Source organism: Hungatella sp. SL.1.14 (assembly GCF_024460495.1).
Lineage (GTDB): Bacteria > Bacillota > Clostridia > Lachnospirales > Lachnospiraceae > Hungatella > Hungatella hathewayi.
The window spans coordinates 287,631-345,301 of sequence record NZ_JANFYJ010000003.1; the positions used below are offsets into that span (position 1 = coordinate 287,631).

At 49.1% G+C, this 57,671-nt stretch carries 45 protein-coding genes and 1 CRISPR repeat array (2 of these 46 cut by a window edge); of the genes, 39 read left to right on the top strand and 6 right to left on the bottom strand.

What is annotated here, in order from left to right; genetic code table 11:
- Together NE473_RS05240 and NE473_RS05245 are read left to right on the top strand one after the other, a co-directional pair.
- Positions 1-401: the 3' end of a PucR family transcriptional regulator gene (locus tag NE473_RS05240; RefSeq protein WP_022033534.1), read on the top strand. Its footprint begins 748 nt before the window's first position; 401 of the gene's 1,149 nt are visible here — the last part of the coding sequence; the start codon falls outside the window, past its left edge; the stop codon is at positions 399-401.
- A 149-nt stretch (positions 402-550) separates the two neighbouring features.
- A complete protein-coding gene (locus tag NE473_RS05245; protein WP_278320663.1) occupies positions 551-913 on the top strand; it encodes a hypothetical protein in 363 nt (120 codons plus the stop codon).
- 90 nt (positions 914-1,003) lie between these two features.
- Here the strand turns inward: NE473_RS05245 and NE473_RS05250 are convergent, their stop codons facing one another.
- Genes NE473_RS05250 through NE473_RS05260 form a run of 3 tightly spaced genes read right to left on the bottom strand, consistent with a single transcriptional unit; the run spans position 1,004 to position 3,919 of the window.
- Positions 1,004-1,867, bottom strand: a complete 864-nt coding sequence (locus NE473_RS05250) for a LysM peptidoglycan-binding domain-containing protein (RefSeq protein ID WP_243145788.1) — start codon at positions 1,865-1,867, stop codon at positions 1,004-1,006.
- Between the two features lie 29 nt (positions 1,868-1,896).
- Entirely contained in the window at positions 1,897-3,237 is a 1,341-nt protein-coding gene (locus NE473_RS05255; RefSeq protein ID WP_055651635.1) for a sensor histidine kinase, read from the bottom strand.
- The gene (locus NE473_RS05260; RefSeq protein ID WP_055651636.1) at positions 3,230-3,919 is read right to left on the bottom strand and encodes a response regulator transcription factor; all 690 of its coding nucleotides are present in this window, start codon (positions 3,917-3,919) and stop codon (positions 3,230-3,232) included. Before NE473_RS05260 ends, NE473_RS05255 begins: the two co-directional genes overlap by 8 nt.
- Before the next feature lie 165 nt (positions 3,920-4,084).
- Here NE473_RS05260 and NE473_RS05265 point away from each other — a divergent pair, with 165 nt between their 5' ends.
- The 5 genes from NE473_RS05265 to NE473_RS05285 are packed head-to-tail and all read left to right on the top strand — an operon-like array spanning position 4,085 to position 10,951.
- Positions 4,085-6,382 carry an ABC transporter substrate-binding protein gene (locus NE473_RS05265; protein ID WP_055651637.1) on the top strand — a complete coding sequence of 766 codons (2,298 nt, stop codon included), beginning with the start codon at positions 4,085-4,087 and terminating at the stop codon, positions 6,380-6,382.
- Positions 6,372-7,232 carry a carbohydrate ABC transporter permease gene (locus NE473_RS05270; protein ID WP_055651638.1) on the top strand — a complete coding sequence of 287 codons (861 nt, stop codon included), beginning with the start codon at positions 6,372-6,374 and terminating at the stop codon, positions 7,230-7,232. Before NE473_RS05265 ends, NE473_RS05270 begins: the two co-directional genes overlap by 11 nt.
- Before the next feature lie 42 nt (positions 7,233-7,274).
- On the top strand, positions 7,275-8,150 hold the full coding sequence (locus NE473_RS05275; protein ID WP_055651639.1) for a carbohydrate ABC transporter permease: 876 nt from the start codon (positions 7,275-7,277) through the stop codon (positions 8,148-8,150).
- A 4-nt stretch (positions 8,151-8,154) separates the two neighbouring features.
- Complete coding sequence (locus NE473_RS05280; protein ID WP_055651640.1) at positions 8,155-9,852, top strand: HlyD family efflux transporter periplasmic adaptor subunit; 1,698 nt, start codon at positions 8,155-8,157, stop codon at positions 9,850-9,852.
- A 7-nt stretch (positions 9,853-9,859) separates the two neighbouring features.
- Positions 9,860-10,951 (top strand): ABC transporter permease, encoded by a 1,092-nt coding sequence (locus NE473_RS05285; RefSeq protein WP_055651641.1) that lies wholly within the window; start codon positions 9,860-9,862, stop codon positions 10,949-10,951.
- On the opposite strand, the gene NE473_RS05290 is transcribed toward NE473_RS05285, so the two are convergent.
- Positions 10,896-12,224, bottom strand: a complete 1,329-nt coding sequence (locus NE473_RS05290; RefSeq protein WP_055651642.1) for an MATE family efflux transporter — start codon at positions 12,222-12,224, stop codon at positions 10,896-10,898. The two genes, NE473_RS05285 and NE473_RS05290, sit on opposite strands and share 56 nt — an antisense overlap.
- A 102-nt stretch (positions 12,225-12,326) precedes the next feature.
- Here NE473_RS05290 and NE473_RS05295 point away from each other — a divergent pair, with 102 nt between their 5' ends.
- From NE473_RS05295 to recN, 14 genes are all read left to right on the top strand, one after another.
- Positions 12,327-13,160 carry a MerR family transcriptional regulator gene (locus NE473_RS05295; protein ID WP_055651643.1) on the top strand — a complete coding sequence of 278 codons (834 nt, stop codon included), beginning with the start codon at positions 12,327-12,329 and terminating at the stop codon, positions 13,158-13,160.
- Between the two features lie 26 nt (positions 13,161-13,186).
- Positions 13,187-13,717: a carbohydrate-binding protein gene (locus NE473_RS05300; protein WP_196411658.1), complete on the top strand. Its 531-nt coding sequence runs from the start codon at positions 13,187-13,189 to the stop codon at positions 13,715-13,717.
- A 260-nt stretch (positions 13,718-13,977) separates the two neighbouring features.
- The gene (locus NE473_RS05305; RefSeq protein WP_341474574.1) at positions 13,978-15,573 is read left to right on the top strand and encodes an ATP-binding cassette domain-containing protein; all 1,596 of its coding nucleotides are present in this window, start codon (positions 13,978-13,980) and stop codon (positions 15,571-15,573) included.
- 167 nt (positions 15,574-15,740) lie between these two features.
- A complete protein-coding gene (locus NE473_RS05310; protein ID WP_039890968.1) occupies positions 15,741-16,526 on the top strand; it encodes an aspartate dehydrogenase domain-containing protein in 786 nt (261 codons plus the stop codon).
- 13 nt (positions 16,527-16,539) lie between these two features.
- The gene (locus NE473_RS05315) at positions 16,540-17,445 is read left to right on the top strand and encodes a D-isomer specific 2-hydroxyacid dehydrogenase family protein (protein ID WP_055651645.1); all 906 of its coding nucleotides are present in this window, start codon (positions 16,540-16,542) and stop codon (positions 17,443-17,445) included.
- Between the two features lie 592 nt (positions 17,446-18,037).
- The gene (gene nusB / locus NE473_RS05320; protein ID WP_006771981.1) at positions 18,038-18,481 is read left to right on the top strand and encodes a transcription antitermination factor NusB; all 444 of its coding nucleotides are present in this window, start codon (positions 18,038-18,040) and stop codon (positions 18,479-18,481) included.
- A 6-nt stretch (positions 18,482-18,487) separates the two neighbouring features.
- The gene (xseA, locus tag NE473_RS05325; protein WP_006771982.1) at positions 18,488-19,765 is read left to right on the top strand and encodes an exodeoxyribonuclease VII large subunit; all 1,278 of its coding nucleotides are present in this window, start codon (positions 18,488-18,490) and stop codon (positions 19,763-19,765) included.
- Positions 19,766-19,781: 16 nt separating this feature from the next.
- A complete protein-coding gene (gene xseB / locus NE473_RS05330; protein WP_006771983.1) occupies positions 19,782-19,994 on the top strand; it encodes an exodeoxyribonuclease VII small subunit in 213 nt (70 codons plus the stop codon).
- Complete coding sequence (locus tag NE473_RS05335) at positions 19,972-20,871, top strand: polyprenyl synthetase family protein (RefSeq protein ID WP_242866225.1); 900 nt, start codon at positions 19,972-19,974, stop codon at positions 20,869-20,871. The genes xseB and NE473_RS05335 overlap by 23 nt, the downstream gene beginning before the upstream one ends.
- Positions 20,872-20,887: 16 nt before the next feature.
- Positions 20,888-22,804 carry a 1-deoxy-D-xylulose-5-phosphate synthase gene (dxs, locus tag NE473_RS05340; RefSeq protein ID WP_055651648.1) on the top strand — a complete coding sequence of 639 codons (1,917 nt, stop codon included), beginning with the start codon at positions 20,888-20,890 and terminating at the stop codon, positions 22,802-22,804.
- Positions 22,801-23,616, top strand: coding sequence for a TlyA family RNA methyltransferase (locus NE473_RS05345; RefSeq protein WP_022033494.1), 816 nt, complete (start codon positions 22,801-22,803; stop codon positions 23,614-23,616). Before dxs ends, NE473_RS05345 begins: the two co-directional genes overlap by 4 nt.
- A gap of 9 nt (positions 23,617-23,625) precedes the next feature.
- Positions 23,626-24,480 carry an NAD(+)/NADH kinase gene (locus tag NE473_RS05350; RefSeq protein WP_006771988.1) on the top strand — a complete coding sequence of 285 codons (855 nt, stop codon included), beginning with the start codon at positions 23,626-23,628 and terminating at the stop codon, positions 24,478-24,480.
- Positions 24,481-24,491: 11 nt separating this feature from the next.
- Positions 24,492-24,941, top strand: coding sequence for an arginine repressor (gene argR / locus NE473_RS05355; RefSeq protein ID WP_022033496.1), 450 nt, complete (start codon positions 24,492-24,494; stop codon positions 24,939-24,941).
- 12 nt (positions 24,942-24,953) lie between these two features.
- The gene (gene recN / locus NE473_RS05360) at positions 24,954-26,618 is read left to right on the top strand and encodes a DNA repair protein RecN (protein ID WP_055651649.1); all 1,665 of its coding nucleotides are present in this window, start codon (positions 24,954-24,956) and stop codon (positions 26,616-26,618) included.
- A 124-nt stretch (positions 26,619-26,742) separates the two neighbouring features.
- Here recN and NE473_RS05365 read toward each other — a convergent pair whose 3' ends face one another.
- Positions 26,743-27,534 (bottom strand): IclR family transcriptional regulator, encoded by a 792-nt coding sequence (locus NE473_RS05365; RefSeq protein WP_006771992.1) that lies wholly within the window; start codon positions 27,532-27,534, stop codon positions 26,743-26,745.
- A 280-nt stretch (positions 27,535-27,814) separates the two neighbouring features.
- On the opposite strand from NE473_RS05365, the gene NE473_RS05370 reads away from it, so the two are divergent.
- Positions 27,815-28,771 carry a 2-hydroxyacid dehydrogenase gene (locus NE473_RS05370; RefSeq protein ID WP_055651650.1) on the top strand — a complete coding sequence of 319 codons (957 nt, stop codon included), beginning with the start codon at positions 27,815-27,817 and terminating at the stop codon, positions 28,769-28,771.
- 82 nt (positions 28,772-28,853) lie between these two features.
- On the opposite strand, the gene NE473_RS05375 is transcribed toward NE473_RS05370, so the two are convergent.
- Entirely contained in the window at positions 28,854-29,735 is an 882-nt protein-coding gene (locus NE473_RS05375; RefSeq protein ID WP_055651651.1) for a helix-turn-helix transcriptional regulator, read from the bottom strand.
- A 262-nt stretch (positions 29,736-29,997) separates the two neighbouring features.
- On the opposite strand from NE473_RS05375, the gene NE473_RS05380 reads away from it, so the two are divergent.
- The 17 genes from NE473_RS05380 to NE473_RS05460 all read left to right on the top strand — a co-directional run.
- Positions 29,998-32,172 (top strand): glycoside hydrolase family 3 protein, encoded by a 2,175-nt coding sequence (locus NE473_RS05380; protein WP_256265174.1) that lies wholly within the window; start codon positions 29,998-30,000, stop codon positions 32,170-32,172.
- Positions 32,173-32,190: 18 nt separating this feature from the next.
- Positions 32,191-33,105, top strand: a complete 915-nt coding sequence (locus NE473_RS05385; protein ID WP_006771998.1) for an ABC transporter permease — start codon at positions 32,191-32,193, stop codon at positions 33,103-33,105.
- An 11-nt stretch (positions 33,106-33,116) separates the two neighbouring features.
- The gene (locus NE473_RS05390; RefSeq protein ID WP_055651653.1) at positions 33,117-33,983 is read left to right on the top strand and encodes a carbohydrate ABC transporter permease; all 867 of its coding nucleotides are present in this window, start codon (positions 33,117-33,119) and stop codon (positions 33,981-33,983) included.
- Positions 33,984-34,012: 29 nt separating this feature from the next.
- Positions 34,013-35,671: an extracellular solute-binding protein gene (locus tag NE473_RS05395; RefSeq protein WP_055651654.1), complete on the top strand. Its 1,659-nt coding sequence runs from the start codon at positions 34,013-34,015 to the stop codon at positions 35,669-35,671.
- A gap of 24 nt (positions 35,672-35,695) precedes the next feature.
- Complete coding sequence (locus NE473_RS05400; RefSeq protein ID WP_055651655.1) at positions 35,696-36,850, top strand: Gfo/Idh/MocA family protein; 1,155 nt, start codon at positions 35,696-35,698, stop codon at positions 36,848-36,850.
- Positions 36,851-36,878: 28 nt separating this feature from the next.
- Positions 36,879-37,958 carry a Gfo/Idh/MocA family protein gene (locus tag NE473_RS05405; protein WP_006772529.1) on the top strand — a complete coding sequence of 360 codons (1,080 nt, stop codon included), beginning with the start codon at positions 36,879-36,881 and terminating at the stop codon, positions 37,956-37,958.
- A gap of 84 nt (positions 37,959-38,042) precedes the next feature.
- Positions 38,043-39,806, top strand: coding sequence for a dihydroxy-acid dehydratase (gene ilvD, locus NE473_RS05410; RefSeq protein ID WP_055651656.1), 1,764 nt, complete (start codon positions 38,043-38,045; stop codon positions 39,804-39,806).
- A gap of 87 nt (positions 39,807-39,893) precedes the next feature.
- The gene (locus NE473_RS05415) at positions 39,894-40,781 is read left to right on the top strand and encodes a dihydrodipicolinate synthase family protein (protein WP_055651657.1); all 888 of its coding nucleotides are present in this window, start codon (positions 39,894-39,896) and stop codon (positions 40,779-40,781) included.
- 14 nt (positions 40,782-40,795) lie between these two features.
- On the top strand, positions 40,796-41,836 hold the full coding sequence (locus NE473_RS05420; RefSeq protein ID WP_055651658.1) for a Gfo/Idh/MocA family protein: 1,041 nt from the start codon (positions 40,796-40,798) through the stop codon (positions 41,834-41,836).
- A 235-nt stretch (positions 41,837-42,071) separates the two neighbouring features.
- Entirely contained in the window at positions 42,072-43,346 is a 1,275-nt protein-coding gene (spoIVB, locus tag NE473_RS05425; RefSeq protein ID WP_055651659.1) for a SpoIVB peptidase, read from the top strand.
- Between the two features lie 517 nt (positions 43,347-43,863).
- Positions 43,864-44,058 (top strand): hypothetical protein, encoded by a 195-nt coding sequence (locus NE473_RS05430; RefSeq protein WP_055651660.1) that lies wholly within the window; start codon positions 43,864-43,866, stop codon positions 44,056-44,058.
- A 561-nt stretch (positions 44,059-44,619) separates the two neighbouring features.
- Entirely contained in the window at positions 44,620-47,046 is a 2,427-nt protein-coding gene (locus tag NE473_RS05435; RefSeq protein ID WP_055651661.1) for a CRISPR-associated helicase/endonuclease Cas3, read from the top strand.
- A gap of 207 nt (positions 47,047-47,253) precedes the next feature.
- A CRISPR array of direct repeats spans positions 47,254-52,940; the repeat unit is 33 nt; unit sequence GTCGCCTTCCGCAAGGAAGGTGTGGATTGAAAT.
- Between the two features lie 749 nt (positions 52,941-53,689).
- On the top strand, positions 53,690-54,493 hold the full coding sequence (gene spo0A / locus NE473_RS05440) for a sporulation transcription factor Spo0A (protein WP_006772508.1): 804 nt from the start codon (positions 53,690-53,692) through the stop codon (positions 54,491-54,493).
- 103 nt (positions 54,494-54,596) lie between these two features.
- Complete coding sequence (glgA, locus tag NE473_RS05445) at positions 54,597-56,042, top strand: glycogen synthase GlgA (RefSeq protein ID WP_022033757.1); 1,446 nt, start codon at positions 54,597-54,599, stop codon at positions 56,040-56,042.
- A gap of 29 nt (positions 56,043-56,071) precedes the next feature.
- Positions 56,072-56,641, top strand: coding sequence for an HD domain-containing protein (locus NE473_RS05450; RefSeq protein WP_006772506.1), 570 nt, complete (start codon positions 56,072-56,074; stop codon positions 56,639-56,641).
- Between the two features lie 49 nt (positions 56,642-56,690).
- Positions 56,691-57,149: a divergent PAP2 family protein gene (locus NE473_RS05455; RefSeq protein WP_006772505.1), complete on the top strand. Its 459-nt coding sequence runs from the start codon at positions 56,691-56,693 to the stop codon at positions 57,147-57,149.
- A gap of 149 nt (positions 57,150-57,298) precedes the next feature.
- On the top strand, positions 57,299-57,671 hold the 5' portion of the coding sequence (locus tag NE473_RS05460; RefSeq protein ID WP_022033755.1) for a putative ABC transporter permease. Its footprint extends 191 nt past the window's final position; 373 of the gene's 564 nt are visible here — the first part of the coding sequence; it begins with the start codon at positions 57,299-57,301; its stop codon lies beyond the right edge, outside the window.

Consider the following 57,671-nt stretch of genomic DNA (forward strand, 5'->3'; position numbering starts at 1 on the left):
CTCTGGGAGAGGCACGCCATTCCGTGGAAGTGGGAAATTTAACGGATATGGATCGTACGGTATTTTTTCACTGTGAACTGGGGATATTCCGGATTCTGGATTATCCGAAGCCGGGAAGTCCCGTGAACCGTCTTTTGGATCAGATGACGGAAAAGCTGATGGAATACCCGAAAGAAAAACGGGATGCGTTGTCCGATACCATGTGCTGCTTTGTCAAGAATCATTATAACTACCAGAAGACGGCGGACGCCATGTATGCTCACGTCAACACCATCCGTTACCGTATCAGTCTGCTGGAGAATTTATGGAGCTGCGACCTGCAGAGAGAAGAAGACCGTCTTCTGTTTGAGGTGGTCAGCCGCCTGCTTCCGCTTTGGGTTAAGGAAACCGGATATGAATAACCGGAAGCAGTGTGACGATGGAACGTAACTGTTGACGATTGATACCGCTGCATCATTGGAATTTGATGATTTTGCAGCGGTATTTTTGTTGATGGAAAAAATGAAGGCAACTGCGTTGTAAGAACGATATAAAAATCCAGTACCAGATACTGACCCGACGCCAGACCCCGAATCCGGACCATAATTCCGGTCATAAATCTTCTGGTGGAGGTTCCTCCTGGGCGGTAACCAGTGGAGTACAGGGCTCCTGGAAACAGGATTCCCGCGGCTGGCAGCTCCTGAATGGAGTCTGGTATTACTTAAAGCCGGACGGAGCAATGCTTACAGGCTGGTTATCATCCGGAGATAAGTGGTATTACTTAAATGCAGACGGCTCCATGGCGACAGGCTGGGTTAAGCTGTCCGGGAAATGGTACTACTTAAATCAGAATGGAGATATGGAAACGGCTTCTAAGGAGATCGAAGGAAAGGTATACTCTTTTGATGAAAATGGAGCGTGTGTGAATCCATAAAACAGGTAAAAAGAGAGAAACACCGGTTAACCATACAGATTAACCGGTGTTTCTTTCTTTTTTGTATTCCGTGTTTAAAAGGAATGGTTTTTACTGCCACGCAGCCGCATCGGGAATGATGAGCAGCTGTCCCGGATAAATCCTGTCTGGATTCTTTATTTTGTCACTATTTCGATGCAGGATAAACTGCCAGTTCTCAGAGGAGCCGTAATACTGTATGGCAATCTTCCATAAACTGTCGCCTGCCTTTACTGTGTACGCTTCCCGGTCGGTAGGAATAAGATAGTAGCAGTCAGGCTCCTTTTTATCCAGGTTTGTCACGAATGTGATCTGTGATTCCCAGCTTTCCGTTCTGCCACTCGTCAGGGAACGAACGGTGAGAACCGACGATACCATCAGCGTCTTCTCATCATGGCCGCGCCAGTTATAATCCTGGGGGAGGTCGGGCACCACCGGTATATCTTTCACCTCATTTTTTATGTATCCATACTGTTCCCCCGGGCTTTTTACTTCGGCTGCAGCCTCTGCTCTGTAAAATGTCTCTATGGTTCCGCCGGGAACGGTTGTTTCTGGCCCGGTTTCGTCACTCTCCCCTTTGATCTTATATTCATAAGACAATTCATATCCTTCCGGCATATCCATGTAGAGTTTACCGCTTTTCAAGCTCTGGTATCCAGGACCGTACGGACTTTCCCGGTATTTTGCTCCATGTTCCGATAATATCACATTCTTATAGTGAGTCTCGTATTGTTTCTGGTCTCCTCCGGTCTTTTCGCTTCCGGTCTCTTCTCCCGGGAGCGTGATTACACGGGAATAGTTAAATTGCTCCTGCTGACAGATTTCCATAAATTCCGGCAGCGTTAACGGACTGTCTTTTGCATACGCGGCGAAGGGGGATTCTGCCATCAATCCTGCTGCCAGTAAGAATGTTAGCAGATACGTTTTTCTCATCATGTTTACCTCCGTACTCCATTTTTATTTCATTATAACCCATTTTCGATTATAACAGGCAGTTTTATCCAAAATGTTGCGCCGCCGCCTTCCGTTTCGCCCACCGAGATCCGGCCGCCGTGAAGCACGGCCAGTTCTTTGGCGATGGAGAGTCCCAGGCCGAAATGGCGTTTATCCGTTCTGGAGGAGTCGCCCCGATAGAAACGGTCAAAAATATGCGCCCTGGCTTCAGGAGGAATTCCGCAGCCCTGGTCTGCTACGGAAATGGTCAGCTCCTTCCCGTTTGCGGCAGCGCTTATGGTAATCCCTCTATCTTCAGGGGTATAGGACACAGCGTTGTCTAAAAGGATTGTGAGCAGCTGTTTTAAACGGAAGGAGTCGCCGGTTACATGGGGCAGCGTCTCTTCCGGCAGATCCAGGAACAGCCGGATCCCGCTGCTCCTGCATACCGGTTCATAGAGCTCGTAGGTTTCAATGAGAAGCGTATCCATATCCACGGTTTCCCGTTTGACAGACCAGCTGCCGGCATCCGTGGAAGCGAGAAGCAGCATATCCCCTACAAGTGCGGCCATGCGGCTGCATTCCGCACGTATGTTTTTTAAGTACTGCGTCTGCTTTTCCATACATTCTGCCGATCGCGGGGCAGCAGAACTTTCTTCTGCCGCGGCAATGGCGGTGACACTGGATTCGATGACTGCCAGCGGGGAGCGAAGCTCGTGGGAGGCGGCAGCAATGAATTCGTTCTGGCGCTTCCTGCTCACTTCCACTGGTTCCAGGGATTTCCCTACGAAATACCAGCTGACGAGAAAGAGGGCTGCGATTCCCAGAAGATCGAACAGCAGGAAGCGGGGGCCCTGATCCTTCAACAGGACGATGCCAGGCGTGCGGTATCCCAGGAGAGTCAGGCTCTGGTAACTCCTGGCGGTGGGAAAGACAAGGATTGTGCCATAGTAGGAGTCTTTCTGCTCCCCGGTCACCGTGAAGACCGAACTCTGGATTACCGAGGAGGAGACGGGGCGAACTGCCGGATTGACTTTTTCCTTCAGAGCTTCTTCCCGTGCCAAATCGATGAGCGTCTGCCTGTCTGTGGCCGGGACCCAGGAGCCGGAATAAAGGAAGGGTTCCCGGTTCTCCTCAATATGTATAATCAGCTTTTCAGATGCCTCAGTCTGAGCCAGCCAGCTTCCGGAAATGGTGGAGCCGTACTGCATCCGTGATGCGACGGCCACGATCTGATTCTGGAAGGTCTGCAGGGCGTCTTTTTCTGATACGCGAAGGTTATAGAAAAGAAGTCCGGCGACAACCAGGGTCAGGATGGTCCCTGTGGTTACTGTGTACAAAAGGGTCAGCTTTTTGCGGAGCTCTTTAATCATGGAATTCCTCCAGCCGGTAGCCGACTCCATGGACTGTCTGGATCTTTGCATTTCCATGAAGCGATTTTAAGCGCCGGCGTAAAAAATAGATGTAGTTGTCCAGATTGCCGGCCTCCACCTCGGAATCCGGCCCCCACACATAGGAGAGGATGGCGTTTCGCGGAAGTGTCCGGCCCGCATTTCTCATCAGATATTCCAGGAGCGACGATTCCCGGCCGGATAGCGTGACCGTCTCGGATTCGGCGCCGTTTCTGGTGAGCTCATGCTTGACCGCGTCCAGGCTTAAGTTTCCGACGGCCAGACTGGCCGTGTCTGCGGTCCGTCCGGGCCTGCGGGTGACTGCCCGGATCCTTGCCAGGAGTTCCTCCACCGCAAATGGCTTGACCAGGTAGTCATCCGCGCCTGCGTCCAGCCCGTCGATTCGGTCGCCCAGTCCGTCGAGAGCAGTGGTGATGATGACCGGGGTCATAATGGATTTCTGACGGATCGCCTGCAGCAGGCTTAAACCGTCCAGGCTCGGGAGCATCCGGTCCAAAATCATCACATCGTAGGGATATTCCGTCGCATAGTAGAGGGCGTCGTCCCCCCGGCAGCACTGATCCACCTGATACCCCGCCTGTTCTAACTGCATTGCCACTGTGCTGCACAGCACCTTATCATCTTCTACCAGTAAGATTCTCATCTCAGTAATTCCTGCTTTCTTTCTTATTTTAAATCCGTTGTTTCTTCCATTATACCAGAGAAATCTCTAAAAAATCTAAAAACCAGCTGTTTCCAGTTTTTTTAGAGATTTCTCTGGTATGATTACTTTAAAGGGAAATCCGGAACAGGAGAAAGGAATAAAAATATGAAAAACAGTTGTTTAATTACCTCACTGACTCATACGCAAAGCGTGCGTGTGATTGTACAGAAAACAGCGGCGGTGGCTCTGGCAGCGGTCATGGCGGTCATGACTGCCGGATGCGGGGTGAAGGGCCAGCCGGCCAGCGATGCAACCGGCACGAAGGATGGCACAAAGCAGACCACCGGTGCCAATCCGGGGACGGCGGATACGGCTAAAGGGCGTTATGTGGAACAGGCGGTCGCATTTCCGTTCGAAGATGGAACGGAAGGGGTTCTGGATATTATTCAGGATCAGAACGGGGAGATGGTCCTGTTTACCTTAGTTGGCCAGGAGATGGAAGGAAAAAAGAAAGCCTACCGTTATGACGGATCCACCTGGAAGGAAGATACGGCTTCCCCGGTAAAGGAGCTTCCTGACTCCTACTATCTGGCTTATTCCGCCTACGGCCCGGATGGAACGCTGTATGCGGTGTGTTCGGATTCGGATTATAAGGCACACCTCATAAAACTTGCAGACGGACAGCCCATGCAGGAAATGTCCGTCGGGATTGAAGACGCCATGGTACTGCTGAACGGAATCTATGTCAGCGATGACAGCACCATCCTGATTCCCTCCAATGATCAGGTTATCGTCGTGAGTCCGGATGGCACTGTGGAGAAAAAGCTTCCACAAAAGTCTTCTTTCAGTAATTTCTGTGACAGCCATACTTTGACGGCCCATACCTTTTTGACGACAGGCGACAGGGGATTTCTCCGGTACGATTTAAAATCACTGGCGGAGAAGGAAGTAATCCCGTTCCAGACCGATGAAACCGATCTGTATGGAAGCCTGGCCGGCGGAGACGGGGATGACTTCTACCTTGCCAATGCCAAAGGAATCCATCACATGGCAGATCAGGGAACCATGTGGGAGACCGTCGTGGATGGCTCCCTGAATTCCATGGGCATGCCCAGTGTGTACATAAAACGTCTCCTCATTGGAAGTGATCATGATTTTTACTTATGGTATACAGAGAGTGAAGAACAGAAGCTGGCCCGCTATACGTATGATGCAGAGATGCCTGCCGTTCCGTCTAAAACCCTGACGGTATACGGTCTGAACCTTTCGGAAAATCAGACCGTGAAGCAGGCGGCCTCCCTTTTCCAGATGGAGCATCCCGATGTCCGGGTTGAGCTGATTGACGGAAACAGTGAATCGGGAAGTACCTTAAAATCCGATACGATCCGTTCCTTAAACGCGGAGCTGCTTAACGGCAGCGGCGCCGATGTGCTGGTGCTGGATGGGCTTCCGGTAGAATCCTATATAGAAAAAGGTGTTCTGGAGGATCTGGGCGATATGATTACCCCCATGGCAGAATCAGGAGAGCTCTATCCTAACATAGCGGAGAATTTTACCGGTTCTGACGGCAGTGTCTATCAGTTTCCGGTCCGTGTTGGCATTCCGGTTATCTATGGAAACGAAGCGGTCATAAAGGAAATGGGAACCATCGGCTCCCTCCGGGCGTGGCAGGAAGCAAATCCGGATCAGGCAGTATTTTTTAAGACTGTCTATGAAAATATCCTGCGGCAGATGATCTATCTCTATTATCCGGAGCTGGCAGGAACAGATGCCGGGCAGCTGGATACGGATAAAGTCAGAAACCTTCTGGAGACTGCCAAAATAACGGGAGATGCCGGCGGGAGCAAGGTAGTCTTTGATGAATCGGAGGACGGAGGCCGCGGCCAGGTTTATAACAGCACCGATACGAGAGGTTTTACCGGTCTGGGTGATTACGGGCTGCTGACAAAGACCACAGAAGTCTCTCTGATGGAGCTTGCCAGTATGATGGACGTTATGTCACCGTCCGCCATGATTGATAAGTACGGATATCATCTGGAACAGTTCAATGATATTTACTATCCGAAGGGGCTTTTGGGAGTCACGTCCTTTGGAAAAGAAAAGGAGACGGCGAGAGAGTTTGTCAAATTTGCCCTGTCCCCGAAGGTGCAGGAAGGGGATTTGAGGGATGGATTTACCGTGAGCAGGACGGCCTCCGACGCCTGGAAAAAACGGACTTCCAACATGAGCATCAGTTTCAGCTTTAACGATACCGGAGAGATGCTCAGTGCAGAATACCCGAATGATAAGAAGAAGGAAGAGATCATGGGAATGCTGGATAAGCTCCATACCCCCATTTCTGTGGACGATATACTGCTGGAGATGATAGTCAGTGAAACAAAAGGATATTTTGAAGGAAAACAGACCGCGGCCGAAGCGGCGGGGTTATTTGAAAATAAGGCGAAGCTGTACTATGCGGAATAGCACACAGTCTGGCCGCCTGGCGCGGAAGGCGTACCTGTTTCTGCTGCCGAGTCTGGCGGGGACGGCCGTGTTTGTCCTGCTTCCGTATGTGGATGTAATCCGCAGGTCATTTTTTGAGGCTGCAGGAGGCCGGTTTGTCGCAATGCAGAACTATTTGACCGTCATGGGCAACCGTGCGTTCCGTCTGGCATCGTTTAATACACTCCGTTTTCTGGTGATCTGCGTACCGCTTCTGGTGGTGGTGTCACTGTTTTGCTCCATGATGATTGCGGGATTAAAGGAGGGGGGGACCGTCTTTAAGACGAGTCTCCTCATTCCGCTTGCGATTCCGGTGGCCTCCATCGTCCTTCTGTGGAAGCTGTTTTTCCATCCGCAGGGGCTGGTTAATCAGATTACCGCGCTGTTTGGCATGCCGGGAATGAACTGGATTGACGGAGATACCGCCTTTGGTGTGCTTGTCTTTACTTATGTGTGGAAGAACCTTGGATACGACGTGGTCCTGTGGGTAGCAGGTCTGGCGGCCATACCGGATGAACTCTATGAGGCCGCCAGGGTAGACGGCGCCGGTATTCTGGCCCGCTTTTTATACGTAACGCTGCCGGGCCTGTCGAAGACGGCGGTTCTGGTGGTATCACTTTCTGTATTCAACTCCTTTAAGGTATTCCGGGAAGCGTATTTAATCGCGGGGGAGTATCCGGATGAGAGTATTTACATGCTGCAGCATCTGTTTAACCACTGGTTTGTAACGCTGGATATTCAGAAAATGAGTGCTGCTTCCGTGCTCCTTTTGCTGGCGGTGCTTCTGCCGGTCATTCTGAAAGGACTGATTCCAGGGAGGAAGGAAGCGTGACGGGGATAACGGCAATGATATGGCAGGAAGGAGGAATAAAGCATGAGATGGTTGAGAGAACGGCTGCCGGAGAAGAAGATTCTTCCGCTCGTCAGAAGGCTGATCCTGTCGGCAATCTGCCTGTTTATCTGGCTGCCCCTCCTGATGATGGCAGGGAATTCCTTCCTTTCCAGGGGGGAGATGCTCTCCCGGTTTGGGCCGGTGTTAAACGGAGGGACTAAAACTGTGAAGGTCACTCTGTTTCCGGACTTTCCCACCTTAAGTCCCTTTGTGGAACTGCTTCTGGATTCGCCGGGGTTTTTCGTGATGTTCTGGAACTCCTGTCTGCAGACGGGAGCCGTGCTGTTCGGTCAGATGGTGGTGGCCGTTCCTGCGGCATGGGCGTTTGCCATGTATTCATTTCCGGGAAAAAAGCTTATGTTTATGGGATATATCATACTGATGATACTTCCGTTTCAGGTGCTGATGACGCCGGATTACTTTGTATTAAACCGGCTGCATCTGTTAGATACCCATCTGGCGGTCATTCTGCCGGGGATTTTTTCTACGTTTCCGGTATTTATCATGACACAGTTCTTTTCATCGATTCCTCTGTCGCTGCTGGAAGCGGCGCGTCTGGATGGGGCGGGAGAAGGGGCTGTGTTCATTCGGATCGGTATACCGATGGGATTTCCGGGAATCATGTCTGCCGGAATCCTGGGATTTTTAGAGAGCTGGAATGCGATCGAGGCGCCGATGGCATTTTTGAAGGACCGGACACTCTGGCCGCTCTCCCTGTATCTGCCGGATATTACGGCGGATAAGGTCAGCGTTGCATGGGTAGCGTCCGTGGCGGCTATGGCGCCCCCGCTCTTTCTGTTTCTGGCCGGACAGAGTTTTTTGGAGCAGGGAATTATGGTATCGGGGATAAAGGAGTAGGGAGATGGAGAGAAGAAAAATACGTAAATGGTGCAGAGACGGTTTCCTGGTGTTTCTGGGGGCCATGGCGGTCTTTACCGTTCTTTCCAGAAGCCTGGATTCCCTGACGGTGCCGCAGGTTGGAACCTCCTATGGTAAGATGGGAAACGTAACTTATGAGATGAATGGGGAAGGGAAATTTACAGCATCAGGAATCACGTATCTGAATCCGGAGGAAGGGCTGAAGGTTCAGTCTGTTGAGAAAACAGCCGGGCAGAAGGTGGAGGCGGGAGAGGTGCTTTTTACCTATCAGATGGAGGGGATTCAGAAGAAGAGGGAAGAACTGGCTCTTTCTGTCGAAAAGATGAAGCTGGAGCTCGATCAGTCTGCGGTGCGTTCCAAACAGATTCCGGGCATATCCGAGGAGACGCTTGCCGTGCAGTCACTGGAAGCGGCAAAGCGGGCTCTCGACTTCGGGTATCAGGATCTGGAGGAAATAAAGCGGGACAGTGAGGAAAAGCTTGCGGATCTTAAACGGGATTACAATCAGAGCATGACCCGGTCTGAGGAGGAGATGGAGGAGGAGACCAGGAGACAGTACCGCACTGCCGAAAGGGCCTATGATGCTGCCGTAGCCAGGAAGGAAAGCGCCGTCAGGAAAGCAGAGCGGGAGGTGGCCGACTGCGAGGAGAAGCTGGCCCGCCTGGAAGAGGAGGGCGCCTCAGACGAAGAGACAGAGAAAGCCCGAAAGGCTCTGGACCGTGCAAATGAGGATCTGGAAGAAGTGCGGGAAGAGCAGTCGTTAAACGTGGCTGAGGCAAAAGCGGCTTTAAACAGTGCGGAGGAAGACTACGGCGATGTCAGTGCCGGAAGGAGAACAGCCGCGGAAGCCTTAAAGAGCAGCTACGAAGCTTCCGTCCAGGCGGTAGAGGCACAGATCAAGGCCGGAGAAAAGGCTGTGAGGGACTTGGAGGAAGCACTCAGCCAGGCGGAACTGGCGGTAACCAATGCGCGGGCCAGGGACGCGGTGACAGCGGCGGAAAATGGGAAGGAGCAGACAGCAGCCAGCCTGGACCGTCAGGGAAAGCAGCTGGATATCACAAAGGCGGAAACGCAGCTAAAAGAACTGGAAGCACTGGAAGCAGCCGGCGGCGCAGTGACGGCTCCCGTGGCAGGTGTGGTGACAGAGCTATCCGTCGTTCCGGGAAAGACCGTGACGGGGGAGGCGCTTGTGGCAATCGGAGACGGGAAGCTGAAATTTGAGGGAACGGTGGATAAGAAACTGGGGGAACTGATTACTGCAGGTACAAAGATCAGCTTACAGTACGGGGAGTCCAGGAGAGCCTGTGAAGCGGTGGTGGAGAGCGTGGACTTTTTATCGGAGGAGGAACAGGCCCGTTTTACCGCATCAGCCCGGGAAGATGTGGGAGTTCTGGGTGCGACGGCCGCATTTTCAATCAATCTGGCATCCCGGCAGTATAATCAGGTCATTCCCATCGCAGGGCTCAGACAGGAATCGGATGGGTACTATGTTCTGGTGGTAAAACCGCAGAAGACGATTCTCGGCGAAGAGCTGACGGCGGAAAAGGTTCCTGTGGAATTACTGGAAAAAAGCAGCAGCCAGGCGGCTGTAGAGGGTGCATTTGGCAATACGGACCGGCTGATCGTATCCAGCAGCAGGATCATTGAGGCAGGCGACCGTGTCAGATTATCCGGAGAGTGAGAGAACAATGAACAGGCTTAAAAGATGGAGCAAAACGTGCAGAGCCGCCAGAGTCAAAACCGTATGTCTGGCAATGCTTCTGCCGGCTGCCCTGTGGGGGATTTCCCTGTGGCAGGGAGAGAAGACAGCACCCTACGCCGGAGATATCCAGATTCGCTACCATGGTCAGGGAATATCCAGGCAGACACTGGAGCAAATAACGGAAGCCGGGCTTAAGCAGGAGAACAAAACATTTCCGGAGACTGCGGCGTGGAGCGTGGAATACGATGTGGAGGCCAGAAATCCGGTGCTTAATTTTAAACAGGATGTAACCTGTATCATGGTCAGGGGAGAGATGGATCAGATTGTAAAGGACCGGCTGGCGGCCGGCACCTATGGCTTTGGAGATGATGATGAGGGCTGCGTCGTAAGCAGTAAGACAGCATGGGAACTGTTCGGTTCCACCAATGTGACGGGCAGTTGGATTACCGTAAAGGGCCAACGCTTTGTCATACGGGGAGTGACGGCTGCTTCCTATCCGATGGTGATTCTTCCGGCAAAGCGGCTGGAGACCGGATTCTTTTCCAACATCTCCTTTTCTTACTCTGGTCAGGAGGGGCTGGAAGGGCAGGCGGAGGAAATGATCATGCGGTTTGGGCTGCCGGGGCATGGAATCAGGATAAACGGGAGCATGTATTATGCGGTCGTCAGGTTTTTCTATACGCTGCCCGGCTGGGCCCTGCTCCTTAGCTTCGGACTTTTTGCCCGGCGGGTAAAGATGGGCAAAAAGCGGCTGTGGAACGTCTTTTCATTTGCAGTGACTGCCGGAATCGCGGCAGTTCTGCTCTGGTATGGCTGCCGGTTCCCGGGAGATTTTATTCCGTCCCGGTGGTCGGATTTTTCTTTTTATGCCGAAAAATTCAGGCAGGTGAGAGAGAACCTGTTTGACATAGCCACGCTGCCGAAGACCCGGTGGGATGTGGAGATGATACGCGCATTTAAGGCCTCCGTATTCTGTTCGGCCGGCGCGGCGCTGTCAATCATAACGGGAAATCTTTTGGTTTCTATCGATAACCATACGTTTTCGCATGTCTTTTTAAAAAGTAAAGACAAAGTATAAATCCGCCCGCCTCTGCAGCCGGAACGGCCAGCCAGACTCCGTCAAGCCCCATGATCAGGGGAAGGAACAGCAGGCATAAGACGATCAGGCAGAGCGTGCGCACAAAGGAAATAACAGCGGATACTTTTCCGTTCGATAAAGCGGTAAACAGAGCCGATGAAAAGATATTGACGCCGGAAAATAAGTAGCCGAACGCGAATACCATGAATCCGTGGCGTGCCAGATCGTATACAGCCGTGCCGGGGTGTGCAAAAATCGTTACGATGATTCCTCCGCCCAGCTGTGCAGTTAAAAATACAAGGATTGAAGTCACACCGGTGAAGAGGAAGGAAGTATTAAATACCTGTTTTAACTGTTTCGTGTTGCGGCTTCCGTAATTGTAGCTGATTACAGGTGAGACTCCCTGCGAAAATCCCATGTACAGCGCGTTTAAAAGGAACTGGGAGTACTGGATAATGGTAATGGCCGCCACGCCGTCTTCTCCCGCATAGTGCATCATCAGAAGGTTGAACAGGAACGTGATAATGCCGGAGGATAAATTGGTCACCATCTCCGAGGAACCGTTTATCAGTGTTTCTTTTAATTCTGCCGCTGTTAGACGGGGGCTTACCAGCCACAGTGCCCTGCGGGAAACGGCAAAGTAGATCAGGCCGAACACCGCGGGAATCATATAGCCGGTCACGGTAGCGATGGCTGCGCCCGCCACGCCCAGCTTAAGCGGTACGATGAGGACATAATCCAGGACCGCATTGCTGATGCCGGCCAGTACCGTGAGGAAGAGACCCAGTCCGGGCCGTCCCTCCGTGATGAAGTACATCTGGAACAGAATCTGCAGCATCAGCGCCGGAGCGAAGGCCATCTGCCATCTCATATACGTCATGCAGTCGCTCATCAGTAAGTCGCTGGCTCCCAGAAGACGTACCAGTGGTTCTGCAAAGAGATTGCCGAGGATCGCCGTTACGGCTCCGACAAGGATATTCAAATATACAATGGAGGTAAACGCAGCCCGTGCATTCCCGGGCTTTCCTTCGCCCATCTTTTTGGCAACGATGGCGCAGCTGCCGGTGGAAAACATGACTGCAATACCGAGCACAATGTTGATGGCCGGGTAAACGATATTAATGGATGAAAGCGCATTGGTTCCGACGAAACGCGATACAAAGACCCCGTCTATAATCGTATAGAGGGAGGTAAATATCATCATGACGGTCGTCGGCAGTGCAAACATCATGAGGGATCCGAATGTAAATTTTTTTGCCAGTGAATAATTCATATAATTTCTCCTGAGTTTCTTGTAAATTTCAGCCGCATGGACTATCATATGGTATAGGGCAGGCCGATAGTCAAGAGGAGAAAATGAGAAAGGAATCACAAGATGGAAAAACAGTCGGAGCTGTATTTTACGACAGGGGAGTTTGCAAAAATTTTGGGAGTCAAGAAGCACACGCTGTTTCATTATGATGAAATCGGATTGTTTTCACCGGCGGTGAAGGATGAGGAGAACCATTACCGGTATTATTTTGTATGGCAGATGGATACATTTGAGGTGATACGGGCGCTGCAGAAGCTGGGGATGCCTCTTGGCGAGATCAGGGAATATATGGAGACGCGGTCGCCGGAGCATTTTCTGGCGCTGGTGGATCAGAAGGAGGTTGAAATTGACCAGGAGATTGAACGGCTGAAGAATATGAAGCGTTTTATGGAGTGGGAGCGAGCGACCATCAGGGAGGCGCTGGAGGCCGAGGTGGATAAGCCGATGCTGGCGGAAAGAGGACAGGAATATCTGTTTTCTTCCGAGGTAAATCTCACGGGAGAGAGGAAGCTGGCGGAGGAGATTGCCCACCATGTCAGGGTCTGTGAGCAGTATCATATCAGTATGAACGCGGTGGGGGCAGTCTGTCTGGGGAAAGATTTAGAGGCGGGAAAATATGACCGCTATCGAAGCGTCTACACGCGGCTGGATAAACGCATTCCGGCGCTGAAGCCGTATGTGAAGCCGGCGGGAACCTATGTGGAGCTGTATTACCGCGGTTACGATGGTGATATGGGAAAGGCGTATCCGGTTATCAGAGCGTTTGCCGAGGAGCAGGGAATCAGCCTGGACGAGATGTGGTATGAAGATCTTCTTCTGGATGAATTGACGGTCAGAGATACCGCGGATTACGTTGTAAAGGTGGCCGTACGTGTAAAATCAACATTTGCCTTTTGAATCCGGTATGTTATAATGCTGATAATGTGAAATATGGGATCAGGAAGCCCTGCGGCCCAAACCAGGGCCCTCTCCCGGGAGCAGGAACGTATCCGGCATACATTGCCTGCAACTTATACTGCCGGGATGAGTCCCCCTTCACTGCTCTCCCCGGAGAATGGCTAGACTGCCGCTTCCCCAAAATCACCCAGGATGGATGCGACGGTTCTGAAACACAGGGCTTCATAGCCAACCTGCGGGATGGCGCGGCCGCCGGCTTTGAATATTTCTCCTGCTATGGCATAAAACAGGTGACCGTAACCACCCGGGGCTTGGGAAGCGGAGTGATCGAACTCCTGACAGCCTGGGATGGAAAGCCTGTCGGAGAAATTCCGGTTACAAGCTCCAACGAATGGAAAAACCACAAAGGCGATCTTACAATTCCGGATGGAGTACACGCCCTTTATTTCAGATACAGGGGCAAACGAAACATTAGCTTTCATTCATTTACGTTAAAGGGCAGCTCCCCCTTGACAAAACATGCTGCTTTATCGTATACTGCGGATAGCACCACATAAAATATAAAAACAGGAAAGAAGGTTCTGTCGGAAGATGATGACAAAATAATGACGAAGAAAAGGCTGAGAAACACTGAGTTAAAGGGCATGCTCCACTGGAAAGATGCGGAGACGGTGCCTGGTATTCTATGCCATTTCGTCCGGTCATCAGGGAAAATTCCGTACAGACATGAGTTTGTGCAGATTTTGTTCTGCGCGTGTTTCCTCATACGTATAGAATCTTGTATCCCTTCCGGACGATTGGCCGGGAGGGATATTTTATGTTACAGATGTTACAGATAAAACAACTGACGATAACACATAAAAAGGATTTGAGGGTAATTGTAAAGGATTTCAGCTTGGTCTTAAATCCCGGAGACAAAGCGGTTTTGATCGGGGAAGAGGGAAATGGAAAGAGTACGCTTCTAAAATGGATTTATAATCCTGAACTGATTGAGGGGTATACGGAGACGCAGGGCGAACGAATCTGTACAGGGGAACACCCGGGCTATCTGCCCCAGGAGCTGCCGGCAGAGGAAAAGGAAAAAACCGTATATGAATATTTTTGCGGGGAGGACGCCTTTGGCCTGCAGACGCCCAGGGAACTGACCCATTTAGCCGGGCAGCTGAAGCTTCCGCCTGATTTTTTCTACCGGGATCAGAAGATGGACACGCTTTCCGGCGGAGAAAAGGTGAAGGCGCAGATGGCGCGGCTTCTCATGGCCCGGCCCACCATCCTGCTGCTGGATGAGCCCTCTAATGACATTGACATCGAAACGCTGGAATGGCTGGAAAAGCTGATTATGGAAGCGCTCCAGCCGGTATTATTTATCTCTCACGATGAGATGTTGATCGAGCGGACCGCCAATATGGTAATCCATATCGAACAGCTGAAGCGAAAAACGGAAAGCCGCTGCAGTATAGCGAAAACCGGCTACCGCCAGTACGCAAAAAATCGTGCGGAGCAGCTTGCAAGTCAGGAACAGCGGGCGTTAGGTGAGCGCAGGGAAGAGAAAAAACGGCAGGAGAAATTCCGCAGGATTGAGCAGGCGGTGAACCATGATTTGAACAGCATGACCCGTCAGAATCCCCACGGCGGTTACTTGTTGAAAAAGAAGATGAAAGCGGTAAAATCTCTGGAAAAGAGATATGAACGGGAAGCTTTAGACAGGACGGAGATCCCGGAGACAGAGGATGCCATATTTTTTAAGCTGGGAGAAGCGGTAAAAATGCCCGCCGGAAAAACCGTTCTGGAATTTTCCCTGGACCGTCTCCTGACACCGGTCTCGGGGGAAGAGGAGCCGCGTCTTCTGGCGGAGCATCTGTTCCTGCGGATAAAGGGAGGAGAACGGGTCTGCATCACCGGAAAAAACGGTGCAGGCAAGACGACACTGCTGAAACAGATGGCAGAGCAGCTTTTAAGCCGGACCGATGTCCGGGCCTGCTATATGCCACAGAATTATGAGGATCTTCTGGAGCCTGACCGGACGCCGGTGGACTTTCTGTCCGAGACCGGAGACAAGGAAGAGACGACACGGATTCGGACGTATCTGGGTTCTATGAAATATACCGTTGATGAAATGAACGCTCCGATGTCGGAGCTGTCCGGCGGCCAGAAAGCAAAGGTGCTTCTGCTGAAAATGAGCCTGTCGGGGGCGGATGTCCTGATTCTGGATGAACCGACCCGCAACTTTTCCCCGCTGTCGGGGCCGGTGATCCGAGCGATCCTGCGCCAGTACCGGGGAGCCATTTTGAGCATTTCCCATGACCGGAAATATATCGAAGAGGTCTGTACTGCCGTTTACCAGCTGACGCCTGGGGGACTGGTCAGAATGGAGACAGAGAAACAGCAGTGTGACCGGAACGGGCAGGATTGATTCGGAACATTGGCACTGACAGCGGGGAAAAGAGAGGTTCCTTGAACTGGAATTTCGTGGTATACTAGGCAGGTATGGAGACCGGCCGCGATGGGAAACCGTGGCCGATTCTTCGATTGAATGAAAATCAGGTGACCGCAGCAGCAGGCGGCCGAAGGGAGTTAATCATGAGCAGGTTGAAACTTGGAATCCTGGGCAGTGGGTATCTGGGAGGAATTATAGCGGACGCGTGGAAAAACGGGTATTTGGATGAGTACGAGCTGGTGGGAATCGCGGGCCGCAGTGAGGAGAAGACAAAGGCTCTGGCGGAAAGAGCGGGATGCAGGCCGTGCGCGGATGTGGACGAGCTTCTGGCACTGAAACCAGATTACATAGCGGAGGCAGCCTCCGTTGCCGCGGTAAAAGGAATGGCCGTCAAGGCCCTTTCTGCGGGAACCAGCATCATTGTGCTGTCAATCGGTGCATTTGCGGATCAGGATTTTTATGAGGAAGTGAAGCGGACAGCCATGAAACATGGGACAAAGGTACATATTGCGTCCGGCGCGGTGGGCGGCTTTGATGTACTGCGTACGGTTTCGCTGATGGGAGACGCGGTTTCCGGGATCGAGACGAGGAAGGGGCCGAAATCACTGATGAATACGCCTCTGTTTGAAGAACATCTCATGACGGACACGGAGGAAACCCGGGTATTCACAGGCAATGCGAAGGAAGCGATTGCGCTTCTGCCGACCAAGGTTAATGTGGCAGTGGCGGCCTCTCTGGCTACAACGGGGCCGGAGCAGACAAAGGTAACGATTCACAGCATTCCCGGATTTGTGGGAGATGACCATAAGATTACGGCGGAGATTCCGGGGGTAAAGGCGGTCGTGGATATCTACTCCGCCGACAGTGCGATTGCGGGCTGGAGCGTCGTGGCGGTTCTTCGCAATCTGGTGTCGCCGATTGTATTTTAGGGAGGATGAGAACATGTTTAAAAAACTGGTGGCCATAGAGCCGGTGAGCCTGGTGGAAGAGGCGGAAAAGGAACTGCGTCAGTACGCAGAGGAAGTCGTCATGTACGGTGACGTGCCGGCAGATGATGATGAGATTATCCAGAGAATCGGGGATGCAGACGGCGTTCTGCTCAGTTATACCTCAAAAATTAACAGCTGTGTCTTTGAACACTGTCCTGGCATCCGATATGTGGGTATGTGCTGCAGCCTGTATTCCAAAGAGAGTGCGAACGTGGATATCGCCTGGGCGGAGGAACACGGCGTTACCGTGAAAGGCATCCGGGACTATGGCGACAGGGGGGTGGTGGAATACGTGATCTGTGAACTGGTGCGTTTCCTTCACGGGTATGACAGACCCATGTGGAAGGAGATGCCGGTGGAGATTACGGGGCTTAAGGTCGGCATGGCAGGAATGGGCGTTTCCGGCGGAATGATCGCTGAAGCCATGAAGTTTATGGGCGCAGAAGTCTCTTATTTCAGCAGGAGCCGAAAGCCGGACTATGAGGCAAAAGGCATGGTATACCGTCCGCTCACCGAACTGCTGGAGCAGTCGGAGGTCGTATTTGCCTGCTTAAACAAAAATGTAATTCTCATGCACGAGGAGGAATTTAAGGCGCTGGGCAATGGAAAGATCCTGTTTAACACCTCCATTGGGCCTGCCTTTGAAGCGGAAGATTTAAAGAACTGGCTGGATGGGGGAAATAATTACTTTGCCTGTGATACAGCCGGAGCCATCGGCGATCCGACGGGAGAGCTTTTAAACCACCCGAGAGTGTTCTGCACGAATTATTCGGCTGGAAGGACGAAGCAGGCGTTTGGACTTCTGAGTGAGAAGGTGCTTTATAATATCAGGGAGTATTTGGGGAATGCAAATGCATAGTCCCGGATAAAGCCGGACAAACAGACATATCCCAATCAGGCGGCGGACCGGGCAGGAAGTAAACGGCAATTGATTGGCAGGATTGTGATATAAAAGGGCAGAAACGGGATAGTGCTTTGCGGGGAAACAGATTATAATGATACTTACAGAGACGAAGCGGAGATGAACAGAAGTTCGTTTTTTCAGGACGAAGGACCGGTTTTTGTAAATAATTCATAATAAAAAGGGGCGAATACTTCTGTGTTTGCCCCTAAACCCCATTTGAGAATGTGTCAGAAAAATGCAGCAGGCTTAACGCCTGTTTTTTTTGTGTAAGCGGAGAAACCTGCCTGTAATAATCTTTATGCATTTTTTCTGTATAATTTTTCTGATAAAAACTGAGAATGGAAGTAATTGCCGGAAAAATGAACAGGATCAGGATTACTCCGGGGATAAAATCCCCGAAAAGTATTGTGGAAAAATGCGCATTAAGGTATAATGAACCCAATACGCAAAGGAATGAATTCCTGCTCTGAGCAGGTATTGTGAACTTTGAACGTGGAAGCAAAGTGAAAAATAATGATCGAATTATGATACAGGAGGACCATAACCCATGACCAGGAGTAAACTGCGTGAACACTGCTTTAAGATGCTTTTCTGTGCCGATTTCTATCCGGCAGAGGAAAAAGAGGAGCAGATAGAACGGTATTTTGATGAGCCGAAGGAAGATGAGACGACTCCGGAAGGGGTGGAAGAGATTCTTCATGATGTGGAGATGAGTCCGGAAGAGGAAAGCTATTTAAAGACCAAGACGGAAGCTGTTATGCGGAAGATTCCGGAGCTGGATGAGAAGATCGATGCGGTGGCCGAAGGATGGAAGACGAAGAGAATGGGAAAGGCGGAGCTTACGATTCTGCGCCTTGCGTTATATGAGATTTTATACGATGAGGAAGTGCCGGAAAAGGTAGCGATCAACGAGGCGGTGGAGCTGGCGAAGCGGTTCGGCGGGAATGAAGCTCCGGCGTTTATCAACGGAGTTCTGGCAAAGCTGGTGTAACGGCCTATGGCGAGTGTATATTCCGTATCACAGGTCAATGCTTATATTAAGAATATGTTTGCCCAGGATTTCGCATTGAACCGTATATCAATTAAGGGCGAGGTGTCGAACTGCAAGTATCATACCTCCGGCCATATCTATTTTACCTTAAAGGACAGAGGTGCCGCGATCGCGTGTGTCATGTTTGCCGGTCAGCGGAAGGGGCTTTCGTTTAAGCTGGAGGAAGGCCAGAAGGTGGTGGCCAAAGGCAGTGTCGAGGTCTATGAGCGGGATGGCCGTTATCAGCTGTATGCTCAGGAGATCACGAAAGAAGGCGTCGGTGATTTATTCGAACGGTTCCAGAAGCTGAGGGACGAGCTTGAGGAGATGGGGATGTTTTCCCCGGAGTACAAGCAGCCCATCCCGCGCTACGCCGGGAAGGTGGGGATTGTAACCGCCCAGACGGGGGCGGCGATCCGGGACATCATGAATATTTCCGCCCGCAGGAATCCGTATGTACAGCTCTATCTCTATCCGGCCCTTGTTCAGGGCGAGAACGCAAAATACAGCATTGTAAAAGGAATCGAGACGCTGGACCGCCTGGGACTGGATGTTCTGATCGTGGGAAGAGGCGGAGGTTCCATTGAGGACTTATGGGCATTTAATGAGGAAATCGTGGCCCGTGCCATCTTTGCCTGCAGGACGCCTGTGATCTCGGCAGTAGGACATGAAACCGATGTGACGATCGCGGATTATGTAGCGGATATGAGGGCGCCGACTCCGTCTGCGGCGGCGGAGCTGGCCGTGTTTGACTACAGCCAGTTTGAAGGTCAGGTGGAATTGTACCGGGATGCCCTGGGGAAATCCATGGCCAGAAAATTAGAACGTTACCGCTATCAGACGGAGCAGTTCAGGCTCCGTTTTCAGCTTTTTGACCCACGCCGTCAGGTGAGGGAACAGAGGCAGCGGGCGGTGGATCTGGAAGAGAAGCTGAAAAACATGATGGCTTCCCGGATTGTGACAGATAAGAACCGGGCTGCAGAAGCGGAAAGCCGTTTGAGGCAGCTTATCGAAAAGCAGGCGGTACGGGACAGGCATCGTCTGGAGCTGATAAGCAGCAGGCTGGATGGTTTGTCTCCGCTCAAGAAGATCGGAGGAGGCTACGGCTTTCTGACTGATGGGAAGAACCGGCGGATCGAGTCGGTGGATCAGGTGAAACAGGGAGATCCGATTAAGGTGAGAATTCGTGACGGGCGGATCGATGCCGTGGTTTCTGATACAGCGGCGGCGGATTTAAAACAGTAAGGAGGCAGACAACAAAATGGCTGCAAAAAAAGTGAAAAGTGTAGAAGAGACCTTTCAGGAGCTGGAGGAGATTATCCGTAAGCTGGAGAGCGGCGAAAGCTCCCTGGAGGAATCCTTTCAATATTATGAGGCGGGAATGAAGCTTGTAAAATCCTGCAATGAAAAAATAGACAAAGTAGAAAAACAGATCATTGTCCTGGAGGAAGATGGTGAAAGTCATGAACTTTAATGAGATGCTGGAAACCAGAACGAGGGAAGTGGAGGCGGTGGTGGAGCGTTATCTGCCGGCGGCAGACGGGTATCAGAAGACCGTTCTCGACGCCATGAATTACAGCGTGCGTGCCGGCGGAAAAAGGCTGCGTCCCATGCTGATGGAGGAGACATACCGGTTGTTTGGCGGCAGTGGGACGGTGGTAGAACCGTTTATGGCCGCGATTGAGATGATTCATACCTCTTCCTTAATTCACGACGACCTTCCCTGTATGGATAACGATGAGCTCCGCAGAGGGCTTCCAACCACGTGGGTAAAGTATGGGTATGACATGGCGGTTCTTGCCGGAGACAGCCTGCTCATCTACGCGGTGGAGACGGCGGCAAAGGCGTTTGCCCTGACGGAGGATGCTGCGGTCGTGGGCCGCTGTATCGGAATTTTGGCACAGAAAACCGGAATCTATGGCATGATAGGTGGGCAGACTGTGGATGTGGAGCTGACCAATAAGCCTGTTCCGCATGAAAAGCTGGATTTCATCTATCATTTGAAGACGGGAGCGCTTTTGGAGTCCTCCATGATGATCGGCGCGCTTCTCGCCGGTGCAGACGAGGAGGAGACCCGGCGGGTGGAACAGATGGCCGCAGCCATCGGCCTTGCATTTCAGATTCAGGACGATATCCTGGATGTGACCAGCAGCATGGAAGTGCTGGGAAAGCCGGTACTCAGCGATGAAAAGAACAATAAAACCACTTATGTGACCCTGGAGGGGCTTGAGAAGGCAAAACAGGACGTGGCCCGGATTTCCGACGACGCTGTCCGAATCCTTCATGAACTGCCGGGGGAAAATGAATTCCTGGAGGCATTGATCCACATGCTGGTGAGCCGGGAAAAGTAAAAGGATCTGGTAAAATATGATACTGGAATTAATCAATGGCCCGGAGGATATAAAAAAACTGACGGGGAAAGAACTGGATATACTGAGACAGGAGATACGGGACTTTCTGATCGGAAAGATCAGCAGGACCGGCGGGCACCTGGCTTCCAATCTGGGAGTTGTGGAGCTCACCATGGCTATTTATCTCGTGTTTGATCTGCCGAAGGATAAGATCATCTGGGATGTGGGACATCAGTCGTATACTCATAAGATCTTAAGCGGCAGAAAGGGTGAGTTTGACGATTTGCGGCAGTACGGCGGGATGAGCGGCTTCCCGAAACGGAAGGAAAGCCCCTGCGACGCTTTCGATACGGGTCACAGTTCCACCTCTATTTCGGCAGGACTTGGTCTTGCGCAGGCCAGGGATGTTTCCGGAGAAGACCATTTTGTCGTATCTGTGATCGGCGACGGTGCATTAACCGGCGGAATGGCTTATGAGGCGCTGAATAACGCCGCCCGCATTAAGAAGAACTTCATCATTATATTAAATGACAACAACATGTCCATTTCCGAAAATGTCGGAGGAATGTCGAGATATTTAAACGGCATCCGGACCGGAGACGGATATCTGGATTTAAAGAAATATGTGACTAATGTCCTTTCCAGGATACCGGTGATTGGTGATGAACTGATCGATAAGATCAGCCGTACGAAGAACGGCATTAAGCAGCTTCTGATTCCCGGAATGCTGTTTGAGAACATGGGAATCACGTATTTGGGACCGGTGGACGGCCATGACGTCAAGGCTTTATCGAGGGCGCTCAAAGAGGCGAAGAAGCTGGACCATGCGGTTTTAGTCCATGTTATCACGAAAAAAGGCAAAGGCTATGAGCCGGCGGAAAAGAATCCGGCCAGATTCCACGGTGTGGAACCGTTTGATGTGGTGACAGGAGAATCGAAAAAAGAAAAAAAATATCCCAGCTACACGGACGTATTTTCCAGAACGATCTGCCAGCTGGCGGAAAAAGATCCGAAGATCACGGCGGTGACGGCAGCGATGCCGGATGGGACGGGACTCAAGCGTTTCAGCCGCCTCTATCCGGACCGGTTCTTTGATGTCGGAATTGCGGAGGAGCATGCTGTGACTTCCGCGGCGGGGATGGCGGCCGGCGGTTTGAAGCCGGTGGTGGCGGTCTATTCGTCGTTTTTACAGAGGGGCTTTGATCAGATTCTGCATGATGTCTGTATCCAGAATCTGCCGGTGGTCTTTGCCGTGGACCGGGCAGGACTGGTCGGCAGCGACGGGGAGACCCATCAGGGGATCTTTGACTTATCTTTTTTATCGGCGATTCCGAACATGAGCATTTTTGCGCCCAAGAACATGTGGGAGCTGAAGGCGGGACTGGAGTTTGCCGTGTCCTTCGGAGGGCCGTTTGCCATTCGCTATCCAAGAGGTGAGGCCTACAGAGGCTTAAAGGAATTTCACGCGCCTGTCGAATACGGCAGAGGCGAGATGCTGTACGAGGAGAAGGATATTGCCCTTCTGGCCGTGGGAAGCATGGTCAGTACGGGAGAACACGTGCGGGAGAAACTGAAGGTGGAGGGCTGGAACTGTACGCTGGCCAACGGCCGGTTTGTGAAGCCGTTTGACGAGGAACTGGTGGACCGCCTTGCGAAAAACCACTGGCTCGTTGTCACCATGGAGGAGAACGTGCTTCAGGGCGGTTACGGCCTCATGGTCACCCGCTATATCCACGAACACTATCCTCATGTGAAGGTGATGAATATCGCCATACCGGACGGATATGTGGAGCACGGCAATGTGTCGCTGCTGAGAAAAGGACTGGGCATCGACAGTGACTCCGTGATCTGGAGGATGAAGAAGGAATATCTCGATACCGAGCGTCAGAATATGGAATGGAAGACTATCAATACAGAGGAAAAGAAGGCATGAAAGAACGATTAGATGTGCTTTTAGTGAAACGGAATTTAGCGGAATCCAGAGAGAAGGCGAAGGCGGTGATCATGTCCGGCATCGTCTATGTGGAGGGCCAGAAGGAAGACAAGGCCGGGACCACCTTCGACGAGTCCGTGAACATTGAAGTGAGGGGCCATACGTTAAAATATGTGAGCCGCGGCGGACTTAAGCTGGAGAAGGCCATGAGCCATTTCGGCGTTATGCTGGAGGGAAAGACGTGCATGGATGTGGGGTCATCCACCGGCGGCTTTACCGACTGCATGCTTCAAAACGGCGCCGTAAAGGTTTATGCCGTGGATGTGGGACACGGTCAGCTGGCCTGGAAGCTTCGGAACGACGAGCGGGTAGTCTGTATGGAAAAGACGAATATCCGATATGTGACGCCGGATGAGATTCCGGAAAAGATCGATTTCTCATCCATCGACGTGTCCTTCATCTCTCTGACTAAGGTGCTGGAGCCGGTGAAAAGGCTTTTAAAGGAGGAGGGCGAGATCGTCTGCCTCATCAAACCCCAGTTTGAGGCCGGCCGTGAGAAGGTCGGGAAAAAAGGGGTGGTACGGGAAAAAAGTGTGCATCTGGAAGTGATTGAAATGGTGATTGCCTATGCGGTCTCCATTGGCTTTGAGGTGCTGAATTTAGAGTATTCTCCGATCAAGGGGCCTGAGGGGAATATCGAATATCTCCTTTATTTGAAGAACCATCCGGAAGGGGAGCTGATTCCGGACGTGCCGGTGGCGCCGAAGGACATTGTGGAAGCCGCGCATCAGGAGCTGAGCGAGGGAAAATAAGGAGAGGTTATGAAAGAGTTCTTTATTATCATGAATCCCGAAAAACAGGGGGCAAAGGAGACTGCGCAGGTGATCCGCGATTACTTAACCAGTCATGGCGCCTCCTGCCTGATCGGAAAAGGGGACGGCAGACGGGGCGGAGATTACCACTATACGGACGCCTCCATGGTGCCGCCGGAGACGGAATGCATCATCACGCTCGGTGGAGACGGAACCCTGATTCAGGCGGCCAGGGACTTGGCGGGCAGAAATATTCCCATGCTGGGAATCAACCGCGGGACCCTGGGGTACTTAACACAGATTTCCAGGACAGAGGAGATCGACACGGCCCTGGACGCGCTTCTGGCGGATCAGTATCAGCTGGAAGAGCGGATGATGCTAAACGGCCGGGCATACAGCAGCACAGGCCGTCTGTATGAAGACATAGCACTGAATGAGATAGTAATCACGAGAAATGAACGGCTGAAAATGCTTCATTTCCGGGTTTATGTAAATCATGAGTTTTTAAATGAGTACCGGGCGGATGGGCTGATTGCAGCCACTCCCACGGGATCTACCGCATATAATCTGTCAGCGGGGGGACCGATCATTGTTCCGGATTCCACCCTGATGGTGTTAACACCCATCTGTTCCCATGCATTAAACGCCAGGAGCATTGTCATGTCCGGAGACGCACGGATACGGATTGAAATACTGGGTGACCCGGGCACGAGCCAGGCTGCCGTCTACGACGGGGACACGGCCGCGGAGCTGCATTCCGGGGATTACATCGAGATACACCGGTCGGAGACAAAGACCGTTCTGATAAAACTAAAAGATGTATCATTTCTTGACAACCTGCGCAATAAAATGGCTGGCATATAGGAGGGCACATTATGAAACTGGAAAGACACAGCAAAATTGTGGAACTCATCGGTAAGTACGAGATTGAGACCCAGGAGGAACTGGCGGATTACTTAAACCAGGCCGGATTTGCCGTGACTCAGGCGACGGTATCCAGAGATATCAGAGAGCTGAAGCTAACAAAGGTTCAGTCGGAGTCGGGAAAACAGCGGTACATGGTGCTTCAGAATCAGAGCTCCTTTTCTGACAAGTACATCAGAATTCTGCGTGACGGGTACATGTCTATGGACATGGCGCAGAATATTCTCGTCATCAAGACTGTTTCGGGCATGGCCATGGCCGTGGCGGCTGCCCTGGACGCTCTTCATTTTAATGAAATCGTAGGCTGCATTGCCGGGGATGATACGATCATGTGCGCAGTGCGCAGCGCGGACGATACCATTCTGGTGATGGACAAACTGAAGAAACTCATCGCAGGATAAAGGAGGCGTGCCATGCTTTCAGAATTACATGTGAAGAACCTGGCCCTGATCGAAAAAGTGGACATTGAATTCGGGGAGGGGCTTAACATTTTAACGGGTGAGACAGGAGCCGGAAAATCGATTATCATCGGCTCGGTCACCATGGCGCTGGGCGGCAAGGTGCAGAAGGATATGATCCGACGCGGCACGGAGTACGCCTATGTGGAACTTTTATTTACCGTTACGGAACCGGACAAGCTGCGTGCATTAAAGGAGATGGATGTCTGCCCGGACGAGGGCGGAATCGTTATCATTTCCCGGAAAATCATGCCCGCGCGCAGCCTCTGCAAGATCAACGATGAAACGGTAACCGTTGGAAAGCTTAAGACAATTACCGGACTTCTAATCGATATTCATGGTCAGCATGAACATCAGTCTCTGCTGTACAAGCACAAGCATCTGGAAATTCTGGATAAATACCACGAGCGAACATCACACGACGTAAAACAGAATATTGCCGGTCTGTACCGGACCTATACCGGGCTTAAGGAGAGGCTGGCCTCGTTTCAGCTGGACGAGGAATCGCGTCTGCGGGAGATGGATTTTCTGCGGTTTGAGATTGATGAGATCGAAGGGGCAAACGTAAAGGACGGGGAGGAAGAGGAGCTGACGGCCCGTTACCGCCTGTTTACCAATGCCAGGAGGATAACCGAAAGCCTGTCGGCCGCTTACTCGGCGGTGAATACCGACACACTGGATTACGCCTTAAAAGAGGTGGAGCACGTGGCTTCTTTCGACGAGAAGCTGGGAGCGATCCGGGATCAGCTGTTTGATGCAGATGCGATTTTGAGCGATATCAGCCACGAGATATCTTCGTACATGGAAGACATGTCCTTTGACGAGGAGGAATACCGGGAGCTGGAGGAGCGGCTGGATGTGATCCATAATCTGGAGGCCAAGTACGGAAAGACAGCGGAACAGATTCAGGAAAATCTGGAGAATAAAAGGAAGCGTCTGGAAGAGCTGGAAGATTACGATTCCTTAAAGCAGAAGACGGAGAGGGAACTGAGGGAGACGGAGAACAGGCTGGAAGCGCTCTGCGGCCAGCTGTCCGGGATGAGAAAGGCTGCGGCCAAAGAACTGACGGCGAAGATCAAAGCCGGGCTCACAGACTTAAATTTCATCGATGTGGAGTTTTCCATGGAATTTACCCGTCTGAACCATTTCACGGCAAATGGATATGATGAAGCGGAATTTATGATTTCCACGAATCCGGGGGAGAGCGTAAAGCCGTTGGGCACAGTGGCATCCGGCGGCGAGCTGTCCAGGATTATGCTGGCGATCAAGACGGTTCTGGCGGACAGCGATGATATTCCCACTTTGATTTTCGATGAGATCGACACGGGAATCAGCGGCAGAACGGCGCAGATGGTGTCGGAGAAGCTTTCCTATATTGCGAAGAGCCATCAGGTGATCTGCATCACCCATTTACCGCAGATTGCGGCCATGGCGGATTCCCATTACGAGATCGCGAAGACGGCCGCGGACGGACGAACCACCACGACGATCCGGCCGCTGGCGGAGGCTGAGATGGTGGAAGAACTGGCAAGGCTGCTGGGAGGCGCGAAGATTACCGATGCGGTGAGAGAGAATGCCAGGGAGATGAAGAGGCTGGCAGGGGAGAGGAAGCGGCCGTGAGTGCGGACGGCTTCCGTGAAAAGTAAAATACGAACAGAATCACAGGTTTCAGGGGCAGTCTTAGTGACTGCCCCTGATCTGCTGAATAAGGATAACATATGGGAGAATTTCTCACTCTGTCCTTTTATCCATGGTATCCCAGCTGATAAGAGATATCCTGAACAGTCTCCAGTATCGTCCGGAAGCTTGAATTAATAAATTCGTCCGTCATCCGGCCAAGAGGGCCTGTAACACTCAATGCAGCAATAATTTTTCCGCTGTAATCTCTTAACGGAAAGGCGATACACCGAGCGCCCAGTTCGCACTCTTCGTTGTCGTAGGCGTAGCCTCTTTTCCGGATCAGCTGCAGTTCGCCAAGAAGCATCTCCCTGGTTACCAGTGTGTTGTCGGTGTAGCGGGTGAGACCTTTCATCCGGATCATCTCGTCGATCTTAGACTCCGGAAATTCCGAAAGAATCACTTTGCCGACTCCCGTACAGTGCATGGGGGCCTGGCTGCCGATCCGCTGAGTGGTCCGGAGCATCTGGCCGGGGCCATCGGCAACGTGGACGTATACCACGGTATAATCCTGTTCCACAGCCAGGCATACACATTCTCCGAGACTGGTGGAAAGCTGCTTCATGGGAAGCGACGCGATCTCCACGATGCCGGTGCGGTTGCTGATATAGCTGGCGAGACCGCACAGCTTGTAGGTCATCTGATATTTTAATGTTTCACGGTCCTTGTAGACGTATCCGTTGCGTTCCAACGAATTCAAAAAACGCAGTGTGGTACTGGTGTTGTAATGAAGCTGATTTGCAATATCAATAAGTCTCATGGGTTCTTTGCTGTAGGAAAGTAATTCTATAATGGCCAGTACTTTGTCAGTCGACTGGTTGTCCTTTGCAAAACGGTTAGTCTGTTCTGTTTCTTCCATGATTCGCCTCCGTTTCTATTATTGAAAATAAGTATATCATAATTTGAATGAATATGGGTATATCATAGCGGATTTTTAAGATGAATGTCAATGGATTTTAAGAAAAATATTTCAATAAATAAAATATAATTTTAAAAAATGATATATAAAACAAAATTATATTGACATATTTTGTAAAACGATATATAATTTTGATTAACGAAAGAGATGGAAGAGAATCTGCAAATTCCGACTATCTTTGTCCACACTGTAACCCTATAAAATAATTGGAGGAAGAAAAATGAATATCAGTTTACTGGAGCCTATCGGCGTACCGGAAGAGATGATTGAGAGTCTGGCAGAAGGCTTAAAAAAACAAGGGCACGTGTTTACTTATTATGATACTAAGACAACCGATGTAGAAGAATTAAAGAGAAGGTCGGCCGGACAGGAGATCGTGATGATTGCCAATAATCCATATCCGGACGAGGTAGTCCGTTCCTGTGACAGCTTAAAAGCTATTGCGGTGGCGTTTACGGGAATCGACCATGTAGGCCTTGCAGCCTGCAGGGAAAAGAAGATCGATATTTTAAACTGCGCAGGATATTCTAACCAGTCGGTAGCTGAATTATCTGTGGGAATGGCCATTGCGGTTATGCGGAAGATTCAGGAGGGAGATTTTGCCGTAAGGAACGGAAAAACCTCTGCCGGTCTTGTTGGTACGGAGATATGCGGAAGAACGGTTGGTATCGTAGGCTGTGGACAGATTGGTTTTAAGACAGCCAGATTGTTTCATGCGTTTGGAGCAGAGGTACTGGCATATGCCCGTCATGAAAAGGAAGAGTGGAAGGAGGCAGGGATTCGCTATGCAGACATGGACACCCTGTTAAAGGAAAGTGACATTGTATCACTACATCTTCCACTTAATGAGGGAACGAAGGGATTTTTTGACGGTACAATGATTGGAAAAATGAAAAAAGATGCGATTCTTATCAACTGTGCCAGAGGACCTATCGTTGATAATGCAGCTTTGGCGGAAGCACTGAATGAAGACAAGATTGCCGGAGCTGCCATCGATGTGTTTGATATGGAACCGCCGATCCCTGCCGATTATCCGCTCTGTCACGCAAAGAATATCCTGCTGACACCTCATGTCGCATTTGCCACAAAAGAAGCGATGGTGCGGAGAGCAAAGATTGAATTTGATAATGTCTATGCGTATCTGAATGGCAAACCGGAGAATTTATGTAAAATATGATTCGGTGTTTCCAAATGCTTAAGCTGGAACTGCTATAAATAAAATTATGGAAAGCTGCTGTGCGGCAGTTCTCCGGTGAACATCATTTTTCACCGGTGGAACTGCTTCGCAGCAGCTTTCTGTATTCTGTGGGAGTACAGCGCTTTTTCTCTTTAAAAATACGATTGAAGGTTGCCAGACTTGTAAATCCGGATTGAAGAGCAGCCTCTGTGATGGTGGTTGCCGCAGAGGCAAGCAGGCTCTGCGCATGGGCCAGACGGCAGCCCGTTACATAGTCATGAAAGGTGCAGCCGACGAATTCCTTGAAAAGCCGGCAGAAATGAAATTTGCTGAAGCCGGTATAGGAAGCGATATCCTCCAGCCGGAGCGGTTCCGTACAGTGCAGATTGATGTAATAGCTGATATCTGCAAATTTTTCGGCATACTGAAGCTTTTGCTCCGGTTTATAGCGGTCCGTCTGCAGATTATTGATATCCTGTCTTCCCAGAGTTACGAAAAAGCTTGTGAACAGGCTGTGGATCGAAGCATCGCAGAATAAATCCTTTTTGTTATACTCCTCTTCAATCAGCAGCAGATAGTTTCTTAATGTCCGGGAAAGCTCAGGATTCTCCTCTTTTCTGATAATGCGGTAAGGAGACAGGCTGTTAATCAGGGATCCAACTCCTCTTAAATTCATATAAGGGGTAAAGTCCACGTCGACGATGAGGCGGGCTCCCGTGGGCGGAGTGTAAATCGTGTGCATCTCCCCGGGCGGTATGATAATGATTTCATCTTCTTCGATGGAATTGAGCTCCCCCGACAGGCCGACCCTGACGCCGTAAGAATTGGATAAGGGCATGATAATCTCTGCTTCTTTATGCCAGTGAGGGGGAAAACTGTCCGTCTTAATATTGTGGTAGAGACGTACTCCATCCACCCACTTGTAATTGACGGTTTCATGGTGCTTATTCAATGTTTCGATCATAGATGGATACTCCTGACAAATTGCTTTTTCTTACCATGCATATAATTCGTTTTTAAAGTGTAATTGGGCAATAAGTATATTATTTGTAATTTTAAAAGCGTTAGTAAGTCATATTCTATACTAAAAAAGTCCATAAGTAAAGAATAAGTCGAAAATAAGAGCAAATTTATAGCAAGAAATGATGTATTGATGAGCAAAATGTGAAAAGCGGTCTTCATAGAAAACGATTATACTGGCATTACAAACGAAAAGGGGATTTCAGATGAAGGAGACAAGCGAGAAAGAGACAGCCCTGGACAGACAGCGAAGGGAGAAGGCGGAGTATCTGGTTAAGCAAATGACGCTGGAGGAAAAGGTGTTCCAGACGATGAATCAGGCACCTGCCATAGAGCGGCTGGGAATTAAGGCGTATAACTGGTGGAATGAAGGGCTGCATGGAGTGGCAAGAGCCGGTGTGGCAACGATTTTTCCCCAGGCGATCGGTCTGGCGGCAACGTTTGATGAGGACCTGATTGAAACGGTAGGTGAAGCCGTTTCTACCGAAGCGAGGGCCAAGTACCATATGCAGCAGAGGTACGGCGATACCGACATTTATAAAGGGCTTACCCTGTGGGCGCCCAATATCAACATATTCCGCGATCCCAGATGGGGGAGAGGACACGAGACATACGGGGAGGATCCATGGCTTACTTCGCGGCTTGGAATACGATACATAAGAGGTCTTCAGGGAAGCCATGAGAAGTATTTGAAGACAGCGGCCTGTGTGAAGCATTTTGCAGTTCACAGCGGACCCGAGGAACTGCGCCACAGCTTTGATGCAGAAGTCTCAGAAAAGGATTTGCGGGAGACATACCTGCCTGCGTTTGAGGCCTGTGTGAAAGATGGAGATGTGGAGGCTGTCATGGGAGCCTATAACCGGGTAAACGGAGTTCCATGCTGCGGCAATGAATACCTTCTGGAAACCATCCTGAGAAAAGAGTGGGGATTTCATGGCCATGTAGTGTCAGACTGCTGGGCGATTAAGGATTTTCATGAAGGCCATGGCGTGACAGACTCACCAGTTGAATCGGTCTCCATGGCGATGAATCACGGCTGTGATTTAAACTGCGGAAATTTATTCACCTATCTGATCCAGGCGGTAAAAGAAGGAAAGGTGAAGGAAGAGCGGCTCGATGAAGCGGTTATACGGCTCTTCACGACGCGATTGAAGCTTGGTGCATTAGGGAAAACGGAAGAGGACGATCCCTATGCCGGTATTTCTTACCTTGAAGTTGATTCGCCTGCAATGAAGAAGTTAAACCGCAGCGCGGCAGGCAAGAGCGTAGTCCTGCTGAAGAATGCGGAGGGGCTCCTTCCGATTGATACAAAGCGTTATAAGACTATTGGCGTTATCGGACCCAATGCGGACAGCCGGAGAGCGCTTGTGGGAAATTATGAGGGCACCGCCTCTGAATATGTTACGGTGCTGGAGGGAATCCGGGAAGCAGCGGAGCCGGAGGCTCGGGTACTTTACTCGGAAGGCTGTCATCTTTATAAAAGCAATGTTTCCGGACTGGGTGCCAGGAATGACCGGCTGTCGGAGGTGAAAGGGATCTGCAGGGAGAGCGATATCGTGATCGCCTGCATGGGACTTGATTCGACACTGGAGGGAGAGCAGGGAGACACCGGTAATATTTACGCGGGTGGTGATAAGCCTGATTTAATGCTTCCCGGTCTTCAGCAGAAGATTCTCGAAACTGCTTATGACAGCGGTAAGCCGGTGGTACTGGTGCTTCTGGCGGGCAGTGCCATGGCAGTAACCTGGGCGGATGAACATCTGCCGGCCATATTAACGGCCTGGTACCCGGGAGCGGAAGGCGGCCGTGGGGTGGCGGATGTACTGTTTGGAACGGTCAATCCGGAAGGAAGGCTTCCGGTAACCTTTTACCGGACAACAGAGGAACTGCCGGACTTTACGGATTACTCCATGGAGGGAAGAACGTATCGCTTTATGAAACAGAAGGCACTGTATCCCTTTGGCTTTGGACTGTCCTATACCGAGTTTTCCTGTTCCGGGCTGGAGGTATCAGAGCGGGATTCCGTTGATAATGGAGTGGAGGTAAAACTCCGCGCGGCTAACTGTGGAGAGCGATGGGGAAGAGAAACCATTCAGGTTTACGTTGGAAGAAAAGAAGATCATGACAGGAATCCCCAATTGAAGGCTGCTGTTAAAGTGGGACTGGAGTCGGGAGAAGAGAAGACGATTTCCATCCACCTGCCGGCTGACGCATTTGCTGTATATGATGAAAATGGAAAACGATATATTGATGCATGTACTTATCAGATATTTGCAGGCGGATCGCAGCCGGATCAGAGAAGCGCTGAGCTGAAGAAACAGCGGGTGTTGTGTGCGGAGGTGAGATCAGTCAGAAAGTACTGTATTGATGAGACCATATAAAAATAAGGGGGAACACCAATGGAAAAAAAGAAAAGCATCTGGTATTACCTGTACAGGGATAAATGGCTTTATCTCATGCTTGTACCGGTTATTCTCTATTACTTTATATTCAAGTATCTCCCCATGGGCGGTATCGCCATGGCTTTCCAGGACTTTAATATGTTCAAAGGGATATTTGGAAGCAAATTTGCCGGATTATCTGTGTTTAAGAAGATATTTGCCCAGCCTCAGTTCTGGAATTCAGTGAAAAATACACTGATTTTAAACCTGCTGACGCTGGTTGTCAGCTTTCCGTTCACGATTATTCTGTCTTTAATCCTGAATGAAATCCGGTGTACATGGTTTAAACGGCTTTCCCAGTCTCTGCTGTATCTTCCGCACTTTATATCCTGGGTGGTTGTTGCGGGAATTGCGGTAAATCTGTTCTCTTTAAACGGCGGAACCGTCAACAATGTTCTGAATGTGATGGGAATAAAATCCATTCCGTTCTTAAGCGACAAATACTGGTGGATATTCACTTACGTTATCTGCAGTGTCTGGAAGGAGATCGGCTGGGGAACCATTATCTATCTGGCGGCTTTAACCGGGGTAGATGAGAGCCTTTATGAGGCGGCTTATTTAGACGGAGCGACAAGAATGCAGAGAATCATCTATGTAACGCTTCCCATGGTTAAGCCTGTGATTGTCACCATGCTGATTCTTTCGGTCAGCAAGATGATGACAATCGGACTGGATGCTCCGCTGCTTCTGGGCAATTCCAAGGTCATGGAGGTATCTGAGGTATTGAGCACTTATGTATACCGACTTGGTATTGAGAAGGCACAGTACTCTCCGGCAACGGCGGTGGGACTGTTCCAGTCAGTGGTAAATATTGCGATCCTGTTTATGGCAGACCGTTTTGCCAAGGCGATCGGTGAAGAAGGAATATTATAGGAGGGGCGGAAATGAAGAAAAAGAAAATAGCGTTTGCGGATGTAATGCTGTACCTGATTCTGACAGTGGTAGTTCTGGTCTGCCTCTATCCGTTTCTGAATGTGGTGGCGTATTCCTTAAGCGGAAATACGGCAGTGCTTTCGGGGAAAGTCACCTTTTATCCGATAGACTTCCAGCTGTCAGCCTATAAGGAGATCCTGCTGAAGCAGACGCAGATCTGGACAGCCATGGGGATTTCCGTCACGGTGACGGTTCTGGGAACTCTGTTGGGGCTTGTGCTCACGGTTGCAGCGGCGTATGCGCTGTCGAAGGAAAAGTTAAAAGGCCGGGGGATTTTAAGCGGATTCATCCTCTTTACGATGTATTTCAGCGGAGGTATTATCCCTACGTTCCTGGTTGTAAAAGGCGTTGGTCTTTATGATTCCATCAACGCCCTGGTAATTCCTTCAGCTATGAACGTCTTTAACTTCATAGTGATGAGAACATTTTTTAAGGAACTGCCGCTGGAACTTGAGGAGGCGGCCAGGATTGACGGTGCGAACGATATGAAGATTCTGTTCAAAATTGTGCTTCCGCTGTCCATGCCGATTATTGCAACGATTGGCCTGTTCTATGCGGTTTCCTACTGGAACGATTACTTCAGCGCACTGCTGTATATTCAGACACCGGAGAAGTTTTCTTTACAGCTTCGGCTGCGTCAGCTGCTGTTTGCAGGTCAGATCAACCAGGTTTCCATGGAAAACCTGGGAACACAGGTGATGTCGGAATCACTGAAGATGGCGAGCATCGTGATATCGACGATCCCGATTATTCTTGTTTATCCATGGCTGCAGAAATACTTTGTAAAAGGTGTTATGCTGGGGTCGGTAAAAGGTTAACTAAAATTTATTAGAGGAGGACTATTAAAATGGGGAAAAAGAGAAGAGCAGCGGCCGTTCTGACGGCGGCAATGGCAATGGCATTTGTGGTATCCGGCTGTGGCGCCAGGGAAGAGGCAGCACCGAAAGGTGAGTCAGGGCAGACGAAAGAGGCTGGAGATACAAAGACGGAGGCGGCGGGAAACCAGACCACTTACGGATCAAAGCAGTTTGACAATGTGACTCTTACTGTCGAACTCTTCGACCGCAGCAACGCTCCGCAGGGAACAACAGTTACCGATAACCGTTGGGTAAAGTATGCAAAAGAAGAGATGGCTAAGGTGGGAATTAATCTGGAGTTCGTAGCGGTTCCGCGTTCGGAGGAGGTCACGAAAATTCAGACGATGATGGCGGCTGGAACAGCTCCTGATATTGCGCTGACCTATACGAGAAGCATCGCAGAGGACTATTTTAACCAGGGCGGAACGTATGATTTGAGCAGCTATGTGGATGGCGAAGGCCAGGCGGAAAATTTAAAAGCGTATCTGGGGGAAGACGTTCTCAATGTGGCGCGTGACGGAGACGGCCAGTTATGGGCCATTGCGGCAAGACGTGCGACGGCGGCAAAGGACAACCTCTTTATCCGTAAGGACTGGCTGGATAAGCTGGGGATGGAGATTCCAACTACCACAGATGAGCTCTATCAGGTGCTGAAGGCATTTAAAGAAAATAATCCGGATGGAAGAACCGATGTGATTCCCTTCTTCTCCGTAGCCATTGGTGATGAGACTGCGGACAGGGCTGACGTTATGGCCATGCCGTTTATGACAACGCTTCCGGATGAACATGAGTTTAATATAAAATCGGTATTTCCGGTGTACGGCGATGAGGGATATGCGGATTATTTAAGGTTTTTAAACAAGCTGTATAATGAAGAACTGCTGGATCAGGAGTACTATACCAGCAATGACCTCTCAGCTACGCTGGCGGAGTATGTGGTAAACGGGCAGGCGGGCTGCTTCGTGACCAATGTAAATGGTAATGTGGATAACTTAAGAGGCGGACTGCTTCAGCATTTGAAGGTAAATAACCCGGATGCAGATATCGTTTCACTTCCTCCGCTGAAGAACAATCATGACGGAGAGATCTACAACATTGAGTATGCACAGAATGGGGCTTACTGTATCGTACCAAAGACCTGCAAGAATCCGGAAGCAGCGGTCACCTATATGGACTGGATGGCGACTCAGGAAGGCGGATTTACTTTATTCCATGGATTTGAGGATGAACACTATAAGCTGGAAGACGGAGTTCCGGTGGTGATCGACGCAGATTTTAATGCAGTAGATAAGGACTGGATTCGTCATGATATGTTTATTATCGGAAACCAGGGATACTTCTTCAGCGAGGATGACTTCGTAAAATCAGCTTCCAAGGAAATTCCGGGCTTTGAGGACTATGTTGTCTCCAATTATGAAAATGCCACGACAGGAATTATCAGACATATGTCAGCCTACAGCGCGCCGACACAGTCTGCCAACGTATCAGAAATCCAGCTGGCTGCAGATGAATATCTGGTTAAATGTATTACCTGCAAGCCGGAAGAGTTCGACTCCATGCTGGAAGCATATAAATCCGCTCTTGGAAACGCGGGTATGGAAGCTGTTATCAGGGAACGCACCGAGTATTATGACGCTTTAGATAAATAAAATCAAAATGTGGAGGAAATAAGTATGCTGAAAGTAGCAGTAATTGGTTGTGGTAATATTTCAGGATCTCATATAAAAGCGTATCTGGAATTTCCGGAGTTATGCCAGATAACGGCGCTCTGTGATATCTATCCGGAGAAGGCGGAAAAGAGAAAGGCGGAGTTCGGATTGGCAGAAGCCCGGATATATGCTTCCCATGAAGAACTGCTGGCCAGCGAATCTGTGGATGTAATCAGTGTATGCACGCCTCCTTATGTCCACAGTGAAATTGCAGTTCATGGAATGGAAGCGGGCAGTAATGTCCTTGTAGAGAAGCCCATGGCGGCTTCTCTCGAGGAGTGCGACCAGATGCTGGAGGCAGAAAAACGGACAGGAAAGACTCTGGGAGTCATTGCCCAGAACCGTTTCAGAACACCGTTTATGAATCTGAAGAAGGTTCTGGATTCCGGGCTCATCGGAAAGGTGCTGCACACGGAGATTGATTCCTTCTGGTGGCGTGGCCACTGCTATTACGATCTCTGGTGGCGCGGCTCCTGGGAGAAGGAAGGCGGCGGCTGTACGTTGAATCATGCGGTGCACCATATAGACATGCTGGGCTGGATGATGGGAAGACCGGATAAGGTTACTGCTGTGGTGAGTAATGCTGCGCACGATAATGCGGAGGTCGAAGATATCTCCATAGCCATTATGAAGTATCCGGAAGGCCGGCTGGCTCAGGTAACCAGCTCGGTTATCCACTATGGGGAGCAGCAGGCCGTGAAATTCCAGGGAGAGTATGCGGCGGTTTCCGTGCCGTGGGAAGTTCATGCTTCTGTTGCCAAAGGAAATGGTTTTCCGGATCCGAATCCGGAGCTGGAACAGAAAATTCAGGAGTATTACGATTCCCTGCCGGAATTACAGTACGAGAAGCATCCGGGAGAAATACAGAATTTTCTGGAAGCCGTCGAGCGTGGTGAACGGCCATTTATCACAGGTGAGGATGGAAGACTGACGATCGAGCTGATCACTGCGATCTATGAAGCTGGTTTTACGGAGAAAACGGTTGAGCTTCCGTTAAAGAAGGATGATCCATTCTATACGGCGGAAGGAATCTTAAAGAATGTTAGGCATTTTCATGAGAAAAATGCTTCCGTAGAGAATTTCACTGATGAAGCAATTTCGCTGGGCCGTGAGGTTTAAACGAGAATAAGAAAGAAGGTATCGTGGTATGAACGCGTTAGACGGAATGAACTATGCACCAAAGGGAAAGCCGGAGCCGGTGGTGAAAGAGGGGGAATTTTACTTTGCAGCCATGTATCTGGATCACGGTCACATCAACGGCATGTGCAATGGCCTGACGGAGGCGGGAGCTTCACTTAAGTATGTTTATGACACTGACCGGGCACGGGCAGAAGCATTTGCAGCAAAATATCCGGGAGCGGTAGTTGCAGACAGAGAAGAAACCGTACTGAATGATCCGTCGGTGAAACTGGTAGCTGCGGCAGCTATTACCTCGAAGCGGTGCGAGGTTGGTCTGCGGTGTATGGACGCGGGCAAGGATTACTTTACGGACAAGGCCCCTTTTACTACCATGGAGCAGCTGGAGCTGGCAGAGGCAAAGGTGAAGGAGACCGGAAAAAAGTATATGGTTTACTATTCAGAACGCCTTCATGTGGAAAGCGCAGTATATGCCGGAAATTTAATTAAACAGGGAGCAATCGGCAGAGTATTGAATGTGATGGGACTGGGACCGCACCGCATTGGCAGCCCGGAGAATCGGCCGGCCTGGTTTTTTGAAAAAGAATCTTACGGCGGAATTCTCTGCGATATCGGTTCCCATCAGATTGAACAGTATCTTTATTTTGCAGATGTAAAATCAGCAAAAGTAGAATACAGCCGGGTAGCCAATTATAATCACCCGGATTATCCGGGACTGGAGGATTTCGGAGACGCCATGCTGACAGGCGATAACGGGGCGACCAACTATTTCCGTGTGGACTGGTTTACACCGGACGGTCTGTCTTCCTGGGGAGACGGAAGAACGGTTATCCTTGGAACGGATGGATATATAGAACTCCGCAAATACGTTAACATCGGGGTGGAGGACAACAGTGGTGACAATCTGATTCTGGTTGACAAAACGGGAGAACATTTTATCAAGTGCAGGGATACGGTGGGATATCCGTTCTTTGGAGAACTGATTCTGGACTGTATCAACAGGACAGAGCATGCAATGACACAGGAACATGCCTTCCTGGCCGCCAGACTTTGTCTGGAATGTGAGGCCGGGGCAGAACGGATTGGGTAGTCAGGCAGAGAGCGTCCGGGCTGGTTAAGAAGCGCAGTGTCAGATAAGAGGAATCGACGGACAGGAACAGGAGGCGGTGATACGATGGAGCAGAAGAGCAGTAAGGAGCGAAAGCTGTGGGCGCAGTTTGACGCACTGCAGTTGGGAAGCGGCTGGACCGAGGAAGATCTGGTAAAGCCACAGATTCTGATTGAAGACGCTTACGGAGAATCTCATCCCGGAAGTGTACATTTAAACCAGCTCACCGATCAGGTGAGGTGGGGCGTCTTAGAGAAGGGCGGTTTTGGTGCCAAATACCATGTGACAGATATCTGTGATGGCTGTGCTCAGGGACACGATGGGATGAATCTGGTGCTGGCGTCCAGGGAGGCGATCTGTGATATGCTGGAGGTACATGCCGGATTTGTTCCGTGGGATGGTATGGTTTTGTCAAGTTCCTGCGATAAATCCATACCGGCTCACCTGAAAGCCGCCGCCCGTGTGGGGATTCCCACGGTTTTTCTGCCGGGCGGCAGTATGCGGCCCGGACCGGATATGACTACGTCTCTGGCTGCGGGAAAGCTGTCTCTGCGCATGAAATCAGATGAACGGGTGGAGGCATGGGAAGTACGCGATTACAAGCTTACCGGCTGTCCTTCTGCCGGCGCCTGTTCCTTTATGGGAACAGCCTCCACCATGCAGTGTATGGCGGAAGCGCTGGGAATGGCTTTGCCGGGAAGCGCACTGGTTCCGGCCACAATGACGGATATCTTAAAGTATGGAAGAAGAGCAGGTCAGGCAGTGATGGAGCTTGCCAGAAAGGGAATTACCCCTGTGCAGATCATGACACCGGCCGCATTTAAGAATGCTCTGGTTGTTCACAGTGCCATAGGCGGCTCGACCAATGCCACGCTTCATCTGCCGTCAATAGCGAAAGAACTGGGATTGACACTCCCTATGAGCTGGTTCGATGAAATCAATCACCGGATTCCTCATATTGCCAATATTGATCCTTCCGGAAGCCAGCTTACGGAAAGTTTCTGGTTTGCAGGCGGAGTCCCTATGGTTCAGTTCCTGTTAAGGGAATATCTGGACTTAAACGTCATGACGGTAACGGGAAGGACGCTGGGAGAAAATTTAGAGCAGCTTGAAAAGGATCATTTCTATGAACGTTATATCGGATATCTTCATAATTATGGCCTGAGCAGAGAGGATGTGATCTGTGATCCGGAACAGGCTGCCGAGACCGGTTCTGTGGCTGTGTTAAAGGGAAATCTGGCCCCGGAGGGAGCTGTTATCAAATATTCTGCATGCAGGCCGGAGATGAGAAAACATAAGGGTACGGCACGAGTATTCGACTGTGAAGAGGACGCTCACGATGCTGTGATAAAGAAGAAAATACGTCCGGGTGATATTCTGGTTATCAGGTATGAGGGGCCGAGAGGCAGCGGGATGCCGGAACTGCTCATGACAACAGAAGCAATTGTCTGCGATCCATCCCTGAATGGGACGGTGTCCCTGATTACAGACGGCAGATTTTCAGGGGCAACACGGGGAGCCGCAATCGGCCATGTATCTCCGGAGGCCGCCAGAGGAGGCCCGATCGCTCTCGTGGAGGAGGGGGATATTATCGCCTATGATGTGGAAAAAAGGAGTGTGAATATCGTCGGCACGGCTGACGGGGAGTGTACACCAGCCGATATGGAAAAAATTCTGGAGATCAGAAATTCTGTTTTTTTCAAGCCTGAAAACAGAAAAGCAGGCTGTGAAGAACGGGGCTTCTCCAAACGGCCGATTAGAGAAAAGCACGGTTTGTTTAAGCGGTATACAGAAGGTGCAGATTCGGCTATGGAGGGGGCAGGCTACTAAAGGCTGTTGTCTGGAAACTGCCGTACCCGGTAAAACGGGGAGCAGGGAGCAGTACGAAACATCACTACGATATACAGGAGGAGTGTCATGCAAGCAGATTATATTACGCCGGCCGTCACAATCTTTGATGATCAGGGTCATGTGGATATAGAGGCTAATAAAAAGTTATATGAACATCTGATTTCAAATGGGATAAAAGGAATCCTGATTCTTGGAAGTATCGGAGAATTTTATGGTATTCCTCTGGAAGAGAAGAAGCAGCTGATACGTGAGGCCATATCCTGCATCGGCTCCAGGGCGAATGTCTATGTTGGAACAGGAGGCACGGTCTTTGAAGAATGTGTCTGGCTGTCGAACTATGCAGCTGATTGCGGAGCTTATGGGATGGCGGTCATATCACCGTATTATTTTTATCTGTCCGATGAGGAAGCGTATGATTTCTATGCGGAGCTTGCAAAGCAGGTAAAGGGAAATATTCTTTTGTATAACTTCCCGGCCAGAACGGGATACCAGCTGTCCGCAGATACCGTTCTTAAGCTGGCTATGAAATATCCGAATATTATCGGTATTAAGGATACAGTAGGTGAGATGGGCCATACGCGGGAGCTGATTCGGAAGGTGAAAGGCAGGAGGCCGGATTTCCTGGTCTACTCTGGCTTCGATGAGTTCTTTTTTCACAATATTTTATCGGGAGGCGATGGCTGCATTGCCGGTCTGTCCAATATTTTCCCCGAAACTGCCGCCGCTATGGTGAGAGCGGCAGAAGAGGACCGCATGGAAGATGTGAGCAGATATCAAAAGAAATTAGACCGGCTCATGGCTATCTACGGTATTCAGGATCAGTTTGTACCAGTTATCAAGACTGCGGTTCAAATGAGAGGTGTTCCCATTAACCCGGCGTGTCTGTTTCCGATGAAAGCTGTCACAGGGGCCGACAGGGAGAAAATAAGGCAAATTATGGAATACGAGGAGTAACCGGGGCGCAGAGTATGAATAATAAAAAAATACGGGCAGCTATTATCGGCTGCGGAAACATAGCCAGAGTGCATGCAGGCTGTCTGGAAAAAAACAGGGGCGTACAATTGGCCGCGGTATGTGATGTGGCTGGTGATAGGGCGAAGAGTCTGGCCGGTGACCACGGCGCAAACTGGTATACTTCTTATGAAGACATGCTGGATCAGGTGGCCATCGATGTAGTGCATATCTGTACCCCTCATTACCTCCATGTGCCCATGACCATTGATTGCCTGAAAAGAGGAAAAAATGTATTTTTGGAGAAACCGCCGGTGATTTCCAAAAGCCAGCTTGATGAACTGGAGTCGGCTCCTCACATTGAACGTGCGGGAATCTGTTTTCAAAACCGTTATAACCCGGGGCTGATAAGAGTAAAGACGATGCTTCAATCGGGAGAGACCGGGAAAATTCTGGGAGCCAGAGGAATCGTCACATGGTTCCGCGATGAGGAGTACTATACGCAGAGCGGGTGGCGCGGGCGCCTGGAAACAGAGGGTGGAGGCGTGCTGATTAATCAGTCCATCCATACGCTTGACTTACTGGTTTATCTTTTGGGCAGGCCCGACGCCGTATGCGCGGGGATGGCGAATCATCACCTGAAAGAAATTATTGAGGTGGAAGATACCATGGAAGCATATATTGAATTTGAAAATGGAAAAGCTGTTTTCTATGCAACTACCGCTTACTGCGAAAATCTTCCGCCATTGATAGAGGTTTCCTGTGAGAATATGGTGATCAGACTGGAGGAACCCCAGATTACGGTTTTTCACAGGGATGGCCGCACGGAAAGAATAACTGCTTCTGCAGATGAGGCGCTGGGCAAGAAGTATTGGGGAAGCGGCCATGAGGCGTGTATCCGGGATTATTACAGTGCTGTAGCGGAAGGCAGAAAGCTTCCGATTACTCTGGCAGAGGTAAAGGACTCGGTGAGACTGATGACTGCAATGTATGAAGCTGCCGGGAGCGGCAGAAGGATTGAATTGAATTCTCAATCGCATGGGTTTGCATTAGCCTGAAACATTAAAAACATTAAAATGAAAGAAAACGGTAATACTATTAAAACAGTATTCTCAGATTTTGAAGTATGTATGCAAATTATGACAAGTTCGATTTTACGTAAAATCAATTCTGGTTTAAAAAGAAATTAGTTACAACTAAAATATGACAGAGTGTTTTCACCGATTTCTCACATACTATGAAAGGAGCAGAAAATTGTCTCCTTTCATTTTTTTATATAAGGAGGTATGTGAGATGATGGGAAAAAAATTCCACAGATATGTGGTGACCGCGTTTTGGGTAAGCCTGGTGTTTTGCATCGGCTTCTCTTATTTCTATATGAAGTGGGTGATACCGGACAAGCTTAATGTCGTGGCCGAGGAAGAAGAGCAGTTTCATTTCTCCATGCCTTTTGGAGTGACGCTGTCTTCAGACAGTGAGGAAGTGGTTTTGGGCAATGGTTCCAATATCCCTTCAGATCAGATCCACCTTTCCGTCAATCAGCCGTTTTCCGTTTATTCAGAAAATCAGGGCAGCTACAAGATCGGCTTAAAACTGTTTGGCTGGCTGCAGCTGAAGGATATCCAGGTTAACGTGGTGGACACGAAATACGCGGTTCCATGCGGAACGCCGGTGGGAATTTACTTAAAATCTGATGGGATTATGGTAATTGGTACGGGGGATATTACGAAGAGTGACGGTATGATTGTGGAGCCGGCCTTCGGGGTGCTTCAGTCGGGGGACTATATTGAGGCTTTTAACGGTACGCCGTTAAAGGATAAGGAAGCGCTTGTTACCGAGTTGAACAAAAATGGTACCAGCGAGGCGGTTTTAGCAGTACGGCGCGGGGATCAGGAGATTGAAGTGAAGATGACCCCTGTGGAGGGAGACGATGGAAACCCCAAATTAGGCGTCTGGGTCCGGGACGATACTCAGGGTATCGGCACCATGACATATATTGACATGAATGGAAATTTCGGTGCGCTGGGACACGGGATCAGCGACAGTGACACAGGCGGAGTGGTTCAGATTGAAAACGGCGCGCTTTATGAAACCTCTATATTAGGAATTGAAAAGGGAACATTCGGTAAGCCGGGTGTGATGAGCGGAGTCATCTATTACGGACCGGGATCGGTACTCGGAACGATTGAATCCAATACGGATGAAGGAATATTCGGTACGGTCAATGAGCGGTTTAAGCAGACGGTAAAAGCGGATGCAATTCCGATCGGTTACAGGCAGGATGTGAAGAAAGGAACGGCTTATATCAGGAGCGATGTGTCTGGGGTAGTGAAGGATTACGAGATTGAGATCCAGAAGGTGGATTACGCGACGACACATAAGAATAAGGGAATGGTAATTAAGGTGACCGATCCGGAGCTGCTGGCGATTACCGGGGGAATTGTACAGGGTATGAGCGGCAGCCCGATTATACAGGATGGGAAGCTGATTGGGGCGGTGACTCATGTGTTTATACAGGACAGTACCAGAGGGTATGGGATATTTATTGAAAATATGCTGGAGCATTGAGTCCGGGCAGGAAAAGCCAGGGAAGGAAGTTTTGTAAGCTTGCTTACATAAGCTGCCTTTACTGGCTTTTGCTATGTGGCGATAACGAAAAAAAGGCGGATATTGAGAATTCAACAAAATCGCCTCTTTTTACCGTAAATATAATAAGACTTTTTTCAATCCACGAATAGTGCTACTCGACGTGTTTATTATAAACGAGAATAAGAGAATATGTCAATGATTTAATATAGTACATGATATATAATATTTAAGTCATATTAAATTTAAAAATAATATTGTAAAGCAATAGAAAATATGATATTATTTTATTAAAATATACCAATAATATATTAAAAAATAATTATAATTAAGCAGATTTAATAATACGTGGAGCTTTCTGTATAATTTAGTTTCTGAAGAAACTTCTTGTAAGCAGTTATGAAAGATACCGTAAATTAGGAGACTCGAATATCAGCATTATCAGGAACAAGGATGGCGCTGGTTCGGGATAAGTATCTCAATCCTAAAGAAGAAATATATGGAGAGTGTGGTGCTTTTGTTAGGGCGTTTGCTGAATCTTGCAGATTACCTCCATGAGAATTATTGCATTATTGAGCGTAATGATGAAACACCAGAAAATTATTTCAAACCCATCCCAAAACAGCTGATGGAGCCTCGGTCTTTCATACTGCGCTTCAAAGACCTGCTGAGGCTTTGGAGAGACTATCTTTAAAAATGCAGATTTATGTGGAATGGGAAATGATTGCTCCGAGTAACAGGAACGGATGGATTTAATATGTGATGAAAGAGACGTTGAAGGGGGTGAAGTGGTTGGAGGAAAGTTTCCAGAAAAGCCAACTCTAGACGAAAGGGTAGAGATTATTATCGGATATAGAAACTAAATGCCGCGTAAAAAACGGTTACAGGTGAAAACGCTGCAGATAAATCCGGCGATCAACAGGAGGTAGAAATATGATGTAGATAGAACTGCACAGAGGGACAGGATTGCTTTGGATCGAAACTGTAAACTCAACCGTGAATGGAAATCCAGATCAGGACGGTGAAGCAAGACAACGCGGTGATGAAAGGGGAGAGATTTCTCTGGTTTCCTTTAAACATTAAATAGGTGAACTGATTGCATATAAAGAAGGACCAGTCTGGAAAGATATCAGTTCGAATTTAGGGATAAGCCCTGAGGAGATAGGGCATTACGGTATTCTGGAACGGATAGAGACAAAATGGACAGAAGTTAAAATTTTCAAGAAAAAAGCACTTGCTTATACAAGAGGAGAATATGGAAACTTATATTGCACACAAGATTAAAGAAACGAATCAAATCCAGACGGTAGAAGAGCATTGTGAAAGTACCGCCCGATTGATGAAGGAAAAATGTCCTCTGGAGGAATTGATTCCGATTGCCTGGCTAACTGGTTTTTTACATGACAGGGGGAAAGTCAGTGATCAGTTTCAGAAGTATATTTTAGCGGCTGTCGAGGGAAGTATGGAGGTACATAGAGGGGAGGTCAACCATTCGTCGGCAGGAGGACGTATTATTGAAGCTATGCTGCCCAAAACGCTTGCTTCAAAGATAATTCAGGAAGCAATATATTCTCATCATGGACTAAGAGACTGCCTGTCACCAAGAGATGGCCGCCTTATATTTGAATGGTCCGATGATAAGGCAGAGATCAAACAGGCCGTTGAGCGTTTTTTCAATAGATATGACAAAGTGAAATTAGAAAAACAGTGTAAAGAGGCGGTTGATGCGGTTGCAGAAATTAAAAATAAAATAGTTGAATTTGACAGGGCAGCAGGTGGTCATTCAATCTATGGAAGCAGAGAATATTTTCTGGGAATGTATGAGCGTCTTCTGATATCGTTATTAGTAGAAGGTGACAGAACAGATACGGCCTCTTTCATGCAGGAAAAGAACATCGAAAATATCCCGGATAATAATGAGATGAAGCTTTTGTGGGATGAATGCGTACTTCATCTGGAGGAGCATTTAAGCGGTCTGAAGGTTATAAATAAAGTGGACGAGGCCAGAAGAGCAATTTCGGAACAATGTCTTGAAGCAGCAGCAAAGCCATCTGTACTTTACCGCCTTACGGTTCCCACTGGGGGCGGAAAAACGTTCAGCAGTCTGCGGTTTGCTCTGCAGTACGCAAGGCGGTACAAAAAGCGGCATATTATTTACGTCGCACCCTACAATTCTGTCCTAGAGCAAAATGCTGAAGATATTAAAATGGCGTTGGGAAGGAACGATATTGTTCTGGAGCATCACAGCAATGTGATTTATGAGGAGAAAGCAGATGAGGAGAGATACACACTGCTGACCGAAAACTGGGAGTCTCCGGTTGTTTGTACCACAGCCGTACAGTTTCTTAACACACTGTTTTCTTCGGGACTCAGAAATATAAGACGCATGTATAGTATCTGCAACAGTGTTATCCTGTTTGATGAAATTCAGGCGCTGCCTGTTAAGACAATCGAATTATTTAATCAGGCAATCAATTTTCTTACAGTGTTTGGGAAGTCGGCGGTTGTTCTGTGCTCAGCGACGCAGCCCCTTCTTGACTGCTTGGGAGTAAACTGCCTTTGTCCTCCGACGAATATGATTGAGGAACAGTTGTCAGAAACGTATGCAGGGGTATTTAGGCGGACTACGTTGATTGACTGTACAGATACATCTGGTGCAGGATTTGATGCAGAAGCATTAAGTGATTTTGCGGGACAGATATTTGAAAAGGAAAGGCAGATTTTAATTATTGTAAATACGAAAAATTGTGCCCGCACAGCATATGAGAGGCTAAAGGAACGGTATGGAAGCAGATGCCAGGTGGTTCATCTGAGTACCAATATGTGTGCGGAGAACCGGAATATTATACTGAAAAAGGTGAAAAATGCGTTAAATGAGGGGCAGGAAATTATTTGTGTCAGTACACAGTTAATTGAAGCTGGAGTCAATATTTCTTTCAAAGCAGTAATTCGGTCATTGGCTGGGCTGGACAGCGTCATTCAGGCTGCAGGACGCTGCAACCGTCATGGAGAAACTGATAATGGGAATGTTTATATCGTTAAAATGTCTTCCGAAGTAGAAAATATTTCAAGGCTGACGGATATTAAGGAAGCGCAGGCGGCCATGCAGGAGGTATTGTTTCAGTACAGAAAGAACCCTGAGAGTATAGGGGGGAGTCTTACCTCAAAACAGGCTATGGAGCTATATTACCAGCGCTATTTTTACCAGAGAAAAGGGGAGATGAAATATAATGTAAACGTGGACGGAATTGGGACTGGGGAGGAAGGCGCTGATTTGGTGAATCTGCTTTCTGTAAATCGGATTGGGATGGTGGAATACCACAAGAACTCCGGCAGACAGCTGCAAAATCGGTTAATGAATCAGGCATTTAAAACTGCGGGGGATTTATTTGAAGTGATACCCGAGGATGGGAAAATAGATGTTGTGGTGGAATATTACGAGGAGGCCAGACGGATTATAGACAGCCTGAATAATCCGTATTTGACTGTTACAGAGCAAAAAATATTATTTAGAAAGTTACAGCGTTTTACTGTGGGGATTTCTGAAACGATGAGAAGAAAAATAGGAAATGCCATTTATCCGGCCTGCAATGGAAAAATATTTGTACTGAACCGGGATTATTACAGTAAAGAAACCGGCGTATCGGACACACCTTGCAGTATGATAGATATGATATTTTAGGTGATATTAGAAAATATTTTGGGTAGAGTACATTGGTGCGAATGCCAAGTGAACATGAAATACTGGGGGGGATTCGCACCGGATTTTTAAGCTGATTATAAGAAAAAAAGGAAGAAATAGAACTACAGATTGTTTAATATATGAAAAAGTTGTATAATATGTCTAGAATATATCTGATTATTAATGAGAAAAATGGATATATTTGCGGTCGCCTTCCGCTAGGAAGGTGGGGATTGAAATCTTACAATCGCTCGAATGATCAGAAGAAACGGCCGTCGCCTTCCGCTAGGAAGGTGGGGATTGAAATATGCCATCCAGCATGGAAAGCGAAATGGACCGACGTCGCCTTCCGCTAGGAAGGTGGGGATTGAAATGGGCAGGCGACAAGAAACCGTTTTGAGCAGCTTGTCGCCTTCCGCTAGGAAGGTGGGGATTGAAATACCTCGGATACAGAAAAAAACGGATGGAATAAGTTGTCGCCTTCCGCTAGGAAGGTGGGGATTGAAATGATGGTATATCGTTCAGACACATCACGGCATAACGGTCGCCTTCCGCTAGGAAGGTGGGGATTGAAATATTGCACCTCTATGAGACGAACGTGCGTAAAGAGTCGCCTTCCGCTAGGAAGGTGGGGATTGAAATCTTAAGTCAATAGGTTTCTGGTAATTCTGTGGTTGTCGCCTTCCGCTAGGAAGGTGGGGATTGAAATAGATGCTTATATTAAAAACAAGCCGACTTCCATGGTCGCCTTCCGCTAGGAAGGTGGGGATTGAAATAAAATCTATTAATGATCTGCCATCTAAATACACTGTCGCCTTCCGCTAGGAAGGTGGGGATTGAAATACCATCACCCACACGACCGCCACTCCAATCAGCACGTCGCCTTCCGCTAGGAAGGTGGGGATTGAAATCCACTTGTTGGAGGAAAAGATCACAAGCGGCACGTCGCCTTCCGCTAGGAAGGTGGGGATTGAAATAGTTGCATAGTACTTCTTTCCAATTAAGCTGTTCAGTCGCCTTCCGCTAGGAAGGTGGGGATTGAAATAACATCATAAAGTATGGAACTGTAGATTATCTTCGTCGCCTTCCGCTAGGAAGGTGGGGATTGAAATGTTGAGTTGGAATTCCGCAGCGGCGTATTCCGCTGTCGCCTTCCGCTAGGAAGGTGGGGATTGAAATAACATAACGCTCTCTCCTAAATTAACTGCAAGTTGTCGCCTTCCGCTAGGAAGGTGGGGATTGAAATTAAAGTCAAGTCGCAACGGCCACATCAATGAGAATGTCGCCTTCCGCTAGGAAGGTGGGGATTGAAATTCCTATGAACGCTTGTAAATATAATATGACTTATTGTCGCCTTCCGCTAGGAAGGTGGGGATTGAAATTATAGCTGAGTTGGATCACACGTTGCAGAAAATAAGTCGCCTTCCGCTAGGAAGGTGGGGATTGAAATTCTTTCTCTGGCGCACGGATCGAAACAGCAATTATGTCGCCTTCCGCTAGGAAGGTGGGGATTGAAATGACAGAGCATTATAAGTGGGTGCTGAATATTGAGAGGTCGCCTTCCGCAAGGAAGGTGTGGATTGAAATATCAGGACCGGAGCGGAAATATCTTTATGAAATCGTCGCCTTCCGCAAGGAAGGTGTGGATTGAAATACTCCATTATTGGTACACTCAAACAGCTTTTCCCGTCGCCTTCCGCAAGGAAGGTGTGGATTGAAATTCTCGTCCAGGACTCTCTCGGTGTGGCTGTAGGCCGTCGCCTTCCGCAAGGAAGGTGTGGATTGAAATTCGGTTGGTATGCGGATTATGTGGGTGGATATGCAGGTCGCCTTCCGCAAGGAAGGTGTGGATTGAAATAAGAGTGCCACAGCCTATCTGTCACAGTCTGCCGGTCGCCTTCCGCAAGGAAGGTGTGGATTGAAATATGCAGTATACCGGCTATGATACAGCGAGTGATAAGTCGCCTTCCGCAAGGAAGGTGTGGATTGAAATACAGCTAACACAGGCCCTCGGCTCGGGAGTGCTGCGTCGCCTTCCGCAAGGAAGGTGTGGATTGAAATGTAGTTAATAATTGGGACTATATATATCCGATTTGTCGCCTTCCGCAAGGAAGGTGTGGATTGAAATCCATGCACCAGATCCCAGGATGCGGACTTAATCCGTCGCCTTCCGCAAGGAAGGTGTGGATTGAAATAGATCAGGCGATTGACATGGCGACAAAGGAGTTGTCGCCTTCCGCAAGGAAGGTGTGGATTGAAATAGGAGGTGGCACGAGTGCTATGCAACATGAAATGGTCGCCTTCCGCAAGGAAGGTGTGGATTGAAATAGCCATTCCCCTTAGCGCACTCATGATGATTGGGGTCGCCTTCCGCAAGGAAGGTGTGGATTGAAATGTCTGCATAGACGTTCCAGGATTGCGTAAACTGGTCGCCTTCCGCAAGGAAGGTGTGGATTGAAATACGACTGCCGGAGCGGTAAAGACCGGTGAAGTCGGTCGCCTTCCGCAAGGAAGGTGTGGATTGAAATATTTCTACAAATACCGATGGTGTGACAAGGGTACGTCGCCTTCCGCAAGGAAGGTGTGGATTGAAATACGCAGATTAACGACACCATTACCCACATACGTGATGTCGCCTTCCGCAAGGAAGGTGTGGATTGAAATGTTGAGTTGGAAGTCCGCAGCCGCGTATTCTGCCGTCGCCTTCCGCAAGGAAGGTGTGGATTGAAATTTCAAACGTTTGGCAGATATCGGCTGAGGGGTCTTGTCGCCTTCCGCAAGGAAGGTGTGGATTGAAATATTAACTATGGCTACAGTAATATGTCAGGCCATAGTCGCCTTCCGCAAGGAAGGTGTGGATTGAAATAGCAATCTGCGCATTCAGGATGTCAAGGGTGGTCGTCGCCTTCCGCAAGGAAGGTGTGGATTGAAATACCCCCTCCCCCCCCTCCCGGATACCGATACGTCAGGTCGCCTTCCGCAAGGAAGGTGTGGATTGAAATATCTTCGGGGATAACCCGCTGATGCGCTGGTACAGTCGCCTTCCGCAAGGAAGGTGTGGATTGAAATAAGAAAGGAGACGAGTATGCATTTAAAACCTTTTGTCGCCTTCCGCAAGGAAGGTGTGGATTGAAATGGCAATGGTTGTCAAGACTTACCTGGAAGACCTTAGTCGCCTTCCGCAAGGAAGGTGTGGATTGAAATTTTCATAACCTTGTCATTATCCCATCCCCCTCGCTCGTCGCCTTCCGCAAGGAAGGTGTGGATTGAAATAAGTCCTGATAAAGCAAAATTAATTGCTGATTAGTCGCCTTCCGCAAGGAAGGTGTGGATTGAAATGCCATAATATCATTCCTTTCGTGTTGTAGTTGTGGTCGCCTTCCGCAAGGAAGGTGTGGATTGAAATTTAAAAGAATAATTAAGGCGGCCCACTACGGAGTCGCCTTCCGCAAGGAAGGTGTGGATTGAAATAACGATTACTGCAGGCGGCACACCCCCCACGGTTGTCGCCTTCCGCAAGGAAGGTGTGGATTGAAATGTGCTTATGTTTCCATTGCTATCCAGGTATTCTTGTCGCCTTCCGCAAGGAAGGTGTGGATTGAAATATTTTCTGGAATAGGAAGTCTACTAGCAAAAGCAGTCGCCTTCCGCAAGGAAGGTGTGGATTGAAATGAAACTTATTCGTATGATTTAGTTAGATGTTTTTCGTCGCCTTCCGCAAGGAAGGTGTGGATTGAAATAATTCGGGGATTGTTGCAAAGAACATCGGCGATGGTCGCCTTCCGCAAGGAAGGTGTGGATTGAAATATCTGTCCTTGAGAAAGTTCTCTCATGTGGCTCTTGTCGCCTTCCGCAAGGAAGGTGTGGATTGAAATAAGTCGATCACAGAGCCCGGGGCCAGTTCGATTGGTCGCCTTCCGCAAGGAAGGTGTGGATTGAAATGCCATCACCTCACCTTCCTATCTGGCTGGTATTATCGTCGCCTTCCGCAAGGAAGGTGTGGATTGAAATAACCAAAGTACTTTGCGGCATTAAGCATTAATTCGTCGCCTTCCGCAAGGAAGGTGTGGATTGAAATGCTATTGCCATACTCCAATATCTCGGCCATTTCATGTCGCCTTCCGCAAGGAAGGTGTGGATTGAAATGTCTGTAATATCAGCTCCTGCACCTGCCCCCTGTAAGTCGCCTTCCGCAAGGAAGGTGTGGATTGAAATACAAAAAAGCAGAACCAGTGATCCCAATCGACATTGGTCGCCTTCCGCAAGGAAGGTGTGGATTGAAATTCTTCTGCCCGAAAGAGAGGTGATACAGTTGTTAAGTCGCCTTCCGCAAGGAAGGTGTGGATTGAAATTGTATATTCACCGGCTGACTCAAAATTGTTATAGTCGCCTTCCGCAAGGAAGGTGTGGATTGAAATTGATCTATAGAAATCACTTAATGTCCGATACACATGTCGCCTTCCGCAAGGAAGGTGTGGATTGAAATGCATAATGTCGAGAAGGCAGTGGCATAGATGATTGTCGCCTTCCGCAAGGAAGGTGTGGATTGAAATTTCTGTATCTCTTTCAGCTTTTCAATCAACGATGTCGCCTTCCGCAAGGAAGGTGTGGATTGAAATATACCCAAAAAGTTGTGATATCACAACTACAACAGTCGCCTTCCGCAAGGAAGGTGTGGATTGAAATGTGTCATCGTCAAAGTACCGTTTCATGCCGAATGTCGCCTTCCGCAAGGAAGGTGTGGATTGAAATGTGTGATATACCAACCCATGATAAAACTGTTCCGTCGCCTTCCGCAAGGAAGGTGTGGATTGAAATTCAATCATCATAGTGAGGACATGATTCATATGATGTCGCCTTCCGCAAGGAAGGTGTGGATTGAAATTGACTCTTTCTTTTCTGGCTCTTCTATACCTGTCATGTCGCCTTCCGCAAGGAAGGTGTGGATTGAAATTAACCTCCGGAAAGCTTAATTCTCATGAGTATAGTCGCCTTCCGCAAGGAAGGTGTGGATTGAAATGCCCTTTTCGGTGTCGAGGCCACCAGACAGGTTGTCGCCTTCCGCAAGGAAGGTGTGGATTGAAATAACAGGTATATTGCCTTCCCGCTTAAACTCTACAGTCGCCTTCCGCAAGGAAGGTGTGGATTGAAATATCTTCACAGTCTCATTGCAGGCCGGACACTCAAGTCGCCTTCCGCAAGGAAGGTGTGGATTGAAATCCAGCATCTACTGGATTAGGTGTAAGCGTTACGGTCGCCTTCCGCAAGGAAGGTGTGGATTGAAATGCAGTATTTTTCTTGCCTGCTGGCGCTACGTTATAGTCGCCTTCCGCAAGGAAGGTGTGGATTGAAATCGTAATATAATCCCAGGCTAATCATTGCCATCTCCGTCGCCTTCCGCAAGGAAGGTGTGGATTGAAATATTAATGTTCTGGGTGAGGCAGTGGCCGGAGCTCTGGTCGCCTTCCGCAAGGAAGGTGTGGATTGAAATAGTTATAAATATTTCCCATTAGAAAGATTCAAGCGTCGCCTTCCGCAAGGAAGGTGTGGATTGAAATAGGACAAAGTCACAGGCACGCGAGGGTGGCGGAAAGGTCGCCTTCCGCAAGGAAGGTGTGGATTGAAATCCAAATTCCGAGATGAATGCCTCCCGGCTTCCAGTCGCCTTCCGCAAGGAAGGTGTGGATTGAAATGGATCCTTAACGAACGTCTTAGCCTGCTCCCTGGTGTCGCCTTCCGCAAGGAAGGTGTGGATTGAAATGCATTAGGATGTATCACAGAATGTCCGAGTTCATGTCGCCTTCCGCAAGGAAGGTGTGGATTGAAATCCGTTCTATATCAGCTTCGGTATTACTACAGCCGTCGCCTTCCGCAAGGAAGGTGAGGATTAAAATATTAACGTATTTCTCGAGGCATTTTACATCTCCTTCACTCAATATTCCCTGTTGACAACGAACCTCCTTGTCTCAGGGAATCTAATAGGTGCCTAAATGTTGAGAAAGGCGTTTAAAACAGCTGTCTGGAGCAATCGTTTACATGATACCCCACTCATTCTCAACAAGTTTTCCCTGTATAAACGGAGAGTTTCCCTGTATAGCCTGTTAAAAATCTTTCAAAAATCTATTACTCATCGGTATGCATTATTGTATTTATAATTGGCGTTATATCATTTCCTTTCTTTAAACAGCTGCAATAATACCATCTTACCATACACAGCCTGTGCCTGCTTCTGCACTGCTGCCTATCCCCTCATCAGAAAAAAACAATTATTTAACACAGAACGGCAAAGGTTCCCGAATTACTGAACCTTTGCCGTTTTAATGTCAGAAATAAACCTCATATCCTTTCAAAAAGCACCATAATATGGTAAAATATTCCGATAATCACGCCCGGAGTTTTTTCCCGACACCGAGCCACAAAATTCAACATTTACATAAAAATGAAGTCTGTCGGATTTTGTGACCAGGCCTGGATTTGGATCGAAGGGGGATTTTTCCGCTTCGGGGGCCATCGGAGGAAAATGTGGGAAAAACGCCCGCCTTTTGTCGAAAAATGCGACAGAATTCCATTGCGGCAATTCGGGGGCAAGTCTATAATGGCTTTACACTAATCATTCAATCAACAAGAAAGGGAGAGTAGGAAGATGTCGGAAATCAGTATTGCAATCGCGGACGATAACCTGCAGACACTGAGTCTGCTAAACGATATATTGGAGGGAGAGGAGGATTTCCATGTCGTCGGAAAGGCGGATAATGGGGAAGATGCTTACAACATGATTGTAAAAACAAGCCCTGATGTTGTCTTATTGGATGTCATTATGCCGAGAATGGACGGAATCACGGTGATGGAACGGGTGCGCAGCAATGCCGCAGTGACTAAGATGCCGTCGTTTATTATGGTAACAGCGGCCGGAAGTGAGAATATTACCGAAGACGCGTTCCGCATGGGTGCCAATTATTACATCATGAAGCCTTTCAACAAAGATATTGTTGTCGATAAAGTCAGAAGAGTCGGACACAGGAAATCAAAAACTACGGGACTTTCCGGCATGAAGAAAGTCAAGCCATATGTGAACAAAAATGAGTACATGGAACAGAATCTGGAAAATGACGTGACTCAAATGCTTCATGAAATCGGCATCCCGGCTCATATCAAAGGATATCAGTACTTACGGGATGCCATTGTTATCTCTGTGCAGGACCAGGAAATGCTGACCAGTGTTACCAAGATTCTCTATCCGTCTATTGCCAAGAAGCATCAGACGACTCCGAGCCGTGTAGAGCGTGCGATCCGCCATGCCATCGAGGTTGCGTGGAGCAGAGGCAAGATGGATACGATCAATGATCTGTTTGGATATACCGTAAGCACGGGAAAGGGCAAGCCTACAAACTCCGAATTTATTGCACTGATTGCTGATAAAATAAGACTGGACTACAAAAAACTTTAGAAAATCTATCACAAATATACTTCCTTATTTAAGTAAAATGCAGTATACTATAAGACAAAGAGTGGCGCCCTCAGGGGTGACTGTAAATGAGGGAGGTTTTTTGATGAAGAAGATTTTGTTCGTTGCATCGGAGGCAGTACCTTTTATTAAGACCGGCGGACTTGCTGACGTAGTAGGGTCCCTTCCCAAATGTTTTGATAAGGAATATTTTGATGTCAGGGTAATGATTCCCAAGTATCTGTGTATGAAGGAGTCGTGGAGAAACGACATGGAGTATGTAAACCATTTTTATATGGATTACATGGGTCAGAGCAGGTACGTTGGAATTCTTCAATACGTATATGAGGGAATTACTTTTTACTTTATTGATAATGAAGGCTATTTTAACGGACCAAAGCCATACGGCGACTGGTACTGTGATTTGGAAAAATTCTGCTTTTTCTCAAGGGCGGCTTTGTCGGCGCTTCCGGTGATCGGATTTCAGCCTGACGTCGTGCACTGCCATGACTGGCAGACGGCACTGATTCCCGTCCTGTTAAAAGACCGGTTCCATGACGGAGAGTTCTTCCGCAACATGAAGTCGGTTATCACCATCCACAACTTGAAGTTCCAGGGAGTGTGGGATGTCATGACGATCAAGAGGCTGACAGGCCTCCCGGATTACTACTTTACACCAGATAAGCTTGAAGCATACAAGGATGGCAACCTATTAAAGGGCGGCATTGTATACGCCGACGCCATTACCACCGTAAGTGAGACGTATGCGGAAGAGATTAAGATGCCATTTTACGGCGAAGGACTGGATGGCCTGATGAGGGCGCGCGCGAACAGCCTGCGCGGCATTGTGAACGGCATTGATTACGATGATTTCAATCCGGAGACGGATCCTTACATTGTCCAGAAGTACAATGCTAAGAATTTCCGTAAGGAGAAGATAAAGAACAAACGGGCTCTGCAGGAAGAACTGGGACTGCCGCAGGATGACAGGAAGTTTATGGTTGGTATTGTTTCCAGGCTGACTGACCAGAAGGGCCTCGATTTGATCCAGTGTGTCCTGGACGAGATGTGCCAGGACGATATCCAGCTGGTTGTGCTGGGAACCGGAGAAGAGCGGTACGAGAATATGTTCCGCCATTACGACTGGAAGTATAATGACAAGGTTTCTGCGAATATTTATTATTCAGAGCCGATGTCCCATAAGATTTATGCGGCCTGCGATGCATTTTTGATGCCGTCCTTATTTGAACCGTGCGGTTTAAGCCAGCTGATGTCGCTCCGCTACGGAACCGTTCCGATTGTCCGCGAAACCGGCGGGTTAAAGGACACGGTGGAACCGTATAACGAGTTTGAGAGCAGGGGAACCGGATTTTCATTCCAGAATTATAATGCTCATGAGATGCTGGGGGTTATTCGCTACGCAGAGCGGATATACTATGATAAGAAGCGTGAGTGGAACAAGATCATCGACCGGGCGATGGCGATGGATTATTCCTGGCATACGTCAGCCGGCAAGTATCAGGAATTGTATGACTGGCTGATCGGCTATTGAGTTCAGAGAAAAAAGGAAGCGGACATTGCATGAATAAAAAGTGTTTTACTCGGGAAGAAAAGAAGGAAGTGCTCCGCTGGGCGGAGGATCCTTCCTGGATCAATCAGGAGCGGTATGACGAGGATGAGGAATATCTTGCCTGCGTGGCGGATATTCTGGAAAATCCTGTATTTCAATCCATGGATCGTTTTATGCAGCATGGGGATACTACCTGTAAGGCGCACTGCATCAAGGTATCCTATTTCAGTTACCGGATCTGCCGCCGTCTGGGCTGGGATTATGTACAGACCGCAAGGGCGGGGCTTCTGCATGATTTATTCTTATATGACTGGCATACCCATGCGAAGGAGACGGGAGAACACTTTCACGGATTTACCCATCCGCGCAGGGCGCTGGCCAACGCAGAAAAGTACTTTGACTTAACGGATAAGGAGAAGGACATGATTCTGCGCCATATGTGGCCCCTCACCCCTGTTCCGCCAAAGAGCAGGGAAGGAATGGCTATTATATACGCGGATAAGTTCTGCGGCCTGGCAGAGACGGCCGCCAGAGTAAAAAGGTGGATTTTATACAGCCTCAGAGCGGGAAGAACCGCTTAGTGTTATCATGGCCGGAAGAATCCGCTGATACAAAAAGCAGGAGAAAACCATGACATTTTGGGACGAATTACTGGCAAATCAGGTTTTGATGAGTGCTGTCACCGGCTGGACGGTGGCTCAGGTACTGAAGACAATCATCGACCTTGCCCTGAATAAAAGTTTTAATCCGGAGCGGCTGGTGGGATCGGGCGGTATGCCCAGCTCCCACTCCGCGACGGTATGTGGAATGACGACCGCCGCCGCCATGCATTATGGCGTCGGTTCTTTTGAGTTTGCGGTATGCTTTATCCTTTCTATGGTAGTCATGTATGACGCCATGGGAGTGCGCAGAGAGACGGGGAAGCAGGCGAAGCTCTTAAACAGTATCCTGCTGGAAAACCCACTCAAGCTGAGCGGAGAAGTTTTGCAGGAGAAGCTGAAGGAATACGTTGGACATACGCCGCTTCAGGTGGCGGCCGGTGCTATTCTTGGCATTGCTCTCGCCGTGTTTATGGCGCAGTACTATTAACGGCGGTGCTTCATGGTCAAAGCGTGGGGCAGCCGCAAAAAAGTCGGAATATTTCCGTTAATCGTAAGAAAATAATTCTTGATTTCTTAAGATTTCCATATTATACTTTAACAAGTTAAAAAACTGTTAAAGTTGGAGGTACAATGGATATGACGATTTACCATACGATTAACTGGTTTTTCGCATTTAGTTTCATCGGTTACCTTCTGGAATGTACCGTGCTCAGCTATGAGAACCGCAGCCCGGTGTTGAACCGGGGATTTGGACATGGCCCGTTTTGCGTCATTTATGGTTTTGGTGCGCTGGGAGCCAGCCTGATTCTTGAGCCGTTGGCAGGACAGCCTGTGGAGCTGTATTTCGCTTCCATGGTGATGGCAACTTCCATGGAACTTGTGACAGCACACATTATGATTAAGCTGTTCGGAGCATTCTGGTGGGATTACAGCCAGAAGCCATTTAATTACAAGGGCATTATCTGTCTGGAAAGCAGTATTGCCTGGGGATTTCTGGGACTGTTTTTCT

Coding starts and splice junctions, on each gene's coding strand:
- xseA (WP_006771982.1), top strand. CDS start 18,488: ATGGCGAGTGTATATTCCGTATCACAGGTCAATGCTTATATTAAGAAT.
- NE473_RS05385 (WP_006771998.1), top strand. CDS start 32,191: ATGGAAAAAAAGAAAAGCATCTGGTATTACCTGTACAGGGATAAATGG.
- nusB (WP_006771981.1), top strand. CDS start 18,038: ATGACCAGGAGTAAACTGCGTGAACACTGCTTTAAGATGCTTTTCTGT.
- NE473_RS05455 (WP_006772505.1), top strand. CDS start 56,691: ATGACATTTTGGGACGAATTACTGGCAAATCAGGTTTTGATGAGTGCT.
- NE473_RS05345 (WP_022033494.1), top strand. CDS start 22,801: ATGAAAGAACGATTAGATGTGCTTTTAGTGAAACGGAATTTAGCGGAA.
- NE473_RS05305 (WP_341474574.1), top strand. CDS start 13,978: ATGTTACAGATGTTACAGATAAAACAACTGACGATAACACATAAAAAG.
- NE473_RS05295 (WP_055651643.1), top strand. CDS start 12,327: ATGGAAAAACAGTCGGAGCTGTATTTTACGACAGGGGAGTTTGCAAAA.
- dxs (WP_055651648.1), top strand. CDS start 20,888: ATGATACTGGAATTAATCAATGGCCCGGAGGATATAAAAAAACTGACG.
- NE473_RS05280 (WP_055651640.1), top strand. CDS start 8,155: ATGGAGAGAAGAAAAATACGTAAATGGTGCAGAGACGGTTTCCTGGTG.
- NE473_RS05430 (WP_055651660.1), top strand. CDS start 43,864: ATGGAGAGTGTGGTGCTTTTGTTAGGGCGTTTGCTGAATCTTGCAGAT.
- NE473_RS05380 (WP_256265174.1), top strand. CDS start 29,998: ATGAAGGAGACAAGCGAGAAAGAGACAGCCCTGGACAGACAGCGAAGG.
- NE473_RS05400 (WP_055651655.1), top strand. CDS start 35,696: ATGCTGAAAGTAGCAGTAATTGGTTGTGGTAATATTTCAGGATCTCAT.
- NE473_RS05450 (WP_006772506.1), top strand. CDS start 56,072: ATGAATAAAAAGTGTTTTACTCGGGAAGAAAAGAAGGAAGTGCTCCGC.
- argR (WP_022033496.1), top strand. CDS start 24,492: ATGAAACTGGAAAGACACAGCAAAATTGTGGAACTCATCGGTAAGTAC.
- NE473_RS05365 (WP_006771992.1), bottom strand. CDS start 27,534: ATGGAAGAAACAGAACAGACTAACCGTTTTGCAAAGGACAACCAGTCG.
- recN (WP_055651649.1), top strand. CDS start 24,954: ATGCTTTCAGAATTACATGTGAAGAACCTGGCCCTGATCGAAAAAGTG.
- NE473_RS05310 (WP_039890968.1), top strand. CDS start 15,741: ATGAGCAGGTTGAAACTTGGAATCCTGGGCAGTGGGTATCTGGGAGGA.
- NE473_RS05395 (WP_055651654.1), top strand. CDS start 34,013: ATGGGGAAAAAGAGAAGAGCAGCGGCCGTTCTGACGGCGGCAATGGCA.
- xseB (WP_006771983.1), top strand. CDS start 19,782: ATGGCTGCAAAAAAAGTGAAAAGTGTAGAAGAGACCTTTCAGGAGCTG.
- spo0A (WP_006772508.1), top strand. CDS start 53,690: ATGTCGGAAATCAGTATTGCAATCGCGGACGATAACCTGCAGACACTG.
- NE473_RS05260 (WP_055651636.1), bottom strand. CDS start 3,919: ATGAGAATCTTACTGGTAGAAGATGATAAGGTGCTGTGCAGCACAGTG.
- NE473_RS05335 (WP_242866225.1), top strand. CDS start 19,972: ATGGTGAAAGTCATGAACTTTAATGAGATGCTGGAAACCAGAACGAGG.
- NE473_RS05390 (WP_055651653.1), top strand. CDS start 33,117: ATGAAGAAAAAGAAAATAGCGTTTGCGGATGTAATGCTGTACCTGATT.
- NE473_RS05285 (WP_055651641.1), top strand. CDS start 9,860: ATGAACAGGCTTAAAAGATGGAGCAAAACGTGCAGAGCCGCCAGAGTC.
- glgA (WP_022033757.1), top strand. CDS start 54,597: ATGAAGAAGATTTTGTTCGTTGCATCGGAGGCAGTACCTTTTATTAAG.
- NE473_RS05375 (WP_055651651.1), bottom strand. CDS start 29,735: ATGATCGAAACATTGAATAAGCACCATGAAACCGTCAATTACAAGTGG.
- ilvD (WP_055651656.1), top strand. CDS start 38,043: ATGGAGCAGAAGAGCAGTAAGGAGCGAAAGCTGTGGGCGCAGTTTGAC.
- NE473_RS05370 (WP_055651650.1), top strand. CDS start 27,815: ATGAATATCAGTTTACTGGAGCCTATCGGCGTACCGGAAGAGATGATT.
- NE473_RS05415 (WP_055651657.1), top strand. CDS start 39,894: ATGCAAGCAGATTATATTACGCCGGCCGTCACAATCTTTGATGATCAG.
- NE473_RS05270 (WP_055651638.1), top strand. CDS start 6,372: ATGCGGAATAGCACACAGTCTGGCCGCCTGGCGCGGAAGGCGTACCTG.
- NE473_RS05250 (WP_243145788.1), bottom strand. CDS start 1,867: ATGATGAGAAAAACGTATCTGCTAACATTCTTACTGGCAGCAGGATTG.
- NE473_RS05435 (WP_055651661.1), top strand. CDS start 44,620: ATGGAAACTTATATTGCACACAAGATTAAAGAAACGAATCAAATCCAG.
- NE473_RS05265 (WP_055651637.1), top strand. CDS start 4,085: ATGAAAAACAGTTGTTTAATTACCTCACTGACTCATACGCAAAGCGTG.
- NE473_RS05315 (WP_055651645.1), top strand. CDS start 16,540: ATGTTTAAAAAACTGGTGGCCATAGAGCCGGTGAGCCTGGTGGAAGAG.
- NE473_RS05350 (WP_006771988.1), top strand. CDS start 23,626: ATGAAAGAGTTCTTTATTATCATGAATCCCGAAAAACAGGGGGCAAAG.
- NE473_RS05255 (WP_055651635.1), bottom strand. CDS start 3,237: ATGATTAAAGAGCTCCGCAAAAAGCTGACCCTTTTGTACACAGTAACC.
- NE473_RS05420 (WP_055651658.1), top strand. CDS start 40,796: ATGAATAATAAAAAAATACGGGCAGCTATTATCGGCTGCGGAAACATA.
- NE473_RS05290 (WP_055651642.1), bottom strand. CDS start 12,224: ATGAATTATTCACTGGCAAAAAAATTTACATTCGGATCCCTCATGATG.
- spoIVB (WP_055651659.1), top strand. CDS start 42,072: ATGATGGGAAAAAAATTCCACAGATATGTGGTGACCGCGTTTTGGGTA.
- NE473_RS05405 (WP_006772529.1), top strand. CDS start 36,879: ATGAACGCGTTAGACGGAATGAACTATGCACCAAAGGGAAAGCCGGAG.
- NE473_RS05275 (WP_055651639.1), top strand. CDS start 7,275: ATGAGATGGTTGAGAGAACGGCTGCCGGAGAAGAAGATTCTTCCGCTC.